The sequence below is a fragment of the Rhodococcus pseudokoreensis genome, assembly GCF_017068395.1.
Lineage (GTDB): Bacteria > Actinomycetota > Actinomycetes > Mycobacteriales > Mycobacteriaceae > Rhodococcus_F > Rhodococcus_F pseudokoreensis.
In genome coordinates this window covers 3268398-3326068 of the sequence record NZ_CP070619.1, presented here as the reverse complement: position 1 = coordinate 3326068, position 57671 = coordinate 3268398, and the positions used below count along the sequence as shown (strand labels likewise).

The window sequence follows — 57671 nt, the reverse complement described above, 5'->3', positions numbered from 1 at the left end:
CGATCGCCCACGTGCTTCGGGGCGGTGACGTCCTGACTAGACCATTCCTTGCTGTTTCGATAGATGTCGGCGATGTCTTCGGGGCGCGTGGCCACCCAGTGGCCGCCATTGTGGGGGGAGTACAGCAGGGGGCCCTTGTCTACTGCTCCGAAGTTTCGCTTCCAAGACAGCTGGGGGTCATTACTACCGCCCTCGAGGTTGTACAGATCGAGGTCGACGACGAGGTCGCGCGGTACATGCGCGGGGATGGTATCGAAGGCGTTCATGTCCTCATCCTGGTGTGGCGTGGGTAACAGGGACGGTTAGCATTGAATCATCTTTCGAACGTTCGATCTAGAAGGTGGAGGAGAAAAGTTATGGAGACTCGGCTGGGATGCCCATGTGGAGAGACGATCGTGGGGGAGGATTCCGACGATCTCGTACGGCGCGCGCTGGACCACCTCGGTCAACAGCACCCGGGCCGCAGCTACGACCATGAAGAAATTCTGCTCATGGCGAAGTGGCAGCGCGAGAATGCGGACTACCTGTGAGAACCGCTGGAGGTCGATCGGCGGGTATCTGCGTGTTCAGCTGGGCGCGGATCCATTGCGCCCGCTTGGTCGACAGAGCGAAGGTTCGATCACTAGCATGTATGTTTTTATCGAACGTTCAGTTACACAGTTCCGGTCCCAGGGTGCTGGCAGGCCGAAAGTTGAGGGAGCCGAGATGACGCAACGAAACCACTCCACGGTCGCAGATACACCGCCTCGGGTCCGGGGTGATGGTGGGGCGGTGATCACCGAGGTAGCGAAGACAGCGTTCGCGGAGCTCGGTTACCACGGGCTGTCGATCCGTGACATCGCCAAGCGTACGGATATGAGCCTCTCGGCGCTGTACTACTACTACGCGAACAAGCACGACTTGTTGAAGTCGATCCTCAGCGAAGGGATCGACGACTATCGGCGGATCCTCGATCGACGCCTCAGCGGAGCCGCGGAGGGGCCCGTCGCACAGTTCGACGCACTCACTTCGGGACTGATCGAGTACCGGGCAACGCACCAGATCGAGAGCAGGCTGATGCTCACCGAGCTGCGGTACCTCGAGCCGTCGGCGCAGGAGGAGCTGACGAAGCCGCAGCGGGACGCCACGATCAAGATGGCATCGGTGATCGAAGCAGGTCGGGAGATGGGTGTGTTCGACACGCCCTATCCGGACGAAGCCAGGCGAGCGGTGTGGGCGATGTGCAACTCCATCGCGCAGTGGTACGACCCCCAGGGGGAGCTGTCGCTGGATGAGGTTGTGAAGCGGTGCTTGCACTGCGCGCACAGCCTCGTGGGGTACCACGGAGGCGGCAACGTGGTCGCATCCGCAGGCTGATTCGAGCCGGGCGTCCGGGCGGCCTGGACGCTAGTTCTCCGTCGTCGCCGGGCTCTGATTGCGATGGATCTTGACCAATCGCCCGGCGATGTTTATGTTTAACGAACGTTCGAGACACAAGCGGTCTTGCGGCGGAGGTCTCGAACACCCACATCGAAGTGGAGGAGAAAGCATGTCATCGGTCGAGAACTACTTCGATCGTCACGAGTTCGTCCAGATGACGCGCGCGGAGAACGGCGTCCTGGAGGTAGTCCTGCACACGGAGGGCGGATCGCTGCGATGGGGCACAGCGGCGCACCGTTGCCTGACGCGCGCGTTCCGGGACATCGCACTCGATCGGGGCAATTCAGTCGTGCTCCTGACCGGGGCCGGCGACGAATTCCTGGGCCCACGAGCCAGCGAGGCCGGCGGGCAGACCGCCACACCCGACCGCAACGCGACCTACTGGGAGCGTGAAGCGTTCAGTGACGGTCGCGAGATGGTGAATGCCATCCTCGACATCCCGGTGCCGGTGATCTGTGCGGTCAACGGACCAGTTCGACGACACTGCGAGACTGCACTCCTGTCCGACGTGATCGTCGCGTCGGAGACGGCGTCCTTCGAGGACTCCGCGCATTTCCACCTGCAGAACCTCGTGCCGGGCGACGGCATCCATGTTGTCGCCACGATGCTCATGGGAGCGAACCGGGCCCGCGCGTTCATGTACACCGGTAATGCCATCGATGCCGCAGAGGCATTGCGGCTGGGCCTGGTGGCCGAAGTTCTCCCGCAGCGAGATGTCTTGCCAAGGGCCAGAGAGATTGCAGATCAGATCGCGGCGAAACCGGATATCGCCCGGCGTTTCACGCGCGCATTGCTGATTCAGCCGATTCGTAAGCAGATGGTCGATCTACTCGGCATGGGCTTCGCCTACGAGGGCCTTGCGGCCATGGGGCGCAACGACTCTCCGGAGTGAGCGGACTCATCGCGCCAGGAAGGTGCCAACCGGTCGCGGACTTCCTGTCGCAACCTCAATGCGTGACCGACCTCGAGAAATTGTGAAAGAAAGGCTTTGGAATGCGCGATGCTGTGATTGTCGACGCTATACGGACTCCGGTGGGCAAGCGGAACGGCGCACTGCGGGAGTGGCACCCGGTCGACCTTTCGGCGCACGTCCTGAAGGCGCTGGTTGACAGGAACTCGCTGGATCCGGTCCTGATCGAGGACGTTATCTGGGGCTGCGTGACGACGGCCGGTGAGCAATCGGGCAATGTTGGTCGGTTCGCGGCTCTGGCCGCCGGATGGCCCGAGAGCATCCCGGGCACGATTGTGGATCGGGCGTGCGGGTCGTCGCAGCAGGCGCTCGACTTCGCTGCTGCGGGCGTCATCGCCGGTACCTACGACCTTGTCGTCGCAGGCGGTGTCGAGTCGATGACCCGAGTTCCGATGGGATCCAACAAGAACAACGGTCCCGGCGAGCCCTATGGCCCGACGATCACCGCGCGGTACGGTCAGTCGCGATTCAACCAGGGCGTCGGTGCGGAAATGATGGCCGAGAAGTGGAAATTGTCTCGCGCAGCGCTCGACGAGTTCGCGCTCGAGTCGCATGTACGGGCCGCCGCCGCGACCGAGAGTGGAGCGTTCGCCGGCCAGATCGCTCCTCTCGAAGGACTCGACGCAGACGGCAAGACGTTCAAGATGTTCCACGACCAGGGCATCCGCGCGGGCTCTTCGCTCGAAGCCCTCGGGCGTCTGAAGCCGGCCTTCGCCGAGGACGGCGTCATCACGGCGGGCAATTCGTCCCAGATCTCCGACGGAGCCGCGGCCCTGCTGATCACCACCTCCGAAAAGGCGGCCCAGCTGGGTCTGCGTCCGATCGCCCGTTACCACGCAGGAGCGCTCGCCGCCGTCAATCCGATCCTGATGCTGTCCGCACCGATTCCCGCCACCGAGAAGGTGCTGCGCAAGACAGGCCTCGGCGTGCACGACATCGACGCGTTCGAGGTGAATGAGGCGTTCGCCAGCGTCCCCGCAGCGTGGCTCAACGAGACGGGTGCAGATCCAGCGCGCGTCAACCCGCTCGGCGGTGCGATCGCTCTGGGGCATCCGCTTGGTGGCTCCGGCGCCCGGCTGATGACCACCCTGGTGCACCACCTCCGGGACAACGGGCTCCGGTACGGGCTGCAGACCATGTGCGAGGCGGGCGGAATGGCGAACGCAACCATCGTCGAGAACCTGGTATTGGCGTAAACTGCTTGCGCGCCGCTCGTTGATGGAGTGACCGGCTGGGCGTCCCGCGCATACTTCGCGCACCTCAACGGTCACCGGCAAGCACACAAATTCTATCGATCGTTCGAGAATCTGGGTTTCTCGTCTTGGCGAGGTGCACCAGTGGATCAGGAAGTTGGATAACCATGACGCCTCAACGAGATTTCTCCCTCGAAGGCAAAGTCGCGCTGGTCACCGGTGGTAGTCGGGGTCTGGGTCGCGAGATCGTGTTGGGATTCGCCCATGCCGGGGCCGACGTCGTAATCGCCAGCAGGAACCTCGACTCCTGCGAGAAGATCGCGGCCGAGGTGCGCGAGCGGACTGGGCGTCGCGCGCTCGCGCTGCAGTGCCACGTCGGGGACTGGGACAGCCTCCCGGGGGCGCTGGCGAAGACCCTCGATGAGTTCGGCCGGCTGGACATCTTGGTGAACAATGCCGGTCTCTCACCCTTGTACGACTCCCTCGAGTCTGTCACTGAAGCACTCTTCGACAAGGTCATCGACGTAAATCTGAAGGGAGCGTTCCGGCTTTCGGCGATCGTTGGCGCTCACATGCGAGACGGCGACGGTGGCTCGATCATCAATGTGAGCTCTGTAGCGGCCGAACGACCGACGCCGGTGGAGCTTCCCTACGCGGCAGCGAAGGCAGGGCTCAACATCATTACGAAGGGCTTCGCACAGGCATATGGGCCGAAAGTGCGCGTCAACGCGATCATGGCCGGGCCGTTTCTCACCGATGTGAGCCGGCACTGGAACATGGAGAAGGCGGCGAAGAACCTTGAGCGTTACCCGCTCAGGCGTGCTGGTTCCCCGGAAGAGATCGTCGGTGCCGCTCTCTTCTTGGCAAGCCCCATGTCGTCGTACACGACGGGGACGATCCTGGCCGTTGACGGCGGCCGCACCTCTATCGGCTGAATTTCCCTTTCGACAACGTCCTGAATGGAAGGCACGAGCGTGAGTTGGCAGTTCGACACAGATCCCGAGTTCCAGAAGACACTCGACTGGATCGACGATTTCGTCACCAGTGAGATCGAACCGGTGGACCGGGTAATCACTCATGCCTGGGACATGTCGGATCCTCTTCGGCAGAAGTTGATTCCGCCCCTGCAGCAGATCGTCAAGGAGCGAGGCCTCTGGGCGACGCACCTGACGCCCGAACTGGGCGGCGCCGGATTCGGGCAGATGCAGTTGAGCCTGATCAATGAGATTCTGGGCCGCACGCACAGTGGACCGATCGTGTTCGGGACGCAGGCACCGGACTCCGGCAACTCGGAGATCCTGGCCCACTTCGGTACGCCGGAGCTGAAAAAGCGCTATCTCGAACCGCTCATCGCAAACGAGATCGTGTCGTGCTTCACGATGACCGAACCCCAGGGCGGTTCTAATCCGACCGAGTTCACCACCACCGCGAAACTGGTCGGCGACGAATGGGTCATCAACGGCGAGAAGTGGTTCGCCTCGAACCAGCGCTTCGCCGACTTCTTCATCATCATGGCTGTGACAGACCCGGACGCGGCACCGCACCGGCGGCTGTCGATGTTCGTTGTCCCGAAGGACGCCCCGGGCATCACGATCGTCCGAAACACCGGTGTGTGGGGCCACGACTACGCCGAAGGCACCCATGCCTATGCGCGGTGGGAGGACGTGCGCGTCCCGAGCGACCACATCCTCGGTGGAGTGGGCGACGGCTTCCATGTCGCCCAGACCAGGCTTGGCGGCGGGCGTGTGCACCATGCGATGCGCACTGTCGGCAAGGCGACCAAAGCCCTGGAGATGTCGCTCGAGCGCGCCGCCTCACGGCAGACGCGCGGCGGCCGGCTCGGAGACCAGCAATTCGTCCAGGGCATGCTCGCCGACTCGTGGATCGAACTCGAGCAGTTCCGACTGCTGGTGCTGCGGACGGCTTGGCGCATCGACAAGGAGAACGACTACAAGAAGGTCATCAAGGACATCGCCGCCGTCAAGATCGCGCTGCCGAAGGTCTTACACGACATCACCTCCCGCGCGATTCAGATCCATGGATCACTCGGGGTGTCGAAGGAGCTCGTACTCGGCAAATGGCTCATGGAGAGCTACCACCACGCGTTGGCCGATGGCGCCACCGAGGTCCACAAGGTTGGTCTGGCGCGACAGTTGATGCGCAACGTCGAGCCCTGGAACGAGCAGTTCCCGTCCTACCACCTTCCGCGTCTGCGGGAGGAAGCCGAGGCCAAGTTTGCTCGCGAGCTCTCGGAAGTTCGGGCGGCAACTTCGCTGGAACAGGAGTGACGGTGCACCCGTCGGGGTCGAAGGTCGACTGGTCGGCCCTCACACCATGGCTGGACGCGCACAGCGTCGGCCACGGGCCCATCGAGGACGTGCGGACACTCGGGGGAGGGACTCAGAACCTTCTCGTGCGGTTCCAGAGGTCGAACACCTCGTACGTCCTTCGATGCCCGGCTCCAGGGGCCGGGCCACGCGCCAGCGCGGCCATGCGACGGGAGGCGGCGCTGTTGTCCGCGCTTCGTGACACACAGGTGCCTCATGCCGAGCTCGTTGCCAGCTGCGACACCGAGGAGGTGCTCGGCCGCGCGTTCTACATCGCTCTCGCGGTGGACGGCTTCAGCCCCCGATTCGAGGTCTCCGACGCGCTGGCTGCCGATCCGGAGGAGCAACGAAAGTTGGGCCTGGCGATGGTCGACGCGCTGATCACGCTACGCGACGTCGACCCAGTCGCCTGCGGGCTCGTCCGGAAAGGCCGAATCCCGACCGGAGTCCCAGGACAGCTCGGGCGCCTGAGGGCCGTGTTCGCCGACTACGGGTTGGTCGAGGGCTGGTCGCCAGCCGAGCTCGACGGGATAGAGGCGATCGCCGACCGTCTGGAGCAGACGATGCCCGAGGACCAGGAATTCCTGCTGACGCATGGAGATTTCCATATGGGCAACCTGATCTTCAACGAACGGGACCACGGTGTCGAGGCCATCATCGACTGGGAACTCGCAAGGGTGGGCGATCCTCTGCTGGACCTCGGCCACATGCTGTGCTCCTGGCCGATCCCCCCCGATCCGAGGTTCGACGGGACGGCCCGCCCCATGCCCGGGCTGCCTACCCGTGCGGAGATCATTACCCACTACCGGGACCGCACGTTCGCCGACGAGGGCAGGATCGAGTGGTACCACGCATACGCCTCCTATCGCCTGGCGGTGCTTCTCGAGGGCTCCCACGTCCGGGCGATGCAGGGGCGGGGCGACATCGAAGTAGGCCGGAGCCTGCACCGCAAGGCGCAGGCGTTGGTGGAACAGGGGCACGCGATCACCGCGGAGTTGAGCAAACGACGCTGATCCGCCAGGACACGATCAAAGGACGCAATCATGACAACGTCTCATCCTCCCGACCTACTGCCATACCTGGTGGAGGGGGCGCTCGGATTCTGGGAGATCGCCGAGAAACTGCCCGACAGGGGTGCAATCGTCTCCGCCGACGGCACGACGTTGTCGTTCGGCGCGTTGCGACGCTGGTCGGACTCCATTGCCAATGAGCTGATCCGCCTGGGATACGGGCCTGGGGACACTGTCGCAAGCATGTTCCCGAATGTCCCGGCTTCGCTCGCCGTGCAGCTGGCTACGTCGCAGCTCGGCATCGTGTTGACTCCGATCAACTGGCACCAGACTGCCGGCGAGGTGGAATACATCCTGCGGGACAGTGGCGCGACCGCGCTGTTCACCGACGCCGAACTCGCCGACCTGGTACTTGACGTCGGCAAGCGGGTCCCGATGGACCCGGAGCGGCTCTTCGCGACCGGCACGGGCTTGACAGGATTCCGAAGCCTGACCGACCTCCCCGACAGCCGACCGGTCGATGCGCACCGTCGGGTGATGGGCCAGTCGATGTACTACACATCCGGCACCACCGGCAGGCCCAAAGGCGTGGTGCGACCGACGTCGTCGAGGACACCCGAAGAGGTCCTCGCAGTGAGGCATCCACTGACGGCGCGCAGGATGGGTTGGCCCGCCGCGCCTGGTGTCCACCTGGTGACGGCGCCGCTCTACCACTCCGGACCGAACAATTACGCGTACAGCGCACTTCAGCGCGGATACCAGGTCGTGCTGGTGGGGAAGTGGGATGCCGAGGAGTGCCTCCGCACCATCGAGGCACATCATGTCACCTCTTCGTTCATGGTGCCCACCATGTTTCACCGACTGCTTGCTTTGCCCGAGGACATTCGCAGCCGGTACGACACCTCCTCGCTGAACTTTGTCGTGCACGCTGCGGCCCCGTGCCCGCCGCACGAGAAGCGGGCGATGCTCGACTGGTGGGGCCCGGTGGTTTACGAGTTCTATTCGTCGACCGAGGGCGGCGGTACCTCCGTTGGGCCACAGGACTGGATCGCCCATCCCGGCACCGTGGGCAGGGCGTGGGAAGGCGTCGACGTGAAGGTCTTCGACGACGCCGGGAACGAGCTGCCGCCCGGTGAGGTCGGCATGGTCTTCTTCAGGAACCCTGAGCGGTTCATGTACCACAACGCGCCGGAGAAGACCGCCGAGGCCCAACAAGGCGAGTTCTTCACCGCGGGGGATATGGGTCGCCTCGACGAGGACGGCTGGCTCTTCCTTGCCGACCGACGGTCCGACTTGATCATCTCGGGTGGGGTCAACATCTATCCAGCCGAGATCGAGGCGGTGCTGCTGGAGCATCCCGCGGTGTCCGACGCGGCTGTCGTTGGACTGCCCGACGAGGTGTGGGGAAGCCGAGTTCACGCCGTGATCTCGCCCGCCGAGGGCGTCGTCCCGGGGCCACAACTCCAGTCCGATCTGGAAGCGCATTGGGTGGACAGACTCGCGTCGTTCAAGCGGCCCAGGTCCATTGAGTTCCGGGCTTTGAGCCGGACTGACACAGGCAAGCTCAACCGGTCCGCGCTGCGCGCATCGGTCCTGGCAGAGCGGGCCGACTAGCGCCGCCGGGCCGAGCCTGAAGCCATTGCCAACAACGCATCAACCGATACCTGATTCCGGAGAGGAACCCACATGGTCAGTCCGCAGGCCAAGGCCATCAACGAAAGACTTTCCGCCTACCGCACCACGCTCGTCGAGCGTGGGTGGGTTCCCACGCTCGAGGACCTGCGGAAGCGGTCCTTGTCCAATGCCCGACTCGCCACCGAGCCCACCGGTATCCGGACAACCGAGGTGACCGCAGGAATCGCCCCTGCGCTCCTGCACGAGCCCGAGGGGGGTGGCAGTGGCTGGGTCTACCTGCATTGCCACGGAGGCGGACTGGTGACAGGCACCTCCGCAGGCTGGTCGCGCTTGCTGGGGCACCTGGCCCTCCGGTCCGGCTGGCCGGTGCTGAACCTCGACTACCGCCTCGCGCCCGAAAACCCTCATCCTGCTGGACTCGAGGATGCTATGGCTGCGTTCCGCTGGCTCGAGGCGCAGGGCTACCCGGCCGATCAGATCGTCGTGGGCGGCGACAGCGCCGGTTCCTCGCTCGCGCTCGGTACGGTTCAGAGGCTCCGCGACAAGGGCATCTGCGGCGGCGGCTGCGTCCTGCTCTCACCGTGCGTCGATTTCACGCTCACCAACCCCTCGATCAAAGCAAGGGCGGAGGCAGATATTTCGTCCACACCCGAAATGCTGGATCTGACGCGCAATCTCTACGTCGGCGACCGCGACGCCTTCGACCCGCAAATTTCGCCGGGATTGGCCGCAATGGACGGCCTCCCGCCGCTCCACATCGAGGTCAGCCAGCAAGACATTCTGTTCGACGATGCCACCAATCTCGCGGAACGTGCTTCCAAGTCGGGCGTTGACGTCGATCTGAAGGTATGGGACGAGGTGCCACACGTGCACCAGCTCTATGCCGGCAACATGCCGGAGGCCGACGAGTCGATCGGACTCGTCGCAGAGTGGTTGGGCAGCAGGAAAGCGGCGAAGGAGGCCTCGAGGATGTCGGCACCATGACCGCGAATGGTCCTGTCGAGCGCACCTCGCGGATCGCGGAGCGTTGCGCTCCGACAGTCTTTGCCACCGTAACGAGCCACCCATTCCAGCCCGGCCCTGCCGCATCATTCAGTGATCACCCATATGCCCGAGAAAGGCCGACCATGACCGTTGACAACCTGAGTGCACTCACAGCACCACAGATTCTGTCCCACCACGCTTCGCGCCGCGCTGATCATGTCTTCTGCGACTTCTCGGGCGACCAGTGGACTTACGGCATGCTGGATGGCGCCGTGACCCGGGCGGCGAACGGCTTCAAGTCTCTCGGCGTCGAGCGCGGGCAGCGTGTTGCCTACATGCTCGCCAACCACGTGGACACCATGGTCGTCTGGCTGGGCCTGATGCGGCTCGGCGCGATCGTTGTACCCATCAACACCGCGTACAAGGGGGAGTTTCTCCGCCATCAAATCGCTGACAGCCAGGCGTCGATCGTGGTCGCCGAGTCCGGGTACATTGATCGGCTCGTCGCTGTTGCGGAGGGGGCACCGCTCGTCCACACCGTGATCGTGCGTGGCGAGCAGGTAGGGGCGGGTCGCTTGAAGGTGTTCGGCCTCGATGAGGTCAAGTCCGGTAGCACCGATCCGGTGGATGACTCGGACATCACCCCGGCGACGTCCGCAATGCTGATGTATACGTCCGGTACGACGGGTCCATCCAAAGGCTGCACCGTAAGCCATGGCTATGTCACGACGTGCGGCACGTCGATGGTTGGCTGCTATGGGCTGCGCGAGGATGACATCCTCTGGATTTCGGCGCCCATGTACCACTTCGGATGTCTCGCATCCGCCGTAATGCCAACACTGATCACCGGATCGACTGTGGCGATCGCACCCAAGTTCTCGTTGAGCGATTTCTGGCCCGCGATCGAGCGGAGCCGGGCGACGATCGCGATGTTGATCAGCACCATGGTGACTCTGGTTGCGCACGCGCCGGACAGCGAGGCCTCGATTCGGTGCAAGGGGCAGCTGCGGTTGATCAATGGTGCCCCGCTGGGGGAGGAGGAGCAGCAACTGTTCAAGGAGCGGTTCGGTGTGCAGCACGCGGGGCCCGCGGGCTATGGAATCACTGAAGCATCCATCGTGACGCAGAACAAGATCTCCGAGCCGTCGCCGGCGGGTTCCTCCGGGAAGCGCTTCGAAGTCTTCGACGTCAAGATCGTCGACGACGACAACAACGAGTGCCCGCCGGGCGTGCCCGGCCTGATCTTCGTGAAGCCGTCTGTACCCCACGCGATGATGGACGGCTACTGGAACAACCCGGAAGCCACCGCCCGCGTGTTCCGGGACGGCTGGTTCAACACCGGCGACATCGGGAAGTTGGACGAGGACGGCTACTTCTACTTCCTCGATCGAGCCAAGGATTACCTGCGGAAGGGCGGCGAGAACATCTCGAGCTTCGAGATGGAGAGTGCGTTCCTCCAGCATCCGGCTGTCCGCGACGTCGCAGTGCACGCGGTGATCTCGGAGCTGTCCGAGGACGAGATCAAGGCAACCATTGTTCTGAATGACGATGCTTCCGTGACGGAGTACGAATTCTGTCGGTGGTCGATGGACCACGTTCCGGCATATGCGGTGCCGCGCTTCATCGAGTTCCGCGGCGAGTTGCCGAAGAACATGGTTGGCCGAGTCCTGAAGTTCGAGCTGCGCGACGAGGGGCGAACGCCGGCGACCTGGGATCGTGAAGAGACCGACCTCGCGGTGCAGCGCCGCTCGGCGCCGGTGAAGAGGGGATAGATCATGGTTGTTCAGGATCAGCTCACCTTTGCCGGTCAAGACGTCACGCTGGCTGCAGAACGTTGGACCCCGTCGACCGACGATCGCCGCCTAGGTACTGTGCTGCTCCTCCACGGGGGCGGGCAAACCCGCAATTCGTGGAAGCGCACGGCCGAGCGGCTCGCCGAGCATGGCTGGACCGCTATTGCGCTGGACGCGCGAGGCCACGGCGACAGCTCGTGGGCATCCGATGCGGACTACACCCCGGACGCAATGATTGCCGACTTACGTGCGGTCGTCGCCGCCCTCGGCGAACGCCCCGTGCTCGTCGGCGCCTCTCTGGGAGGCATTACATCACTCCTGGCGCAAGGGGAAGATCCCGCTCTGGCGTCCGGGCTCGTGCTGGTCGACGTCACACCTCGTATCCAGGCCGAGGGGCGCGACGAAGTCGCCGCATTCATGCGTTCGGGCAGCGAGGGGTTCGGATCCTTGGAAGAGGCGGCGGAAGCCGTGACTGCCTTCAACCCGAGCCGAAAGCGCCCGCCACGGCCTGAGGGCATGCGCAAGAACCTGCGACTGCGCGACGGGCGTTGGTACTGGCATTGGGATCCAAAGTTCCTCGACACCCGGCTCGATGACCTGACGCCGGAGGTGATCGACGCCCGGACCCGTCGGGCAATGGACGCTGGCGCCAACCTCAAGGTCCCGACTATGCTCGTGCGCGCCAGTAACTCGCAGATCGTCAGCCCTGAAAGCGCACAGGAACTGCTCGCCGTGATCCCACACGGTAGGTTGGTCAACATCGACGGGGCGAGTCACATGGTGGCCGGCGACGACAACGACCTGTTCGCACGAGAGCTTCTGGGATTTCTCGGAGAATGCGCCCGAGTCGGCGGGTGATCCCGCCGTCGTCGATTGCAGAGCCGGGATAGGCGCGGCAGCGCGACCAATCATGGTTGTCCCACTATCCCACGCCCACTAACCACGCCTACTGTCAATTAGTCTGGGCAAGAACGGAAGTCGAATTCGTAGTCGACGCAGTCCTGCTTTGAAGGCGACTCGAACTACGAGGACTCTGTGGACTTCAGACCCTTGGCCATGTGGACAGCGGAGTTCTGGTGCCTGTGCATCACTCAGGCCGTCGTACGTGACGAAGTCACGGAAAATTCAGCCCACATAAGGAACCTCAATCGAATGCTGAACGGACCCTTTCCGATCTACGCCGAAGATCTCGAGGTCGGAACCCGGATTCATCTCGGAACGTATGAGGTCTCCGAGGAAGAAGTGCTCGAGTTCGGGCGACGTTGGGACGACCTTCCCATCCACACCTGTCCGTCCAAGGCGGCCTCCAGCCAGTTCGGCGGGCTTATTGCCAGCGGTGTCCACACGATGGCCATGAATCAGAGCCTCATGTCTCGCAAGTTCATCTCCCATCTCGCCATCGTTGCCGGCAAAGGGATTCGTGAGATGAGGCTGGATCACCCGGTCAGGCCGGGCGACACACTCAGTTGCGATGTCACCATCGTGTCCATCGATCTCCGTGACGGACGAGCGGACCTGACCACCCGAGCGTCCATGGTCAATCAGGACGGACAGCAGGTTCTGGATCTGACCGGCGTGACGGTAATTCGACGACGCCCGCCGGGCTGACGGGAAGATGGGAGCGCGTTGCCGAATCGGGAGAATGCGCGGAGCGCCAGTCACTCTCGTCCTGACGTCAAATTCCTGGTGCCACGCCACACGAATTACACCATCGCTGTGGCTGAGGCATTCCTCCACTGCCTAACTGCGACGTGTTTGAGCGAGTCGAAGGACATCGACAATGTCGTCCGCTCCACCGACGGCTCGGGGATTCGTGCGGCTGGGTCGATCTTCGAACGCAGACTCAGCGATTGCCCGGTGCTGCCCAGGTGCCACCCCGACCTCCCCGAGCGATGAGGGGAGTCCGAGCTCGAGGATGAGTTCCCTGAGGGAGTGATCCACCGGATAACCAGGTCGCCCTAATGCTCGGGCGACGTCATTCAGGCCGTCGACACCCATTTCGGCATTCCATTCCTGCACGGCCGCCATTACAGCGCAGGAGGAATAGCCGTGCGGGACATCGAACAGGCCGCCCAGTGAATGACCGATTGCATGACTCAGGCCGAACGGCACTCCGTTCAGCAAGGGGGTGATTACCTGCCAGGCTCCGAGTTGGGACAACTCTCGCCCGGCGGTGTCGCGCGTGTCCGCTGCGACGGCTCGTAGCCCGTCGGTCAAAGCCGCGAGCCCGGCGACACCAGAAGTGCGCCAATAGTTATTGGTCCAAGGCGAGACCAAGCCCTCGACGGCGTGGTCGACCGCTCGCATTCCGGTCGAGTGCCAGGCCCAATCAGGCGTGAAGGCCGCGAGGTACGGATCCTGGATCACCGCCCAGGGCGCGCTCAGCTCGTGGCCGATGCCGCGCTTGCCGACATCAGGCCATGTCACACCGTGACGATGGTTGTACTCGCCGCCGGACAAGGTAGTCGGCACGCAGATGACGGGCAGCTCGGGCGCGGTCTCCGCGGATCGCTGGACAGTGGTTCCGTCCCACTGGTAAGCGGCGCGGAATCCTTCTGCATCGTCATCCGATGTCACACCGTATTTGAGGCACAATGGCAACACTTTCCCGGCTTCGCCGATCGATCCTCCACCCACCGCGACGACGATGTCGGCTTGCGAGAATCGTAGTGCTGCCACGGCTTTCACTAGATCTGAGAAAGGTACGTGGGGTCGAATTCGCGAGTACTCCACGACGAGCCGGCTACCGAGAGAGCGGCGGATCGGCGCCATCGCGTCGTCAATCCCGCTCAACGTAGCGCTTGCGAGAAGAAATACCCGCTTTGCGCCGAGCTCGTCCAATAGGCCGGGGAGGACGTCGGACGTTGCCGCGCCGACATTGACAACCCTTGTCGTCCAGGAGCGGACTTGGAAAGGGGCCTCGGACACTAGTCAGCTTCCTTCCGCCCGCGGCGATAGAAGCCATACCGAGTTCCACCATCCCGAAAGCGATTCCCGTGGTAGTCCATCGCAGGCGGCGCACACCTGAAATCTATTGCATGCACTGATTCTTGCTCCTCTGGAGGAAGTCCGTCGCGAAAGCGATACTTCGAGCATCACTGGCGAAGCTGTAGGGGTCATCACCGAAGAGTGACGCCCTGTTCGAACGTACGATAAACGTACCGGCGGTCCAGGATTGCTGTCAATGCGGTTGCGATCTCCATCCTCTATCCCCGCAAGGGGAATCTGCGAATCACCAAGAGCTGCTTGACAAGTTGAGTGACATAGGCCACCGTGTCGAACGATCGATAAATTCCTTCGACTATTGCATTCCAGACTCGAGATGAGGGAGTAAAGATGCGCACCACGCGTGCGGGTTTCACGGCCCTGGCGTTGGCTACGGCGATGGCGATGACTGGATGTGCCGAGATCTCGGGCGGGTCGAGCGGCGCCGGCGGGGACGGTGTCGAGTTCGGAGCTACCAAGGAGGAGTACCAAGCTGCGTTCGAGGGGGTAGGGCCGATCACGCTCACAGCCCAAACTCTTGCGCCGAAAGGTTCGGTGAGTGGTAAGCCGACCGAGGACTACCTGGCGGCCGTTACCGAGTGGTCCGGGGGCAAGATCATCTTCGATATCTCCTATTCCAACGCAATCGCGCCACCCAACGAGACCGCCGAGGCCTTCGTGGACGGGCGCCTGGACGTCGCAAACGTGATCCCGGTCTACAAGCCTGCCGAGTACCCTGCCTACAACGCGGTGATTAACTCGGCGGGAGCCGTGGCAAGTCCCGGCCTGGCTGTGGGCAATCTGCAGGCGAACTCTGCGCCGATCGAACTCGCATTCTCGACACCCGAGATAGAGGCCGAGTTCCGCAACGCCGGCGTCGTGCCACTGGCCCCATACTTCGTTACCGGGCCACCAGCAATGGTCTGCAAGGACAAGAGGGTGAGCCTGAACGATGTGAAAGGAGCACAGATCTCCGTGAGTTCGGCGGCCCAGCGCGAGCAGGTCGAGCGACTTGGAGCTACCGCGGTGTCCCTCAGTTTCGCGGAAGTCTTCGAGGGGCTCCAACGCGGGGTCATCGACTGCACGGTCACTTCTTTGACAGCCATCCAGACCGGCGGACTGCTTCAGGTGGCGAAGTACATCGTCCTCGACGAGCAGGTCGGATTCTCCCCAGCATCAGCGGCGTTCGGCTTCAGCGTGAGCCGGTGGGACTCGCTCCCGCTCGTCGCCAGGCAGCTGCTGCGGGATCGCGTGGATGTCTTTCTCGAGTCCAGTATCGAGAACATGAACTGGCCGGACGCCAGCAATTTGGTCGGCGAAATCGAGAAGTTCGGGGGCACCGTCGCCTCCTGGTCCGACGACGCTCGAGACAAGCTCGCCGGGATCAAGGCGGATCAGCTGGATGCGCTGAGTGAGAACACAGCATTGGCCGACCCTCGGGCCGCGATTGAGGGTGCACGGAAGATGTCCGAGGCCTGGCTAGCCAGGTCGGCCGAGCTTACCGGCGCCGAGGACGTTGCCTTGACGGATTTCAAGGAGTGGTTCGCCCGCAGAGAGTTCGAAATCCGGCCTTGGGTCGATGCTGTCATGGAAGACATCTATCTTCCACACCGTCCACATTGACCCCGCGGGGGAGCGATCCACCACCATGGACCGCTCCCTCGAACCCTCCCGAAGGATCCTCATGACTCGAATTTCCACGTCGAGGCTCATCCAGCTGCTGATCGAAGTACCGGCAGTAGCCGTGACTTTTACGATGATGCTCCATATTTCGGCGAATGCGTTGCTCCGCACCTTCTTCAACGACTCCCTCCCGAACACTCTCGAGATCGTCCAGTACTGGTACATGCCGATCTTGGTGTTCCTCGGCTTCGTTGCAGCCCAACACCGCGGGCAGCACATTGCGGCCGACCTACTTTTCGAGAAGTTGCCCCATCAAGCTAAGCGTTTTGTCGCAGCGGCCACTTTCGCCCTCTGTGCGGTCGTCGCTTTCGGATTCGCGCGCTACGGATGGCATGAGGCGATGAAGGCGATGGAAATCCGCCGCCCGGCAGGCGTGACGATGGTTCCGTCATGGCCTACGTATTTTCTTCCGACCCTGGCCTTCTCGATCATGACCGTCCAGTTCGCATGGGCGTCGATCTCTGCGCTGGTCAGGCTCGAGTCCATTGCGCCGGCAACGGACAGTCCCGATGCCGTCCTCAGCGAGCTCGATGTCAACCACAACTTCGATAGGACTAATTGACACATGGCGACTGAACAGCTCAGTGACGTGGATGTAGCGGACGTTCGAGAGTCTCCGACGGACAGCAACACCCGCGGGTCCTGGATTCTGTTTGCAATCTGCGGCGCAGTCATCGCCTCCTGCGTTGTGGCGCTGTTCCTACCGCTCGAGCCCGCGGCAGTGGGGGGCTTCGCGAGCCTGCTGATGCTGGCGCTCATTTTCCTTCGAGTGCCGGTTGCGTTTGCGATGATTGCTCCCTCACTACTCGGCATGTACGCGCTGCGAGGAACTCCGCTCGTTGAAGGAACGCTCACGACGCTGCCTTACACCCAAGCGGCGAGCTGGACGCTGAGCGCCATTCCTATGTTCATCCTCATGGGACTGCTCATGTGGAAGGCCGGGTTGACCGAAAGTCTCTACATTGCGGCGCGGCGTTGGCTCGGATGGGTTCCCGGTGGACTCGCAGTGGGGACCAATGTCGCCGGCGCCGGTCTGGCGGCAGTAAGCGGCTCCTCGGCGGGAACTACCTATGCCTTGGCGCGGATCGGAATTCCGGAAATGCTCAAAGCCGGTTACGATAAGCGTCTCGCGATCGGCTCGGTCATCGTGGCCGGCCTTCCAGGTCAACTCATTCCCCCAAGCATCATGCTGGTCATCTTTGCCGGTATCGCGGAAGTGCCCGTCGGTCCTCAACTCCTCGCGGGAGTCATTCCAGGAGTCATGGTCGCCGTTCTTTTCACGATCATGATCGTGGTTTTCGCCCGGAAGTGGGCCCCGAAGGACGAGAACACCGAAGTGATCAGCCTGAGAGAACGTCTGGTGAGCCTCGCGAGGGTCTGGCCTGTCCCGCTCATCATCGCGACCATTGCGCTCGGAATTTTCAGCGGTACGTTCACCGCGACCGAGGCGGGAGCCGTTTCGGCGCTGCTCGCAGTCATCGTCGCTCTATGGTTGAAGCGCCGCGATGCACCCTGGAAGGCCGTCGGATCGGCTTCTTCGATCGCCGTCAGCAGCGTTGGTGCAATCTTCCTCATGCTGGTCGGAGTCGAGGCGCTTGCTCGTATGTACTCGTTGACCGGCATCAGCACTGGATTCGCTGAGTGGGTCGAGTCCATGGATCTCAACAGGGTGACTTTCCTCCTCGCAATGACGGTGGTCTACGTCCTGCTGGGAACTTTCATGGAACCGCTACCGATGATGGTGCTGACGATTCCGGTGCTGATGCCGACGCTGGTGACACTCGACATCGATCTCCTCTGGTATGGGGTTTTCGCTGTCTTCATGGGCGAACTGGCGGTCGTGACACCGCCTGTCGGAATTCTGTCTTTCATTATCTACTCGATCACCAAGGAGCCTGAGGTAAATCAGGGCGTAAACATCCGACTGACGGACGTGTTCAACTCGACCTGGTACTTCATGCCGATGGCCCTCGTGGTGACGCTTCTCCTGATCTTCTTCCCGGAAATCGCCACCTATCTCCCGGCGGCCGCATCGGGAGGTCAGTAGCCGGAGCTCAAGCGGCTGAGTATCGCCCGAAATGAATCTCTCGTCAGCCTCGCCGACAACGAGTGGCACTTGATCGATGGCCGAGCGGGAATGCCAAGTGCCGCAGAATCGGCGGGCGGGCGTCCCAATCGGCGTCGATCTACGGAGACCCCTGCAAGATGCGGAGCAGTAGTTCCCTTATTGGGATCCCCAAACCTCGACGGAATAGGCCGGATCCAGCAGTTTGCACACGAGGTCGCGAATTGCACAGAGACAGACCGAGGGCCCGGGAATTACCTGCCCGAGCCCTCGGTTGCTCCCACGGTCGTGGCTGCCAGATCCGGTTCGAACCGGTAGGGCCGCTTGACGCGGCGACGCTCCGATTCGGTGAGCCCTCCCCATACGCCGTATCGCTCGGCGGCCAACAGGGCGTGCATTCGGCATTGCATCCTTACGACGCAGGGGCCGCAGATTTGTTTCGCGGCACGCTCCCGGCGTAGCCGGGTGCCCATTTCCTCGTTGTCGGGCGGGTAGAAGGTGTCGGCTCCTATGTTCTTGCAGCGTGCGAACTGCTGCCATTCGAGGTCTGTCACCGCGTGACGTCCTGGCCGCCGCGAAGTGTGTGCTCAGTGGCCGCCATCTACTTCTCCTCTCCTGTTCGCTGATACATGTTGGGTGCTCCCCGCACACAGACAGACCGAGGGTCCGGGCACCAGCTGCCCGAACCCTCGGTTGCAATCGCTTCTAGCCGCTTCTGCGGACGTCGCGGAATGCGCGTCCCGTCTCGACGGACGGCTCTTTGGGAAGACCCAGCATCTTCTCGCCCACGATGTTGCGTTGGATCTGGTCGGTTCCGCCTGCGATCGACTGCGCGGGCGTCGACACCAGCACCTCCGCGATCACACCCCCCATGAGGCTTTCGGGACCGGTCAACATCGAGTGGGTGCCCGCGATGAGAGAGTGCACCGAGGCCGCCTGCCTAGCGATCTGGCTGTTGGCCAGCTTGCCCAGCGATCCTTCTGCACTCGGTCGCGCCCCCCGCTTCAGCGCAATCCGCGCCCGCTCGGCGGTCCAGGCGCTTGCCCGGTGCAGGGACAGCAGTTTGGCAATCTCCTGTCGGAGGATCGGGTCCTGGTCCTGGCCCAAGCTGCGTGCGAGTTCCAACACGAGGTCGACACGGCCAGCTCGCTGCGGGTACCACTTGTAGGTCTCGGCGTGCCGCTTGGCTTCGCGCCTCGCCTCATCAATGGCCTTCCCGGAGCGGCCGGCGAAGTCGTGCTGGCGCATGGCGCCGAATCGACGCTCGTACTGCAGCGTCGTGGATGCAACCGACCAGCCCCCGCCCACCTCGCCGACAACATGGTCGACCGGGATTCTCGCCTCGGAGAGGAAGACCTCGTTGAACGAGCTGTGTCCGTTCATCTGACGCAGGGGACGTACCTCGACACCGGGCTGCCGCATCGGGAGTACGAAGTAGGTGAGGCCTTGGTGCTTTGGCACCGAGGTATCAGTGCGCGCCAGCAGTAGCCCGAAGTCCGCGTGATCAGCGCTCGTATTCCACACCTTCTGCCCGGAGACCACCCATTCGTCGCCGTCCAGGTGAGCCCCGGTGACCAGGCCGGCGAGATCGGATCCCGCCCCTGGCTCACTGAACAGCTGACACCACGTCTGCTCGCCAGTGAGGATGGGGCGGAGGAATCGTGTGCGCAGATCGTCCGAGCCGTGGGCGAGGATGGTGGGGGCGGCAAGACCGGCTCCGACCCCGAGAGGGTTGCCCACGGCCCCAGCCGCCTCGATCTCCTCGGCGACGACCGCGTCGGCCCACCGGGGTAGACCGCGACCGAGCCATTCACGCGGATACGACGGAACGCCCCAGCCCTCGTCGATCAGCAGTCGTCGCCAGTCGATCAACGCCATGTCCGGGTCCCAATTCTGCGCAAGCCAGCTGCGGACTTCCGCCCTCAGTGCGCCCGCATCGGAGCCCTGTTGTTCGTCTGCGCCCGTACCAGCTTTGCGTTCTCCGTTCACGGGGCAAGCGTAACCGAAATCGACATGGATGTCGATTACCTTCTTCGTGCGGCAGTGGACGCGGGGCGGGAGTTGTAATTGACGGGGTCGAGGCGGTCGCATGGCACCGTCGGGCCGAGCAGGTACGACGCGTCGTCGTCGCCTGACGATTCTGTTCGTGGCGTCTTTGTCGACACTTGGCGGACGTGTGGACTGCGGTCGGCGCCGAACGTGTGAGAGGTCTCCAGGGCGTCTAGTCTGCAAAGACGGTGCACGTTGAAAACGCAGCTGACATGTATGGAGGGTCACCGATGAAAGCCAGTCCTCGAGACCAGTCGGCTCGCCGGCCGAGCCCCGGGGAACCGGACGGCGGCGAGGCGACGCCGCCCCGTACCCGCGGAGGATGGGTTCCGACCGGCACTGCAGCCAGTCGTCGAAATGCGCACGAGGAGCGCGGCACTCATCGCGGCAAGAACACAAGATCTGCGATCCTCGCGGCTGCTCGGGCTCTCTTCGAGGAGCGTGGCTACGTGGACGTCAGCATCGAGGACATCGTTACCCGCCTCGGTGTGTCCCGCGGGACCTTCTACACGTACTTCTCGACGAAGAGTGATGTGTTCCGCGAGCTCTCCTCGCAGGTGCGTGTCGAAATCGACAGCGCAGTCTCGACTCGTGCGGAGGACGCGAACGTTGGCGCCATAGGAGCGTTGACGAACTCGAACCGCCGGTACGTGGAGGTGTATCGGGCCCATGCTCGGATGTACGGATTGATCGAGCAGGTCGCCACGATGGATCCCGAGGTGCATCGGCAGCGCTTGGAGAGCCGGCGGGCAAATGTCGAGCGCGTGGCTGCCACTATCGCTCGGTGGCAGCGTCGCGGCCTTGCCGACACCTCGATCGATGCGACCACGACGGCCTCGGTGCTCGTGTCGCTGACATCCAACTCGTGTTACTGGTGGTTTGTCGGCGGAGACGTAGCGGGGCGTCCGGATGATCCTGTTGCCGCCATTACCGATATCTGGGTCCGGGCGACGGGGCTTCGGGACGAGTAACGCTGAAGTGTGCGGTGGGCGCGTGGTGATCGTCGCCGACTGAACTCGACATGAATGTCGACTATCGCATACGGTGGGTTCGATTGGCTCGATGTGACTGATCTGACCATCGGGATTGCGGGCGTCCCGACTGCCGAGGAGAGCGGAACCATGCCGAGAAGTGAGTACGACGCGCAAGAGCTGGCCAACAAGGAGATCGTCGAGCGGTTCCTGCAGGCGATGACCCAGGGCGATGTCAACGGGCTCGACGCGTGCATGAGCGAGGACAGCAGCTACTGGATCGGTGCGGTCGACCTGCCGGGCACACTGCCTGGAAGCGACTTTGCTCGGAGGTTGCAAAGATTCTTCGCGCTCTCGGCCGACGGGAAGATCGACATCAAGGCGGTCGCGTTCACGATTGACGGCGATCGCCTCGCCGTCGAGGCCGAGAGCACAGCCGCACTGAAGAACGGCGACGTCTACCGAAACGTCTACCACTTTGTGTTCGTGTGTCGGGACGGCAAGATCGTCGAACTCCGCGAGTACCTGGACATCAAGGCCACCGACATCTTGTTCAACGACCGGGCACGATCCGGGACGCCGTAACACCAGACGTCCGCGGCGGAGATGACGTTGCCTCGCCCATGCACTGAACTACCCGGTGACGTCGGCGGCGGGTCCCCGCCGCCGACGTGTGTCCGGTGATTACGGGCGCGGGGTGGGGGGCCGCACAATCGTACGTCCCCACGTGGAGGTCGTCCGGATGTCGGAAATCGCTTGGGCGGCTTCCTCGAAAGGAATTTCCCGCTGAACCAGCGACACGATGGCGCCCCGCCGATGGAGTTCGAGGAGCTCGGCGTGTGCCGCCCGGACAAGCTCGATTGCGCTGCTGTTGTCGTAGTAGTACGACAGATTCACGCCGGTAACCGAGTAGTTCTTGAGCAGCACATGGTTGGTCCGCATCTCGGCGATGCGGTTGGCCACGAAGCCGGCGACGACGAGCCGCCCCTCCGAAGCGATCACTCGCCGCGACTGGTCGAAGACGTCACCATTCACCGGGTCGATGATGACATCGGCGCCGCGCCCGTCCGTCTCCAGTCGGACGATTTCGCCGAAGTCCTCGACCAGACGGTCGACCACGACATGCGCTCCGAGCTTGCGGCACAGCGCAACCTTGGTCTCACCGCCTGCGACCGCGATTACCCGCGCCCCTGCCGCGACGCCGAGTTGGACACAGGCCGAGCCTATTCCGCCTGCAGCGGCATGCACGACAACCGTCTCTCCGGGTTGGACCATGGCGCGGCGATGCAGGGCGAACCAGGCGGTGTGGAAGGCAATGGGGAATCCCGCGGCATCGGCGTCGGTCAGGGTTTCTCCGGCGGGGAAGACCCCGGCTTCGTCGGCTACGCAGAACTCTGCGAGCCCGCCGCTCCGCAAGGCGATGACCCGCGTGCCGACCGGGGTGGTCGTATTGCGATGAGCCGCCACGACTTCGCCAACCACCTCCTGTCCCGGCGTGAAGGGAAACACGGCGCCGTCCTGGTACTCCCCGCGGCTCAAGAGCAGGTCGCCATAGCTGATTCCGATAGCCGCCACCCTGATCAGTACTTGCCCGGGCCCGGGTTCAGGAATGGGTATCTCGTCGATCCGCATCGCCTCGACCGGTTCGCCCGGTTCCTGCATGACCCAAGCGCGCATGGTGCCTCGGGCTTGGTCGTGGGAAGGTGTCATCCTTTTGCTTCCTCCTGGATTTGACTAGCTCATCAATAGCGCGCATTTCGACATCGCCAATGGGTGCCTTGAACACCCGCTTTCCGTCGGCCCGGATGCGTCCCGATCAGTCGACGCGATACTTCGCAAGGCGGACCGGGACTCCGCTGAGCCGGGGCATGGCGTTGATCGTCTCCGTGACCTCGTGCAATGAAATCAATGCCCCGGGGTTCGCGCCGCTGTGCCGCGGATCGGCGTCGTCCCGCGGCCCACGGAAGCAGTGCGCTAATGACACCGTGCCGGGCTGAACCGTGTCGTCCGCTTCGGCCACAGCGATCACTCGACCGTGCTGTGTCTCGAGCAGGAGTAGGTCACCTGCCGTTGCTTCGATCGCCTCCAGCTGCGTCGGATTGACGTGACAGGGGTTGTAGGGCGTGCGCGTCATGGTGAGGACGTCCCGGCCGAGGCTGTTCATGACTCCCTGCGTCCGCCGGACGGTGAGCAAGGCCTCGTCCGGACGGCGATCCGCGGTCGAAAGTGTGATCCGCTCCCGGCGGAGCGCAGCGCGGAGCTCGCCGGCGACGTCGTCCGGGAGCAAGTCGAAGCGTCCCGCAGAGTCGCCAGCCGGCGCGATTATCGGGCGTGCGGCGTTGTCGAACACGTGCCCGTGCGGCCGCCGCCTCAACTCCTGCAGGTCCGCCTGCCCCTTGCGGGACAGATGGTCCAGAAGCTGCTCGGTAGTGACGGCGCCCTGGCTGTTACTGACCTCGAACGACCCGATGGTCAACGGAAGCCCCATGGCACCCGCGATTCTCGCGAGGTACTGCCAGTCCTCCACCGTCTCCTCTGGGCCCTCGAGCACTGCGGGTGTGTATTGCCCGAACGGCTTGTCGTACCACTGGTCGAACATCTTGGTGACGTCCGGCCGCTCGAGGATCATTCGTGGGGCGAGCACGTAGTCCGCCAGCTCCGCGGTTTCGGTCGGGAATGGCTCCAGCGCGACGAGGAGGTCGAGCTGCTGGAATGCCGTTCGGACCGAGGCCGGTCCTGGAAGGGCCGCGAGGGGGTTGCCGCCCACCACGACCAGCGCTCGGATCCGGTCGGGCCCGGGTTCGGTGATTTCGCGAGGCAGTGATGCGGTGGGGAGGTCGCCCGCGAGCAGGCCGTAGCCCAGTCGGCTGCGGTAGCCCGATTCCCACGGCCGACCGGGAGGCGCGACCTCGGCACGGTGGGACTGACTCGAGGTGAGTACGCCGTATTCGGCATGGAACTCTCCTGCGCGGGGGAAACGGCCGCAGATCACGTTGAGTAGCTGCCAAAGGTGTTCGTTGAGGTTGGACCACACACTCATGTCGGGGCCCGTGCCGGTCGTGGTCATGCCACGGGTGGCCGTCGCGAAGCGGCGGGCTGCCAGCACGATGTCATCGGCGGCGATCCCGGTGTCTGCTGCGACAGAGCCCGGAGTGACGTGCGCGAGTGCTCGCTCGAGGTTCGCCAGGCCGGTGACGTGGTTGCGGCAGAACTCCCCGTCGTGCAGCCTCTCCTCCAGGATGACGTGCAAGATCGCCGCGGCGAGCAGGGAGTCGGTGCCGGGACGTAGCGGCAGGTGCAGGTCTGCCTCGCGAGCGGTCTCGGTCAATCGGGGATCTGCGACGATGATGTACATGCCGCGGTCGCGGGCTTCGCGGAGGGCCCGTCGTCCGCGGTGAATCGGGAAGCTGGCGGGGCCGCCCTGCATCGACACGATCGGGTTGGTGCCGGCGAACAGCCACACGTCCGACTCGTCGAAGCGTTGGTTTCCCGCCGCCCAAGCTCCTAGACGACCCGTCGCAATGACCTTGGCGGATTGGTCTATCGAGACCGTCCGAAAGTACTTTCGCGTGCCGATGGCGCGCAGCCATGCCTTGACCACGGGGATAGTCGGGGTGGCCTGGTATGCCTGAGTACCCAGGAAGAGGCCGATGGAGTCGGGTCCGTGCTTTTCGCGAATCTCGCTCAGGCGCTCACCGATTTCATCGATCGCAGTCGCGGTCTCGATCGGGACGAAGCCTCCTCGACGGTTGCCGCGCTGCGACTGGAGGAAGCGGTCCGGTTTGGTGTGCAGCTTATGGATGTTGCGCCCTTTGCGGCAGCAGTACCCCTCGGTCGCGGCATGGTCCCGGTCGCCCATCGAGCCCACGGCGGCCCCGTCCTCGATCGTGACGAGTAGGCCGCACATGCCAGGGCAGATTCTGCAGAACGTGGGAACCGTGGTCGCCTGTGGCTCCGCCCGGCTTCGAGTGCGTCCTGTTGAAGCCTGGTGCTGTGGCTCTCGAAGGACGTCCGAGCTGGTGTCGTGTTCCGCTCTGTCGCTCACATTCCGCAGCATAACCGCTTATCGACATCATTGTCGACTTGCCGAATCGGCTGAGCGGGGGCTTGCCCGCAGGGAATGTGAACGCGCGGGAATGTGGGTCGCCGGCCGTCACTCGACATGTATGTCGAATTGGGTTACGCTCGCGGCATGAGAGTGGAGGCGGTGCTGTGATCTTCGAATTCAGTAGTGAGCAAGAGGACTTCCGGGCAGCGCTTCGGCGCTTTCTCTCCGCGAAGTCTGGACCCGCCGAGGCTCGGCGCCTGATCGGTGATCCCTCGGGTTACGACTCGGGTGTCTGGGCGCAGATGGCCGGGGAGCTCGGTCTCCATGGGTTGCATATCCCCGAGGAATTCGGGGGCGCCGGATGTGGGTGGGTCGAACTGCTGGTCGCGTCCGAAGAGATGGGTCGGTCGTTGCTGTCCGCCCCCTTCTTCGCGACTGTCGCGCTCGGTGCCACCGCGCTGATGGAATCCGGTGACGAGACTGCGCAGCGCACGCATCTGCCGTCGATTGCCGACGGCAGCACGGTGGTGACGCTCGCGCTGGCCGAGCCCACGGGCTCATGGGTACCGGGTGATGTGCGTGCGTCGGCTGTGGAGAGTGGCGGCGAATGGCGGCTTCATGGTGAAAAGTGCTTCGTGGTCGACGGCATGGCCGCGGACCTGATTCTCGTAGCGGCGCGTACCCGGCGGGGGGTGTCACTCTTCGCCTGTGATGGTGCAGCGCCGGGGCTGGTCCGCAAACCTCAGGAGGCGCTGGACTCAACCCGTCGCCTCGCCGGCGTGATGCTCAGTGACACCCCGGCCGTCCTCGTGGGTGAGGAGGGAGCGGCCGAGCCGGTGCTGCAGCGGGTCCTCGACCTGGCGGCCGTCGCATTGGCAGCGGAGCAGGTCGGTGGCGCGCAGCAGTGTCTGGACATGAGCGTCGAGTACGCCAAGGTGCGGCACCAATTCGGGCGTGCGATCGGGTCGTTCCAGGCGATCAAGCACATGTGTGCGGATGCGCTCCTGGAGGTCGAATCGGCGCGGTCGGCCGCTTATCGTGCGGCGTGGGATGCGGCTACTGGTGCCGACGAGTTCCCCGCACACGCAAGCATGGCCAAAGCGTTGTGCTCGGACGCGTTCGTCGCCACCGCTGCAATGACTATCCAGGTCCACGGCGGTGTTGGCTTCACCTGGGAACACGACGCGCATCTCTACTTCAAGCGGGCAAAGTCGAGTGAGTTCTTCCTGGGATCTCCAGCGCGGCACCGGGAGAGATTCTTGAGCCTCATCGGTCTTCCGAGTGAGCTCGCCGCGCCAGTGGATCAACCACACCAGGCAAGCCGGGTCGCCTGATCGAGCAAGTCTGAGACGAAGGAGTTGAAAGGTGGAGGTTCGGGAGAGCCAGCGGGAGACCGCACGGACGTATTTCCGGTGTCTGGCGAATCGCGATGGTGAGGGTCTTGCATCGCTGTTCACCGACGACGGCGTGATCGACGACGGCAGCGGCCGACACACCGAGGGGCATGCGGGCCTGCGTGCGTTCGGCGACTCGCGGCCTGCGGGCATCGACTTCGGCGAGCCGGAGCGATGGCTGCAGGGCAACGACCGCCGTCTCGCAGCGTATGGGCGGATCTCGGTGCCGGGATACTCGAAGTACGAGAACGCGATGTCTTCGGACGACACGGTTCGGCTGCGGTGGATCTTCCACTTCCGCGGCGACCTGATCGAGCATGCAGGGGTCAGTTCGGTTCGGCTACTGCCGGACGAGATCGAGGAGCGGGACAGGCAAACGGGGAAATAGACCCGTCGAATTCCGCCCGGGAACACCTGGGCTGAGCCCTTTCCGACAACCAACCAATTCGCGGGCGCGCAGAAAACCCTCGAAGGCATCCTAGGGCGCGCCCACTAGCCACGAGACCGGAAGACGGCTCGGGCATCATCATCTTGCTAAGGAGTGTTCATGAAGTTCACCGGTGCTTCAGCGGTGGTCACTGGCGGTGCATCCGGCCTGGGAGAAAGTGTTGTGCGCTCCCTGGCGAGCCGCGGGGTCCAGGTCGTGATTGCCGATGTCCAGAAGGACAAGGGCGACACGGTCGCACAGGAGTCCGGCTCGCATTTCGTGAGCACGGACGTCACAAGCGAGGACCAGGTCATCGCTGCGGTCGAGCGGGCCCGCGAGGTCGGAGAACTGCGGGCGCTCGTCAACTGCGCCGGGTTCGGTGGGTCCGCCCGGATCATCGGCCGCGACGGCACTTACGACAGCGCGTACTCACTCGAGCGCTACACACGCATCATCACCACCAACCTGATCGGCACATTCAACTGCATGCGCATTGCCGCAACTGTCATGTCGACCAACGAGCCGGACGAGAACGACGAGCGCGGCGCAATCGTCAATACCGCGTCGGTCGCGGCGTTCGACGGCCAGATCGGCCAGGTGGCCTACTCTGCCTCCAAAGCCGGGATCGTGGGGATGACCCTTCCTGCTGCGCGTGACCTCGCACCCGCCGGCATCCGGGTCAACGCCATCGCCCCCGGTCTCATCGACACCCCGATCTACAACAAGGTCGCCGACCCGGTGGCCTTCAAGGAGAAGTTGGCGCGAGACGTCGTCTTTCCTGCCCGACTCGGGCGGGCCGACGAGTTTGCGGCGCTGACCCTGCACCTGCTCGAGAACACCTACATGAATGGTGAGGTCGTTCGGCTCGATGCAGCCGCGCGCCTTCGCTACCGCTGAGCGGGGGACCAATGGACATCAGTGACAGCCCTGAAGAAAGCACCTTCCGCGTCACCGTGCGCCAATTCATCGAAGACAACCTGCACTCGCTGGTGTCCTCGCGCGGAGCGTCCGCGGACAACGTGGACACTCTCAAACATGCGCAATCGGTTCTCTACTCCGGCGGACTCGTGGGGGTGACTTGGCCGAAGGAGTATGGCGGCGCCGGCGGGACTGTCGTCCAGCAGCTGATCATCAACGAGGAGCTGGACCGCGCCCAGGCTCCCCGGCTGATCGGGTGGATGGGCGTGGGCCTGTGCGGGCCGGCGATCATCACCCACGGCACCGGTGAGCAGAAGAGTCGATACTTGACGAATATCCTCACGGGGGAGGAGATCTGGTGCCAGCTGTTCAGCGAGCCCGGGGCGGGTAGTGACCTCGCGGCGGTGGCGACCAAGGCCGTCCCCACGGAGGACGGTTGGGTGCTGCGCGGCCAGAAGGTCTGGAACACGGGCGCTCACTGGTCCGACTACGGGGTGGCACTCGCGCGGACAGGTAGTCCCGAGGATCGCCACCGGGGTCTCACCGCATTCGTCGTCGATATGTCGGCCCCGGGCGTGACCGTACGTCCTCTGCGGGAGATGACCGGCCACGCCGCGTTCAACGAGGTCTTCCTGGAGGACGTCGAGCTTCCGGCGAACGCCGTGCTCGGTGAGGTTGGGCAGGGCTGGGCGGTTGCTCTGACGATGCTCATGAACGAGCGGTTCGTCGTGGGAGGTGACGGGTCGACTTACGGCGCAGGGCCCGGCGCCCTGACCTCCGAGGTGCGTAAGGCCCTGCCGCAACTTTCGGAGAGCAGCCGCGAGCTCGTGCTCCAGGAGTACGCGGCCTGCTGGATCGAGGCCCTGGCCTGCCGGATGACCGGCAATCGACTGATCTCCCGAGTGTCCCAGGGCGGGGAGCCTGGTCCCGAGGGAAGCGTCGGGAAGCTCGCGCTCGGAGCGCTACTCAAGCGAGTCGGCAGTCTCGGACTGTCTCTGCAGGGGGAGACCGCTGTGTTCGCCGCAGCTCCCGATGGCACGAATCACTGGCAGAACGTTGCGATGTTCGCGCCTGGACTTTCACTGGCCGGAGGAACGCCGGAGGTCATGAAAAACATTCTCGGCGAACGGATTCTCGGTCTTCCGCCCGAACCGCGAGTGACTGCCTCTCCCGCCTTGACCACTTCACCCACCGCATCTCGGGATGGTGCCTGATGAAATTCAGTCTTTCGGACGACCAGATCGAGTTCGGTAAGGTCGCCGGGCAGGCCTTCGCCAAGCGCTCGGGGCTCGAGTACGCCCGTGGGGCCCTCGACGATAGTGATCTTCCCTTCCCCACCGGTGAGCCGTGGGCGTCGCTCGGAGTCATGGAGTTGCTCGCCGACGAGTCACGCGGCGGCGGGGGAACGGTTCTGGACCTTGTGGTCGTTGCAGAGCAGTCGGGTAAGCATCTGACTCCCGCACGGCTGGTGAGCTTCGCCGGCCGGGCAGTCACTCTCCTGGAAGCGCTCGGCTCGCCCGAAGCGGTGACACTGCTCGAGGCTGGTCTCAACGGTGGCAGGACCGTGGCCGTCGCGGACAGCACCCGGGATTCGGCCGACCGGCTTCGCCTAGATCCCTCGGGCGCGGTCCACGGGCGTACGGCGCCTGTGCTCGACGGCGTCGCGGCGACGGACCTCATTGTTCTGGCCGAGACCGATACCGGCCCGGTTGTGGTCGCCGTCGAGGTGACGAGCTCCAGCCCGGCGGTTCGGCGTGTGGACCCGAAGCCTCTCGATGCCACGCGGGGCCTCGCAGTTTTCGAGTTCAGGGGAGCAGCGGCGCACGTGCTGTCGGCTGGCGCTTCAGTCGTTCCTGCCTGGGACCGGGCCAAGAACGTGGCACTGGTCCTGCTGGCCGCGGAGGACTTGGGGGCAGCGACTCAGGCAAATGAGCTGGCCCGCGCCTACGCGTTGACCAGGCAGAGTTTCAATCGCCAGATCGGCAGTTTCCAGGCGGTCAAGCACGCTTTGGTCGAAGCCTACGTCGGCGAGGAGCAGCTGCGCTCGCTCGTGTGGTTGGCCGCCTGGTCGGCCGATGCCCAGCCGGAGAGCCTCAGGCTCTACGCGGCGTCCGCCGCCGCGTACGCGGCAGACGTACTGAACCGATCCGCCCAGACGCTGATCCATACACACGGGGGCGTCGGGTTCACCTGGGAGCACGACGCGCACCTGTATTGGCGTCGCGCCCAGGTTGATAAGGAGCTTCTAGGCAGCGCCGGCAGCCACCGTCGAACGGTCGCGTCACTGAATCTCGATCTCGAGCTGACTCCGTGACAGGTACGCGCAAAACAGTCGCCGCGGTCGCAGTACGTGGCGGTTCAGCAGGGAGTGCATCGTGCCTCACGTCATAACCCAGTCCTGTTGCAACGACGCTGCCTGCGTGTCGGCGTGCCCGGTGGACTGTATCCATCCGTCACCGGGTGAACCAGGCTACCGCACCGCCGAGATGCTCTACATCGATCCGGCGACATGCGTCGATTGCGGGGCCTGTGTCGACGTCTGCCCAGTCGACGCCATATCGCCCGATGCTGCTCTCGGAGAGGAGAGTCGGGCGTTCATCGAGCTGAATCGCCTCCACTTCAGCGGGCGCTCATACCCCCGGAGGGATCTCCCGCTCCCGCCGGCGCCGATGACAGTGACCGAGCGGGAACCGCTCCGCGTCGCGGTCGTGGGGGCAGGTCCGGCGGCGATGTTCGCCGTCGAGTCAATCCTCTCGCGCCGCGGCCTCGAGGCGACCGTGGACGTGTACGAACGGTTGCCGGTGCCCTACGGACTAGCCCGATTCGGGGTGGCACCCGACCACCTGCGGACGAAGCGGGTCATCGGGCAGTTCGAACGCGCGGCCTCGCGGCGCGGGGTGACGTTTCACTTCAACACCCGCGTTGGCCGGGACATTACCCATGAGCAGTTGGCAACGAGCCATCACGCGGTGCTGTACGCGGTAGGTGCCCCATCCGACCGAAGGCTGGAGGTACCGGGTGAGGACCTGCCGGGGAGCCATCCGGCGACGCACTTCGTCGGTTGGTACAACGGACATCCTGACCACAGCGGTCACGAGTTCAATTTGTCGCACCCGCGCGCGGTGGTCATCGGCAACGGGAACGTCGCCCTCGATGTGGCACGCATTCTCGTTTCCGATGTGGATTCGCTACGGCGGACGGACATCAGCGGCCGTGCGCTCGGACTGCTTGCGCAGAGCGCCGTCGAGGAGGTGCTCGTCGTCGGGCGCCGTGGCGTCGAGCACTCCGCTTACACGACGAAGGAACTCGTCGAGCTCGATCACCTGGCAGGCGTGAACGTACTCGCACATTCGCGTGAGACAACAGTGGACGCGGCGACCTCCGTCGCTCTCAACAAGCACGGCAACGAGCAGCTTCGCTTCAAGATCGACATCGCCCAGCGTTACGCAGGTCGGGTGCGGTCACCTGAGCGGAAGGCGATAACTCTGCGCTATCTCGCGTCCCCGGTGGAGATCCTCGGAAGCGATCGGGTGACGGGGATCCGTTTGGAGCGCAACGAGATCCGCGACGACGCGGGCAACCATCGGGCAGTCGGCACCGGTGAGATCGAGCAGATCGACTGCGGACTAGTATTGCGCTCGATCGGCTACAGTGGGGACCCTGTCCCGGGTGTCCCGTTCGACGTTGCAACCCGGCGCATTCCGAACGAGTCGGGCAGGGTCGTGGATCCTCGGGGTGAAACGATTCCCGGGATATACACGGCCGGTTGGATCAAGCGAGGCCCCTCCGGCGTGATCGGTACGAACAAGACGTGCGCCGCCGAGACCGTGAACGCCATCGTCGACGACTATCTGTCGGGCCTGCTGTCCACACCGTCCTCCCCCCCGCCTGCGGTCGGCGTCGAGGCGTTCGGCTGGGACGGCTGGCTCGCGATCGATGCCTACGAGCGGTCCGCGGGGGGGCGTGAGCGACCACGCGAGAAGGTCGTGGACTGGCCGAAGCTCGTTGAATTGGCGACGGCCGGGGCGGCGATCGACGTACCGGCGCGAGGAACCGACCGGATGGCGCCGTGGTGACGTGTCCGGTCGCGAGGCCCCAACATGTCAGACCGTGATCGAGGAGGTGTAATCGGATGAGCGACGTGCATGGTCGGAACTGCCACCTGTGCGAGGCCGGGTGCGGTCTGCTGGTCGCGCCGGGCCGGCAGGGTCGGCTCGAGGTGACGCCTGATCGACTCGACGTCGTCAGCGCGGGCCACATTTGTCCCAAGGGTGCCCTGCTGGCTGAGGTCGATGCGGACCCGGACCGACTGCGCCGGCCGATGATACGGGTTGAGGGCCGACTCGTACCCGCGAGCTGGGACGATGCCTTCCAAGTCATCCAGGACCGGCTTCCGAGGATCATTTCGGAGCACGGGCCGGACGCAGTGGCAACCTTTGTCGGCAATCCGCACTCGCACAATCTTGCCGCGAGCATGTATGTTCCACAGCTCCTCCGGCTCCTGAAGACCAAGAACCGCTACTCCGCAGGCTCGGTCGACGCTTGGCCGCAACAACTTGCGGCATTGCTCATGTACGGCCACCAAGGTGACCTGCAGATTCCGGACATCGACCGGACTGATCTACTCGTCGTCTTCGGAGCCAATCCGGCAATCTCCAACGGCAGCCTGGCAACCGCGCCCGGATGGGCCAAGCGGATCACCAGAATCCGAGAACGCGGCGGCGACGTCATCCTGCTCGACCCACGCGCCAATGAGACCAGTCGTCTAGTGAGCGAGCATGTCTTCATCCGCCCAGGCACAGACTCATTGGTGATGCTTGCCCTCATCCACACCCTGTTCGACGACGACCTGGTCGACCTGAGGGCAGCCACCGGGATGGTGAACGGCGTCGATCGCGTTCGTGATTTCGCCGCGGACTTCGCACCGGAGGTCGTGAGCGAGAGGTCCGGGGTCAGCGCCACCTGGATCCGGGAGCTGGCGCACCGGCTCGCAGGGACAGAACGCTCGGTGGTGTACGGACGAGTGGGGGTGGCCCTGCAGGAGCTGGCCATGGTATCCGCCTGGGGCCTGAACGTCGTCAACATCCTTACCGGGAGCATCGACCGGCCCGGGGGCGCGATGTTCTGTCGCCCGGCGACCGGCCTCAACGCTTCAAGGGTACCGCTCGGGCGTCCTCCCGCGCTGGGTCGGTGGCACAGCCGAATCAGCGGGCACCGCGAGGTTTTCGGGGAGTTTCCAGCCGTGGCGATGCTCGAGGAGATGGTGACCCCCGGGCCGGGGCAGATACGGGCGTTGATCACGCACAGCGCCAACCCCGTGCTGTCGGTCCCCGGGGCAGGCTCTCGCCTCGAGCGTGCTCTGGACGATCTCGATCTCGTGGTGTGCCTCGACACCTACATCAACGAGACGACCCGCCATGCAGACGTAATCCTTCCTTCCCCGGCGGGTCTGGAGCGCGCGTTCTACCCGTACTACAGCCAACAGTTCGCCGCACGCTCGTACGCTCGTTTCTCGCCGCCGATGCGTCCCCGGGCCCAAGGCCAACCGGGCGACGACGAAATCTTGATGCGCATCGGCGCCATGGTCACCGACCCTCCCGGTGATGTCGCCACGCTGCGACAAAACGTGCTGCTCAAAACGATCCGAGGATTCACGGACAACCCGGACAGTGACGTGTACGGTCGGGATCCCGAAGACTTGCTGTCCATGCTCCACGGCGACACCGATCCAGAGCGACTGCTCGATCTCTACTTCCGCACAGGGCCGTTCGGCGACCAGTTCGGAGACGGGGACGGCATCAATCTCACACGAGTCGCCGCCGCAGAGCACGGAATCGACTTCGGCCCGATGGTCCCGTTGCTGCCGGACATCGTCCGGACCGCGGACCAGCACATCGAGCTTCTCCCCGAGCGCGTAGCGGAACTGGCCCCGCATATTCGACGAGTTCTCAATGAGCGGCTCGAGGGACTGCAGCTGATCGGGCGCCGCCACCAGCGGTCGAATAATTCATGGATGCACAACGTATCTCGACTCGTGGGGACCGGGAACCGGTGCTCTCTACTGATGAACCCCCTCGATGCCCACCCGCGTGGGATCCGGAACGAAGACCAGGTCGACGTGTCCACACCGGACTGTGTCATCACGCTCGACGTCGAGTTGACCGAAGACATCATGCCGGGTGTCGTATGCGCACCCCACGGGTGGGGGCACCAGAGGACGCCGATGGGCGTCGCGTCGAGGCTCGAGGGCGCGAACGTGAACGAGTTGATGTCGCCGCGCCGCGTCGACGTCGGGAGTGGAAACGCCGCACCCAACGGGACCCTGGTCGAAGTCACGCCCCGTTCGCGAGGCGGGAGCGCTGACATTGACCCGCAAATGACCCAGTAACCGATTCCCTAACCGCAAAGACAAGGAGTACCAGAATGATCGATGCACTCTTCAGCTACCGCGTCAGGCCCGGTATGGAGGACCGCTACCAGGCGTACCTGGACAAGGTCTTCCCGATCACCGAGGCCGAGGAGCCCTACGTCCTCGGATACGAGATCTTCCACGGCGACGACGGTACCTACTACCAGCATGAGCAGTACGAGAACGAGGACGCCATCTGGAAGCATATGGAGCGGACCGCCGCCGGCCAGGAGGACTTCGCTTCTTCCGCTGAGCTGTTGACGAACGTCATTCTCGGTGAGGTGAGCGAGAAGTTCCGGGATACCTTCGGTGTCAAGGTCTCCTACACGCCGTTTCGCTCGGTCTCCCGCTGACACCACTCGATGGAAACAGACTTGCATCGGTAGAGGAGAACGATGACAGACAAAAAAGTCGTCACGGTCGACCACCGTGAATACGTCGCGGTGGTGACAATGCACCGTCCCCCGGCAAACTACTTCGACCTCGCCTTGATCCGAGAGCTGGCCGACGCACTCGAGGAACTCGACTCACAGAAATGCAGAGCTGCTGTGCTCGCCTCCGAAGGAAAACATTTCTGCGCGGGAGCGGATTTCGGTGGGGGAGGCGCGATCGACGATCGCGCCGCGGCCTCGAGGCAGCTCTACCACGAGGCGTTGCGCCTGTTTCGGATCGGAATGCCCGTCGTCGCCGCGGTGCAAGGGGCGGCGGTCGGCGGCGGGTTGGGCCTGGCATGCTCAGCGGACTTCAGGGTAACCGCCGCCTCGGCCCGCTTCCACGCCAACTTCGCCGCACTCGGATTCCATCAGGGCTTCGCTCTAAGCGCCACCCTGCCGCGGCTCGTTGGGCGGCAGAAGGCGACCGAACTGCTCTACACCGCGCGGAAGGTCGGTGGCGCCGAAGCTGTCGAGATCGGGTTGGCGGACCGCCTCGCAGACGGGGACGACCCGCTACCGGCCGCGGTCGCCTTCGCCCAGGAGATCGCGGCGTCGGCACCGCTGACCGTGAGGTCGATGAAGGCCACAATGACGGCCGGTCTCTGCGAAGAGGTTGCGGCGGCGACCGAGCGTGAACTGAGCGAGCAAGGCGTGCAATGGTCGACCGAAGACTGCCGCATCGGGATTGCGGCCAGTCGCGACCGGACCACACCACGGTTCGTTGGGCGCTGAGGTTCGGCGCACCGCACGTCTGTGGTCGATCGTCACCGCGGCGACTATCGCACTCGTCGTCGAACAGCAATTACTGACATCCTGCGATCGCCCCGACGAGCGTCAGAATCAGCGAGCCAGTCACTGGATGAGCCCCGGGCCCGCCCTCAGCCCGGTCCGGGGCTCATTCAGTGGCTGGCTGTCCAATTTCGTGGACTTGATTACAGATCACACATCGTCAACGTGGGTTGCCGAAGATCTTTGCCTAAGAAGGACCCGGAATCTTCGAGTACGGGGGCGGCGCGATCAATTGAACGCCGTCGATTAACAGTTACTCGACAGCGTCCCGTGGCCTGTGCAGTGCAGTGCAGTGCAGTTTTGCCGACGGCTCCCTTCATGGCGACGCGCAAGAAACTCAGGCCGGACAGGCCATGGCGTTGTAGATCGCCAAGGCTGCCTTTAATGCGCGGATCTCGACGCTCTGGTCGTGGGGACGTCCGGGACGGCTTTCGGTTACGTCGTCGCTGCCAAGAGCCTGGGCGCAGCGAGGTCGGCTTTGCTCGGTGATTGGTGCGACCACAGATCGTCGACGAGGACTGTGACGCCGGACTTCCTGAGTGGTTCGTCCATTCCCGACCATTCCTGGCCGTACACCGCCCGAGGTGGCTTCGTCGGGGCAGATCCGTCGGTGCGGTAACCAGCGGCCGATCGGATGAGCCCGGCATATGATGGACGGGCATTCCCGCAAGGCGTAAAGCATGTCCGCCCGGCTGTCGGGGTGGGGGCGGCGGAGAGAGTTTGTGCCCGATGACTGACAGCGATCCGTTCCGAACCCAACGTGACGTGACAACCGCGGCCGAGTTGGGTGCGGTGGGGTTCGACGAGGCCGAGGAGATCGGGCGTGGGGGCTTCGGTGTGGTGTATCGCTGCACCCAAAGTGTGCTGGAGCGAATGGTGGCGGTGAAGGTCCTCACCGCCGAATTGGACGAAGAGAATCGGGAGCGGTTCTTTCGGGAGCAGCGGGCGATGGGCAGGCTGACCGGGCATCCGAACATCGCGGGGGCGCTGCAGGTCGGGTCCACCAACAGTGGTCGGCCCTATCTGGTGATGCCGTACTACCGGCAGGGTTCCCTCGACGCGCGGATCCGGCGGCACGGCCCGCTCACGCGGGAGGAGGTGCTGCGACTGGGGGTGAAGATGGCGGCGGCGGTCGAGACCGCGCACCGGGCCGGCATCTTGCACCGGGATGTCAAGCCGGCGAACATTGTGCTCACCGATTTTGGGGAGCCGGTGTTGACCGATTTCGGTATCGCGCACATCGTCGGTGGATTCACGACTGCAACTGGCACGGTCTCCGGGTCGCCGGCCTTCACCGCCCCGGAGGTGCTGGGTGGGGATCCGCCGTCGCCTGCCGCGGACGTGTACGGGCTCGGCGCCACCCTGTTCGCCGCGTTGACCGGGCATGCGGCGTTTGAGCGTCGCAGCGGCGAGCAGGTGGTGGCGCAGTTCCTGAGGATCACCGCACAGCCGGTGCCCGACCTGCGCGAGCACGGCGTCGACGACGAGGTGGCCGCGGTGATCGAGCACGCCATGGCCCGCACACCGGATGCCCGGCCCTCGGCGGTGGTGCTCGGGGAACGGCTCCAACAGTTGCAGGCGCGGAGCGGGTTTCCGGTCGACGAGATGGCGCTGCGCGCCGAACCGACTGCCGAGGAGCAGACGGGGGGCGCGGCGGCGCCGGTGCCGTTGACCACCGGCCGTCCGGCCTCGTCCATCGGGGGCTCGTCGGGCGGTGGGGGGAACCTCCCGGCCGAGCTAACCACCTTCGTCGGCCGCCGCACCGAGCTGACCGAGGCGAAGCAGCTACTGGCGTCGTCCCGGCTGGTGACGTTGATCGGGATCGGTGGCGTGGGCAAGACCCGCCTGGCCCTGCGGATTGCGGCGAACGCGCGACGTGTGTTCACGGACGGGGTGTGGCTGGTCGAGTTGGGCGAGTTGGGGGACGGGGCGCTGCTGGCAGACGTGATCGCCGCCGCGCTGGGGCTACGTCCCCACTCGACACGGCCGGTGCCGGAGGTCCTGATGGACTTCCTGGCATCGCGGGAGGTGCTGCTGGTCCTCGACAACTGCGAACAGGTGGTCGATGCGGCGGCGCAGCTGGCTGAGACTCTCCTGCGCGCCTGCCCGGGTCTGCGGATTCTCGCCACCAGCCGCGAGGCACTGACCGTCGGGGGGGAGGCGGTGCTGCGGGTGCCTCCGCTGAGGGTTCCGGTTCCGGAGGCGTCGTCCATGGATGGCCTGCCCAGTTACGACGGGGTCCGCTTGTTCGTCGAACGCGCCTCATCCGCGCTGCCGGGCTTCGAACTGACCGAGAACAACGCGGCCAGCGTGGCGGGGATCTGCGCCCGCGTGGAGGGGCTGCCGCTGGCGATCGAGCTCGCAGCCGCGCGGTTGCGGGCGCTCTCGCCCGAGCAGATCCTGGCGCGGCTGACCGACCGCTTCAAACTGCTCGCGCGCAGCAGCCGGGGCGCGCCGACCCGTCAGCAGACCCTGCTCCTGTGCATCGACTGGAGCTACGAGTTGTGCACCCGGCCCGAACAGCAGCTCTGGGCGCAGTTGTCGGTGTTCGCCGGTCCCTTCGAACTCGATGCCGCCGAACAGGTATGCCGGTGCGATATCGAGGCGGATGGCCTGCTCGACGTGCTGGCCTCCCTGGTCGACAAGTCCATCCTGATCCGGGAGGAGTCGGGTACCGCGGTGCGGTTCCGGATGCTCGAGACGCTGCGCGATTTCGGCCGCGAGAGGGTGCGCGAGTCCGACGAGTTGCCGGAGCTGCGGCGACGGCACCTGCGCTGGTACCGGCAGCTCGCTCTCGACGTGGAGACCGGATGGATCAGTGCCCGGCAGCTCGACTGGATCGACCGTCTCGACCGCGAACAGCCCAATCTCCGTGAGGCCCTTGAGTTCGCCCTCACCGACGACGGGGGATCCGACTCCGCGGTGGCCTTCGCAGCAGCGCTGCAACCGTTCTGGGTCTCGCGCGGCCAACTCGGTGAAGGACGGCACTGGATCGACCGGACCCTCGCCGCCGCACCCGGCGCCGCGCCCGCGGTCCGGGCCAAGGCCTTGTACCGCGACGTCGCGCTGGCCGATTCCCAGGGAGACCGCGCAGCCGCGGAGGCCCTGGTCGTCGAGGCCCGCGCCCTCGCCGAACGGACCGCGGACCCGCTCGCGCACGCATTCGTGGAGTTCACCGAGGGCCTCCACGATATCTACGTCGGCGACCTCGCCCCCGCGAGCGCGCGCCTGGAACGTACTCGTGACATATTCGCCGCCCGGGGCGACCTCCTCGCGCAGGTCCTGGTGCTCCTCACCCTCGGATGGGCGCGGGAACTGAAGCAGGACACCGCGGGGGCCCTCGAGTGCTACGAGAAGATCCTCGCGATCACCGAATCCCACGGCGAATCGGTGTGGCGGTCATACGCACTGTGGTCCGCCGCGGTCGCCGTGTGGCACCAGGGGGAGCGCGACCAAGCACTGGACCTGCTGCAGCAGGCGCTTGTCCTCGTCCGTCGCCGCAGGGACCCGTTCGTGACCGCGACGTGTCTCGAGGTGATGGCGTGGTTTACGGCCGCCGAGGGCGACGCCCGGCGCGCCGCGGTGCTCATGGGCGCGGCGCAGGCCCTGCACCAGGTGACGGGCGCCACCACCGTGGTGTTCCCGAACCTGCTCGTTCACCATGACGAGTGTGAGCGGACCACGCGCCGGGCGCTCGGTCCGCGGGTGTTCGAGGCCGCCCACAACGAAGGCCGGTCGCTCGACCTCGATGCCGCCATCGCCTACGCCCTCGGCGAGGAACCCACCACCACGCCGCCTACCGCGGGCCCGTCGACCGAGCTGACCAGGCGGGAACGGGAGGTGGCCGACCTCGTCGCCGAGGGACTGACAAACAGGGCGATCGCCGCCCGCCTGGTCATCTCCCCACGCACCGCCGCGGGCCACGTGGAGCACGTCCTGACGAAGCTGGGCTTCACCTCCCGCGCCCAGATTGCGGCCTGGGTCGTCGAACACCGATCACCCTGACCGCGCACGACCGGCGTCGCTCTGCCGGGACCCGTGCGACGCCGGGCGAGGTCGTCGCCCTCACCACCCCCGATCGACACCGTCATCGGCCGGATTGCTGCCAAGCCGCGGATCAGAGAGGCGAAAGTCTCTGCCTCGCAGTCGGACCGCATAGCCGCTGGCGCCGCATTGTCAGTTCGCTCACCGCGATGCAGGGATCACAGTGAGGGCTGGAACGCTGCTGACACGCTTCCTGGGTTGGCGTCGTGGGTGCGACCGCGGCGCCACTGCAGCGGCGGGATGTCGTGCCAACGCCGAAATGCGCGGCTGAACGCGCTTTGGTGCCGGTAGCCGAGCAGCCGGCTCACCTCGACGAGCGGCAGGTCCGTCTGGGACAGGAACTGTTCCGCGAGGTCGCGGCGGGTCTCGTCGACCACCGACTCGAACGTCGTTCCGGCGCGAGCGAGGTGCCGATACTCGGAGATGCGGTGGACGAGAACAGCTGCGCCACCTGGTCGACGCTGCAGTCTCCAGCGTGCAGTGATTCCTCGACGGCCCGGCGAACCTGGCCCACAACGTCCTTTCCCGCCCCGGTCTGCAGCTGCTGCAGATGCCCGTGGAAGAAGCGCTGCAGGGTGGGGTCGGTTCCCGAGACCGGCTGCTGCAGCACTTTTCCGGGAACAGGCCGTCGAGGGTGAGCGACCGGAGAACACCGCCCGGCATGCCAGCGAGCCGGCCGGTAGCGTTCTGCGCCGGCTCCTGACGGACCGGTGGGTGTACATCGCGGGGTTCGTGTTCCTCGCCATATACGCGGGGTTCAGCGTGTTCTCGTACTGGACTCCGACCATCCTCGAGGGGCTCGGTGTCACCGACCTCACGACGATCGGCACCCTGCCCGCCGCCGGCGCCGTGATCGGAATGATCGTCAAGCGCTAGATACATCGCTTTGACGGCCCCGGGAGTTGACGGGCGCCGGTGGCGGAGTGCTGCCCGTTGTGGTCCTGGCGTGGCGCGTTTTCCGGGGCTCATTGCCTCTAACGGAACTCTGCTCTTGACGTGGGGAAGCACCGGAACCTATTCTAACGAACGTTCGACTTGATTACGCGAATCGACGCGGGCAGAGTTCGGTCCCGAGGGGGAATTTGGTGCGGATGACCGAAGTGGGTGACATGTCCTGCCGCTCCGCCTCATCGGAGAGCATTACCCTGTCGAGGACGGTGGGCGATGCCATGGTCACATGCCCGAAGGCGCTGCAGCGGACGGCCACCGTAGGTGAAGCGCGCAGGCATTTCGATGACGACCATGTGCATATGCTTCTCGTCATCGAGGGTGACGTACTCCTCGGCGCGATCGTCCGTGACGACATGACAGATCCTCGCCTGCGCGACGACGAACCAGTACTCACCGTCTCGGGTCTGGTGGGTCGGACCGTACGACCCGAGGAGCCCGCGGGCAAGGTGCACGCTCGCATGGTTGCCTCAGGCACACGCCGGTTGGCCGTCGTGGACGACGATGGCGTGTTTCGAGGTCTGCTGTGTCTGAAGCGCAGTCATCGCGGCTTCTGCAGCGATGCCGACGTGACTATGGGCGCCGCCGACCGCCGGTAGCCGGGGTTGACCGCAGCCCGCGCATCGAGGCCACCCCCGCCGGAGGTGATGCTCTGCACCCTGCTCCCCGACCCGGAGAGCCACGCTCGACGGTGTTGCGTTCGCGTAGCGGTCCTTGTCGACCGCCAGCGGCAGACCCCGGCCAATTCTTTCGCCTTGCGACGAAAGGATCTGGTCGCGGCGTTCGGGGATGGTGTGCGAGATTGTGCTTCCCCGCAGTTCCTTTCGGGTACTCGGGTGTGAATACGCGTTGTCGGCCAGCAGGCGAAACGCATCGGTGTCGTGCACGGTGCGCGTCGAACAGCGGCACCAGGGAGGGGTTGTCGCCTGCATTTCCCGGCGAGAGCAGCAGCGTCAGCGGGCAACAGAACGTCTCGGTGAGGGCGTGGATTTCGATGCTCCGCTCGCCGCGGGAGCGGCCGAGCGTGTGGTCGGCGGGTTCGTTGACCAACTACTCAGGCCCGGGCCGGTTTTGTCGACCGGATCCGGGCCTGAGTCGCTAGTACGGCGTGAGGGTCAGCCCGGTTTCACCCGGCCGCGACGGCGATGTGGGGTGCGACGCGCAGGGCGTTGGCTGCGATGGTCAGCGCGGGGTTGAGCGCTGCCGACGACGGGAAGAACGACCCGTCCACCACCCACAGGTTGTCGACGTCGTGACTGCGGCAGTGCGGGTCGAGGACACTCGCCGCCGGATCGGTGCCCGCGACCGCGGTTCCGCACATGTGCGAGTTCGTCGCGATCCCCATTCGTTCGGTGAGGATGATCGGATACCCCGCCCTGCGGACCGCTGCCGAGACCCGGCGAACCAGTTCACGGTGCGGCGCAGTGTTGTTGGGAGTCCAGTCGACGACGATCCGGTCGCCGTCGACCCGGACCCGGTTGCTGCGCGCCGGCAGATCCTCGGTGGTGAGGTAGATGTCGAGACTGCGATCCACCACCGCCTTCAGCGCCCACATCGGAGCCCAGGGCCGTGCCCCCTTCACGTGCGCGGCCTGCAGTTTGCCGAGCATCTGCAGATTGCCGAGCGGGAACTCGTTGTCCGGGCCCGCGGCATACCAGTCGTTGATTCCCAGCGTCTTCTGCCACGCGGTCGTGTTGGTCCGGAAGGGGTTCACGCCCATGAAGAACGTGCTGTTGTGCACCATGTAGTTCCGGCCCAGTAGTCCCGACGAGTTGCCGAGACCGTCCGGGTTCCGTTCGTCCCCGGACCGGAGCAGCAGCGCCGCGGTGTTGACCGCGCCCGCCGAGACCACGAACTGGTTGGCCGTGATCCGGATGGTGCGGCCACGGAACTCGGCCTCCGCGGCGACGATTCGAGTGCCCTTCGCGTCGGTGAGCAGACGCGTCACCTTGGCTTCGGTGAGCAGGCGCACCCGCTCCGACTCGAGGGCGGGGCGCAGCGCGCGGTTCTCCGCTTCACTCTTGTGATCGGTCTGCGACGGGGTGCCGTCCGACGCCGTCGACTGCCGGCGATGCTCCTGCGTGGTCAGGTTCATGCCGTTCGGCGTGTGGAACGGGTGCAGACCCTGCTTGCGAAGCGAGGAGGCGAAACGCTCGATCGTCGGCTCGTGCGGCAGCGGGGGCAACGGGTACGGAGACGACCGCGGGGGTTCGGTCGGATCCTCGCCGTCGACGCCGTGCACCTGGTAGAGACGCTCCGCCTCGGCGTAGAACGGTTCGAGGTCGGCGTAGCTGAACGGCCACTTCGGTGAGACGCCGTCGTAGTGCTGCGTCTCCTCGAAATCCGTCGCGCGGAAGCGGGGAAGGCTGCCGCCGTAGAACTTCGTGTTGCCGCCCACCCAGTAGTACACACCGGGCTGGAACGGCTCACCGTTGCTGCCGTCGAACCACGGTTCCGCGGTCTTGTACCGGCCCTCGAGGAACATCTCCGCGGCCTGCGAATTCTCCACCTCGCGGGGGAGGAACCGGCCGCGCTCGACGACCAGGACGTCGACGTCCCGATCCCGGAGCGCCCACGCCAGGGTCGAACCACCCATCCCGGACCCGACGACCACGACATCGGCCGTGACCGTGTCGGAGTCGCCCACCTCCACCACCGCGCCCTCGCGCAGCGGTGAATACGCGTCGACCTGATCGTGGCCCGAGGTTCTCACAGGTGCTGTTCCTTGGCTCGGGTCGCCCAGTACTCGTCCTGACGTTCGTCGTCGATGTACGCGGGGACGGGGAAGTCCCACCACCCGGGGACCCACGGTCCGGCGGCGTCGCGATCCGTCGGGATCTCGATCAGGGCAGGTGCTTTCGAGTCGAAGGCCTTCTGATACGTGCTCTCGAGGTCGGCTGGGTCGTCCACCCGGAACGACTCGAGGCCGAACGACTGCCCGAGCGCCTTGAAGTCGGGGCTGTACGGGGTGCCGTCGGGGCGGTTGAATTCGGTGCCGATGTGCCGGCTGGTCTGCTTGCGCTGCCCGCCGCGGATGGACATGAAGCCGGCGTTGTCCTGGACCACGAACACGACTGGAATGTCGTGCTGCACACAGACACCGATCTCCTGCGACGTCATGAGGAAGTCGCCGTCACCGACCACACACGCGACCTGGCGGTCGGGGGCGGCGAGCTTGGCGCCGATCGCGGCGGGCACGGCCCAGCCCATCGACGAGAATCCGCCGGAGGTCAGGTGCGTGCGCGGGTGATACACCGGGAACGTCTGCTTCACGGCGCCCTGGGTGTTGCCGGAACCGGCGACGATGATGCCGTCCCGCTCCATCACCGACCGCAGGCCGCCGAGGGGGCGTTGCGAGGTGAACGGGAAGCGGTCGGAGTCGCGACGGCCGGCGAGCTTGGCCTCCCATTCCGCCTTCAGCTGCTCGAGTTCGGCGAGGTATTCGGAGCGGTCGGCGCCGCTGCGGGGGAGGGAGGAGACGATCGCGGCGACGGTCGGCTTGGCGTCGGCGACGATGCCGACCTCGGCCGGGTAGTTCTTGCCGATCTCGTGCGGGTCGATGTCGATGTGGATGAGCTTGGCGGGCGGAATCGAGAACGTCACTCCCTGTGCGTAACTCGACGACGACCAGTCGGTGAACCGGCATCCGATGGAGATCACCACGTCGGCGCGGGAGGCGACGGCGTTGCCCACGATCGTGCCGGTCTGCCCGACGCTGCCGGCGAACAGTGCGTGATCCTCGGGGAACGCGCCCTTGCCGTTCCACGTGGTGACCACGGGGATCTGCCACGCCTCGGCGAGGGTGAGCACTTCGTCGGCCGAGTCGGACGTGATGGCGCCGCCGCCGACGACGATCACCGGCCGACGCGAGTCGCGGAGCACGTCGACTGCCTTGTCGATGGCCAGCGGGTCGGGCTGCTGCAGGCCGACCGGCAGCCGTCGCGCGAGGTCGTGCAGCGACACGTCGGCGGCCTCGGCCTGCACGTCCATCGGCACCTCGATGTGTGCCGGTCCCGGGCGGCCGGTCAGCATGGTGCTGAACGCGCGGTGCATGATGAACGGCAGTTCCTCCACGCGGGTGGCGACCCAGCTGCGCTTCGACACCGCGTCGGTGACCTGCGGAAATCCGTTGTCGGTGTGCCGCTCGAGTTCCTGGAGCAGACCGCGTCCGCGCATGTGGGTGGGCGGCCCGCCGGTGATACACAGCAGGCTCGTCGAGTCGCTGTACGCGGTCGCGAGACCGAGCACGGTGTTCGCGGCGCCCGCCCCGATCGATGCCACCGCCGCCATCGGCTTGCCGGACACCCGGTAGTAGCCGTCCGCGAGGTGTGTGGCGCTCTGCTCGTGGTAGACCTGGATGAACGGGATCTCGGATCCCTTCTCCAGGAACGCATCCGTGAGTGACCAGATGCCGTGGCCGGGAATGCCGGTGACGTACTCGACGCCGTACTGTTTCAGGACCTGGGCGACTACCTGCCCGCCGGTCAATTTCGCCATGATCGTTTCTCCTCGTGTCGTGATGGGTCGTGTCAGTGCGCCACGCGGGCGGCGTAGCGCAGTCCCTGCTTGGTCAGCCGGCGGACGTTCGGGTCGGACAGGTCGGCCGGGGTGTGGCCGATCGAGTGGTAGAAGACGCGGCCGGCGCCCCACTGCCGCACCCACGCCACCGGGCTGCGCAGTCCCTCCAGCCAGGGCAGGTGCTCGCCGCTGAACTCGGTTTCCGCGAGGACGCGGTTGTTCGGGTCGACGTGCATGTAGTACTGCTCGGACGCGACGGCGAAGTCCTCGACACCCGCCGTCACCTCGTGCTCGCGATCGGTGATGCTCACCTTGTACGGCTGCGGGAAGGCCTCTCCCGCAGGGTGTTCGACGAAGTCGCCGCCGAGGAGGAAGTGGTACTTCAGGCTCGCCCGGAACGCGGCGGCGGCCCCGTGCCACGCCGCGACCCCGGTTCCGGCGGCGACGGCGTCGAGCAGGTTCTTCTCCTGCGAATCGCTGAGGTCCTCGGTGGTGAGCGCGTTGTTCCAGCCGAGCACGATCAGGTCGTAGCCGGTGAGGTCGCGGTCGAGGGTGAAGATGTCCTGCGACTCCTCGACCTGGTAGTTCAGCTCGGAGAACAGTTCGCGTGCCCACGCGGCGATGTCGTACGGATGGTGGCCGGGCCAGCCGCCGTAGAGGTAGAGGACCTTGGTCATGAGTGCTCCCGGGGTGGTGAAACTGGAATGGTGAAACGATTAACTTATGGTGGTGAATCGTATCACCGGATGGAGTGCTGTCAATGGGTGCTTTCGAGGGGAGCGCGGGAAGCACCCGGACGCGGACTAGGATCGGTCTTCGCCATCGGTGCGCAACGGCCGGTTGTGGCCGATGAACGCCGACGAGGGAGTGCCACGTGGTCACGATGAAAGACGTCGCCCGAACTGCCGGGGTGTCGGTCGCCACCGTCTCCTACGCGTTCAGTAGATCGTCGAAGGTCTCTGCGGCACAACGGGAACGGATCTACTCCGTCGCGGCGGAACTCGGCTACGCCGGGCCGAACATCGCCGGGAGCAGCCTGCGGTCGGGGCGGATCGGCGCGGTCGGCGTGATCGTGCCCGACTCTCCCGTACAAGCGCTGGAGGATCCGTCCGTGACCCTGCTGATGAAGGGCATCGCGGAGATCGGGAATTCGGCCGACATCGCCCTCACCCTGTTTCCGGCCTCCCGCGGTGGCGCCGCGGATTCACCACCGAACTCGCTGGTCCTGCGTGGGCTCGTGGACGGTGTGGTCATCCACAACGTCCCGGACGGTCACCCCCTGGTCGAGGCGATCATCGCGCGAGGGATCCCGGCCGTCGTCGTCGATTCGCCGAGAAGCGCGGGACTGCCGTTCGTGGCCATCGACGACCGGAACGGCGCCTATCTCCAGATGGACCACATCCTGAAACTGGGCCACCGGCGCATCGGGATCATCGTCGACAAACTCGGCCACGACTCCGACTGCAGGATGGTCACGGCGGACGACGTCGGCGCGGCAACCGAGCGCAACGCACGCGAACGCCTCGCCGGCTATTTCGACGCGGCCCGCGATCATCACCTTCCGGTGGAGGAACTGTCCATCGTGGTGGCGGGCGACATCGACCGTGCCGCCGGCGCCGAGGCCACGCGGATCCTGCTCGCGTCCGCGCAACCCACCGCGCTCGTGGCGACGTCCGACGTGCACGCGGTGGCGGCGTGGCAGGTGCTGCGCGAGCGCGGGCTGTCGGTGCCGGACGACATGTCCGTCATCGGTTTCGACGACGCGCCCGTCGCGGAACTTCTCGGTCTCAGCACGATTCATCAGCCGATCGTCGAGAAGGGGCGTGCGGCCGCGACGATCCTGCTCGATCGGCTGGGTGGCGGCACCCGCACCCGATCGTTGATGAAGACGTCACTGGTCGTGCGCGGCAGCACCGCCCGCCCGCGCGAATCGTGACCCCCACGTGAGTGGGGAAGAGCGCCCGAGCACACTTTCTCACTCACCTGGGGGTCACGCGTGGAAACAATCAACAACGTGCCGGGCGGTCGTTTCCGTGGGACGGTGGACGGGTAGCCGACCGGTGCGGCGGAGTCGACGAGATGACGACGGAGGACCATGAACCCCGAGATCCATCACGAGCCCAGCGAGATCAGCTACGACGAGCAGTTCTACCCGGCGCGCCCGCGGCCGTTGAAACCGTCGGTCCGCCGCGCGGCCAGGGTGGACGCGCAGTCGGGTGAGCCGGTGCCGGACAACCCGAAGTATGTGGAGTGGCTGATCAACCAGTCGATCCTGCACGATGCGAAGTTGATCGCTGAGCAGTTGTCCGGCAAGGGCAGCATGTGGCAGAACCCGTACGCCGACCCCAATCCGCGGGCCGCGGTGGAGCGGGGTTCGGTGTGGTTCACGGCGTACCCGATCTCGATCATCACGGCTCCCGGCGCGAGTTTCCTGAGTTCGCTCGGTGACGAGTCGCTGTGGCAGGCGTTTTCCGAGATCGGGGTGACGGCGGTGCACACGGGGCCGGTGAAGCAGGCTGGTGGGATCAAGGGGTGGCGGGCCACGCCCTCGGTCGACGGCCACTTCGACCGCATCAGCATGCAGATCGACTCGGCGTTCGGGACGGAGGAGGAGTTCCGCAAGCTCTGCGTCGTCGCCGCAGCGTACGACGGCATCGTGATCGACGACATCGTCCCCGGTCACACGGGTAAGGGCGCCGATTTCCGGCTCGCCGAGATGGCGCACGCCGACTATCCCGGCATCTATCACATGGTGGAGATCGAACAGCAGGACTGGCACCTGCTTCCCCGTGTGCCGGACGGCCGGGACGCGGTGAACATCGACGCCGACACCGAGGCGCAACTCGCCCGCGCCGGGTACATCATCGGGCAACTCCAGCGCGTCATCTTCTACGAACTCGGGGTGAAGGAGACCAACTGGAGTGTCACGCCCGCGGTGATGGGGGTGGACGGCGTCGAGCGCAGGTGGGTGTATCTGCACTATTTCAAGGCGGGGCAGCCGTCGATCAACTGGCTCGATCCGTCGTTCGCGGGCATGCGTCTCGTCATCGGCGACGCCTGCCATTCCATCGCCGACCTCGGCGCGGGCGCGCTCCGCCTGGACGCCAACGGTTTCCTCGGGGTGGAACGCCGCACCGAGGGACTTCCCGGCTGGTCGGAGGGGCATCCGCTGTCGGAGGCGGCGAATCATCTCATCGCCAGCATCGTGCGGAAGATGGGCGGATTCACGTTCCAGGAGTTGAACCTCACCATCGACGACATCAAGGCGATGGGCACGACCGGCGCCGACCTGTCGTACGACTTCATCAATCGGCCCGCCTACCAGCATGCGCTGGTCATGGGGAACACCGAATTCCTGCGGTTGACGATGAACCTCGCCCGCGATCACGGCGTCGACGCGGCGTCGCTCGTCCATGCTCTGCAGAACCACGACGAGCTGACGTTCGAGTTGGTCCACTTCGCGACGCTGCACAAGGACGACGAGTTCGACTACGGCGGCGAGTCCGTCACCGGGGCGGACCTCGGCGACCGCATCCGCAAAGACCTGTGCGAGCGGCTCACGGGGCGGTGGGCGCCGTACAACCGCACGTTCACCACCAACGGGATCGCTTGCACGACAGCCAGTGTCATCACCGCCGCGCTGGGAATCCGCGACCTCGACCGGATGGACGACGCCGACATCGACACCGTCAAGCAGGCCCACCTGCTGCTGGCGATGTTCAACGCACTCCAGCCGGGGGTGTTCGCCCTGTCGGGCTGGGACCTGTGTGGTCTGCTTCCGGTGCCGTCCGAGGACGTCGCCGATCTCCTCGCCGAGGGGGACACCCGCTGGATCAACCGGGGTGCGCACGACCTGATGGGCGTCAACCCGGACGCCGAACGCTCGGAGTCGGGCATTCCCCGCGGACACAGTCTGTACGGGAGTCTTCCTGTGCAACTGCAGGATCCGACGTCCTTCGCGCGCCGGCTGGCCCGCATCATCGACGTCCGGAACCGATTCGGCATCGCCACCGCCGTCCAGCTCGACGTGCCGACCGTGTCGCACAAGGGGCTGCTCGTGATGGTCCACGAACTGGCGGACGCGAGTCTGGAGGTCACGGTCCTCAACTTCACGTCCGAGGAGATCGCCGCGACCGTCCAGTCGCAGTTCCTGCCTGCGGGCTCGCCTGCGGTCAACCTGTTCACCGACGAGCAGATCGGCACCGTGGACGAGCTGCACAGTTTCCCGATCACCCTCGCGCCGTACGAGGGCGTGCCCGTAGTGGTGCGGCCGGAATCGGCGTGACGGTGGTCTTGACTCGGACAGCACTTGTCGGAGTAAACTCGGATACGAATTATCCGAGTAAAGGAGAGAAGACGTGAAGATCGTCATTTTCGGAAGCGGACTCATCGGACGGCAGGTCGCGGCGAAGCTCGGCGAGGCCGGACACGACGTCGTGGCCCTCGGCCGCGGCGACGGAATCGACACGACCACCGGCAAAGGTGTCGCGGAGGCCGTCGCGGGAGCCGACGCGGTGGTGGACCTGACCAATTCGCCGTCGTGGGCGGATGACGACGTCCTGGCGTTCTTCCGGGACTCGACGAAGCACATGCTCGCCGCCGAGGAAGCCGCCGGCGTCGGGCACCACGTGGTCCTGTCCATCGTCGGCGCCGACCGCCTTCCCGACTCCGGATACATGCGGGCCAAGGTTGCGCAGGAAGACGTGGTCAAGGCCGGCCCGGTGCCCTACTCGATCGTGCGATCGACCCAGTTCTTCGAATTCATCGCGGGCATCGCCGACGCCGGGACCGTCGGCGACACGGTGCACGCGACGCCGGCGCACCTGCAGCCCATCGCCTCGCGCGACGTCGTGTCCCGGGTGGCGGAGGTCGCCGCAGGTTCCCCGCTGAACGGCACCGTCGAGATCGCAGGCCCCGAGCCGCTGGGCATCGACGAACTGGTGCGCCGGCTGTTCGCGTCGACCGGCGACAAGCGGTCCGTGACCACCGACCCCGCCGCTGGCTACTTCGGTGCGCAACTCGACGACGCGGCCATCACGCCGACACCCGGCGCCGGCGCCTGGATCGCCCCGACCACCCTGGACGAATGGCTGCGCAAATAGGGTCGTCAGCATGAAGATTTCCGGTGGTGTGGAGTGGTCGCTCCATTGCTGCATCGTGCTCAGTCAGGCCGAGAGTCCGGTGCCGACCGCGCGGCTGGCCGACCTGCACGGGGTATCGAAGTCCTATCTCGCCAAGCACCTGCAGTCGCTGGCACGTGCCGGTCTCGTCCACCCGACCGAGGGCCGCGACGGCGGATACGTCCTCACCCGTGCGCCCGGCGACATCACGGTGCTCGACGTGGTGCAGGCGGTCGACGGCGATGCGCCGGCGTTTCGGTGCACCGAGATCCGGCAGCAGGGGCTGCTTGCCGCGCCACCGGAACAGTGCACGGCCCCCTGCGGCATCGCGAAGGTCATGGCCGACGCGGAGCGTGCATGGCGGAGCACGCTGTCGGGTGTGACGATCGCCGATCTGGCGGCCACGCTGGACGTCACCGTTCTCAAAGCGACGCTGGAGGCGTCCGGGTAGCGGCTCGATCCGCGGTCCCTGTTGCCCCGGACCGCGACCTCGGCGAAGACTGAATCTCATGGCCGGCACACGGGGCGATGCCGAGTACCACCGGCTGCGGACCCCACGGGCCGCAGCCGTCGCCGGTGTCGTCTTCGGCGTCCTGTTCGCCTCCAGCATCGTCCTGCTGCGCAGCGCACTGCCGGGCGCCGCGGGCACCCCGTGGGTGAGCCACCAGACGCAGATCACGACGGCCCTGATCCTCGCGCCGTTCGCGAGCATCGCGTTCCTGTGGTTCATCGGCGTCATTCGCGACCGGCTCGGAGACCTCGAAGACCGATTCTTCTCGACCGTCTTCCTCGGCAGTGGGCTGCTGTTCCTTTCGACGACGTTCGTGTCGATGGCACTCGCCGGCGGAATGCTCGCCATATCCCGGCTGCCCAACGCTCCGCAGAACGACCTCGTCTACTTCGGTCGCGAGGTGATGTTGCATGTGAACAACGTCTACGGAGTTCGCATGGCCGGGGTGTTCATGATCTCGCTGGGGACCATCTGGCTGCGCACCGGACTGATGCCGCGATGGCTGGCCGTCGCGACCTACCTGCTGTCGCTCACGCTCCTGGTGGTCGTCAGCTTCAGTCTCTGGGTGACGCTCGTGTTTCCGGCGTGGGTGATGGTGATCAGCGTGTACATCCTGACCGTGGACCGGCCGGCGTCTTTGCCACCGGACTGACGGCCGGTCGGCGGACCGAGGTTCTCACCCGGTGCGGGTGATGTGGCCAGGACGTCCCGCGAGCATCGTCAGGACTGCGAGTCCGGGCTGTCGTGCGGGCGACGGCCGCAGGGAAATCGCAGCCGACCGATGACGCGAGGAGAGCACGATGACGGAAGCGAAACCCAACATCCTGGTCATCTGGGGCGATGACATCGGAATCACCAATCTCAGTTGCTACAGCGACGGACTGATGGGCTACCGCACACCGAACATCGACCGTCTCGCGGACGAGGGCATGAGGTTCACCGATTCCTACGGGGAGCAGAGCTGTACCGCGGGCCGGGCGGCGTTCATCACCGGGCAGAGCGTGTACCGGACGGGCATGAGCAAGGTGGGAATCCCGGGCGTCGACGTCGGGTTGTCGCCCGAGGACCCCACCATCGCCGAACTGCTCAAGCCCCTCGGGTACGCGACCGGGCAGTTCGGGAAGAACCATCTCGGCGACCTGAACAAGTACCTGCCGACCGTGCATGGGTTCGACGAGTTCTTCGGCAACCTCTATCACCTCAACGCGGAGGAAGAACCCGAGCTCCCCGACTATCCCAGCGCGCACGACTATCCGAAGCTGCACGAGGTGATGATGCCGCGCGGCGTCCTCCATTGCTGGGCCACCGAGGAAGACGCCGGCGAGGTCGATCCGCGGTACGGGCCGTTCGGGAAGCAGCGCATCGAGGACACCGGGCCGCTGACCAAGAAGCGCATGGAGACCATCGACGACGAGACGGTCTCCGCGGCAATCGACTTCATCACGCGGCAGAAGGAAGCGGACACCCCGTTCTTCGTGTGGATGAACACGACGCACATGCACCTGCGGACCCACACCAAACCGGAGAGTGTCGGGCAGGCCGGGCACTGGCAGTCGCCGTACCACGACACCATGGTCGATCACGACAAGCATGTGGGCCAGTTGCTCGACGCGGTCGACGAACTCGGTCTCACCGAGAACACCATCGTCATCTACAGCACCGACAACGGTCCCCACGCGAACACGTGGCCGGACGGCGCGACCACCCCGTTCCGCAGCGAGAAGGACACCAACTGGGAGGGCGCGTTCCGTGTCCCCGAGGTGATCCGCTGGCCGGGGAGGATTCCCGCGGGCGTCGTATCCAACGAGATCGTTCAGCACCACGACTGGCTTCCCACGTTCCTCGCCGCCGCGGGTGCGCCCGAGGTCGTCGAGCAACTGAAGAGCGGGCACGACGCCGGCGACAAGAGGTTCAAGGCGCACATCGACGGCTACAACCTGCTGCCGTACCTCACCGGTGAGGTCGAGACGTCGCCGCGCCGGGGAATGGTCTATTTCTCCGACGACTGCGACGTGCTGGGCATCCGTTTCGACAACTGGAAGATCGTGTTCATGGAGCAGCGGGCGCAGGGCACTCTCGGACTGTGGGCGGAGCCGTTCACACCCCTGCGGCTGCCGAAACTGTTCAACCTGCGCACCGACCCGTTCGAGCGTGCCGACATCACGTCGAACACCTACTGGGACTGGTTCCTCGACCACGACTACATCGCCATCTACGGAACGGTCATCACGACTCAATTCCTCGAGACGTTCAAGGAATTTCCCCCGAGGCACGAGCCGGCGAGCTTCACGATCGACCACGCGGTGGCGAAGCTGCACGCCTTCCTGGCGAAGGACTGACCGGGATGGGCGCAGGACTGGGTGATTCCTGGTCGGACGGATCGTCGCGGTCCGCGATCGAGGACTTCGTCGGACGGGTCACGGCACGGGGACCGGATTTCGTCGAGCCGGCGGACCGGGTGGCCGTCTTCGACAACGACGGCACACTGTGGTGTGAGAAGCCGATGCCCATCCAGCTCGACTTCACGATTCGGCGGCTGGCGGAGATGGCCGCCGACGATCCCGAACTGCAGCAGACGCAACCCTGGCAGGCCGCGCACGAACACGACCTGAAATGGCTCGGCGCCGCGATGGTCAAGCACTATCACGGAGACGACGCGGATCTGAAGCTGTTGATGGGTGCGATCACCCGGGCGTTCGACGAGGTCAGCGTCGAGGACTACGACGCCCGCGTCACCGCATTCTTCGACGGGGCGGACCATCCGACGCTCGATCGCCCGTACCGGGGCTGCGGATACGCACCGATGGTCGAGCTCCTGCGCTATCTGGAGGCGAACGGATTCACGCTCTACATCGCGTCCGGCGGTGACCGGGACTTCATGCGCCCGATCGCCGGGCAGCTCTACGGAATACCGCCGGAACGGATCATCGGCAGCGCACTCGGCCTCACCTACCGCGCCGAGGAAGGCCGAACGGAGCTGCTCTACAAGGCGGCAATGGATTTCTTCGACGACGGACCGGAGAAACCGGTCCGGATCTGGAGCAGGATCGGGCGTCGGCCGATCCTGTCGGTCGGCAACTCCAACGGCGACCTGCCGATGCTCGCGTTCTCCGGACTACTCGACCGCCCGTCCCTGCGGGTGCTGATCCTGCACGACGACGCCGATCGCGAATTCGACTACGTCGCCGGCGCCGAGCAGGCCCTCGAAGAGGCGCGAGCGAACAACTGGACCGTGGTAAGCATGAAGAACGATTGGACGAGCGTCTTCTCGCCGGCCGTCACCTGAGCAGTCGGAAGGGGAGACTTCGTGGACACCGTGACCGTTTCCGACGTCCGTCTCATCCCCGCCCAGACGTTCACCATGGGCTCGGATCGGCACTATCCGGAAGAGGGTCCGGCGCATCGGGTGGCGGTCGACGCGTTCGCGATCGAGGCGTACCAGGTCACCAACGAACAGTTCGCGAGGTTCGTCCGGGACACCGGTTACGTCACGGTCGCCGAGCGTCCGCTGGACCCCGCCGATTTTCCGGGGGCGCCGGCGGAGAATCTGCAACCCGGATCGATGGTGTTCGTCCCCACCCGGGGACCGGTCGACCTCCGGCACCTGAGCCAGTGGTGGACCTGGACGGTCGGCGCGTCCTGGCAGCGACCCACCGGGCCGGCGTCGACGATCACCGGCCGTGAACGACATCCCGTCGTCCACGTCGCCCACGAGGACGCGGCCGCGTACGCACAGTGGGCCGGACGGTCCCTCCCCACCGAGGCGCAGTGGGAGGCGGCGGCGCGCGGCGGTCTCGACCAGGCCGAATTCACCTGGGGCGACACCCCGGACGCCGGATCCCCGCCGCCGGCGAACTACTGGCACGGCGACTTCCCGTGGCGCGCCGACCCCGGGTACGGCACAACGACCGCCGTCGGAAGCTATCGGCCCAACGACTACGGACTGTTCGACATGGCGGGAAACGTGTGGGAGTGGACCGCCGACTGGTACGCCGAGCGGCACAGTGATTCCGCGGAGTCGTGCTGTGCGCCACGCAATCCGCGTGGGCCCGGCATGGCGGACAGCTTCGACCCGCGCCAACCCCAGTTCCGGGTTCCACGGAGGGTGATCAAGGGTGGATCGTTCCTCTGCGCCGACAGTTACTGCCGCCGGTACCGGCCCGCGGCGCGGCGGCCGCAGATGGTCGACACCGGGATGAGTCACATCGGATTCCGCTGCGTCGAGTCCGTGCCCGTATCAGAGTAGGCCCGGGTCAGAGTAGGACCAGCACGGCGAGGAGCGCGAGCAGCGTGACGACGCTGGAGGTGACGACGGCGGCGAACGTCGCCGGCGCGAATACCCCGGATTCGAGCTGCCTGCTGATGACCCGGTAGCGGTAGGTGCCGTAGGCGGACACCAGCAGGCCCGCGCCGATCAGGATGAATCCGGCGGCAATGGCGTGGTCGCCGCGGTGCGGGGCGAACTTCGCCACCGCCACCCCGAGTGCGGCGACACTGATGCCGGTGCGATGCCACGCGAGATAGGTGCGTTCGTTCGCGAGGTGGTCGCGCGCGGTGCTGCCCGTGTTCGGCTGGGTGGGGCCGAAGATGTCGCGACTCATCCGCCGCCGCCCAGGAACCCGATCTCCGACAGGCTCGACTGGAAACCGGATTCGACCGGGGACAGACCCGAGATCCAGACGAGGACGCGGGTGGTGGGTGCGGGGGTCCGGGCGGCGATCCGGGTGACTCCGGGCGCGAGCGTGGCGGCGCCGAGCAACTGGGTGTGGCCGATGTTGGCCCATGCGGCGGGCGCGGTCCGGATCTCGACCCGGGTGCCCGGGGTGGGGGATTCGATCCAGACGGTCCGCAGATCGACGGGCTGGGGGAACGACACGATCAGACCCACGCCGCCCTTCGTCGGCGGCAGTTGCTGCGGGTAGCGGTCGGTGGCCCAGAACGTTGCCGGGTTCGCGTCGACCGCGAGCGACGCCCTGGTCCCGTTGTCGGGAAAGTGCTGGGGTGAGTAGACGACCGCGGACGACGGGATCAGCGGCGTCGGGTCGGGTTCCGGCGCGGGTGCGATCTCGCTGAGCGTGCTGTCCGCGACGGCGGCGGGCGGCGCGTCCGACGCGGTGAACGCGGTGCTGATCGCCCACCCGGCGGCGCCGAGGGCGACGACCACGGCGAGCGCGGCACTCATCGCGGGAAGCGGCGCCCGCGGTCGGGCCGTCCGGTCGTCGGGCCTCGGGCGGACCTTCTTCTTCGGGGCGAACGCGGGTGCCGACCGTGCCCGCGCGTCGGCCAGCATCCGGTCGAGGGCATCGACCACTGCCTGCGCGGTGCCCATTCCGGGTTGGCGGGTGAGGGCGTTGACGGCCACGTCGGACAGCCGGTGGGGAATCGTGGGCCGCACCCGATGCGGCGGGACGACGGAACCGTCACCCCGACGTCCGGCGGGGGGAAGTCCGGCAGCGAGCGTGTCGCCGGACGACGGTAGCGGCCACGTGCCGAGCAACAGCGCATACAGCAGCGCGCCGAGGCCGGCGACGTCGTCGGCCGTGCTGTCGTCGGCGAGGGTGGCGGGGAAGGCGAGGACCGCGAGTCCGTCCCGGGAGATCCGCACCCGGTTGGGATGATCGAGCGAGATACGGGCGCCGAAATGGTGCGCGTCCGCGGTGGCGGCGGCGAGGTCGCGCACGATGCGCGCGGCGTCCAGCGGCCGCGGCACCGTGCGCGCGATATCCGCGACACGCCATCCGGGCGTCCATTCCGCGACCACGGCGATCCGGTCGCCGACCGCCTCGATGTCGTAGACCTGCGCGATCCGCCCCTCGTGGCTGAAGCTGGTCCCGGTGGTGTTCCGGCAGAACCGCGCCACCGGATCCGGACGGGTATCGGTGTCGCGGAGGTGCGCTGAGTCGACGAGACTGAGCGAGACGTCCCTGCACAGTTCGGTGTCGTGCGCGTGCCACCACTGCACCCAGTCGGGTCCGGCGAATCGTCCGAGGAGTGTGTATCGAGTGGCGACGACCATGCCCGGGGCGAATTGATCCCGGTCCTGCGGCGAATGCGACGGGACCCCGGACACCGGCATTGCTGTCATCTACTCTCCCGGGCTCTCCCCGACCCCGAAAACTTCTGTCGGGCAACTGTCACCCGGCAGCAGAGCAGATGTTCGCAGCACCGGGCCCAGGTCTGATCATCCTCGGATACGGCGCGAATCGGGTGCTTTTCGGCCGACCTAGCCGAGGACGTGTTCCGCGTACCGCGCGACCGCGAGTACGAGGTCGTCCGAATGCCGGGGGCCGATGATCTGCAGACCCACCGGAAGACCCGCCGCGGTGCGGCCGACCGGGATGCTGATCGCCGGTTGCTGAGTCAGGTTGAATGGGTAGGTGAACGGCGTCCACTGCGGCCAGCCGGTGAGGTCGCTGTCCGGCGGCACGTCGTAGCCCGCCTCGAAAGCCGGAATGGGAACGGTGGGGGTGAGCAGGACGTTGTGCGTCAGATGGAATTTGCCCATCGTGATGCCGATGTCCGCGGCGACCGCGCGAGCGTCGAGATAGTCGACCGCGCTGAACTTCTCGCCCCGTTCCCAGACCTTGCCGAGACCCGGGTCGACCTTGTCGCGTGCCCCGTCCGGGAAGTTCTTCAGCATGGCCGCGGCCCCGGCCGCCCACAGCAGTTCGAACGCGTCGATCGGATCGCCGAACCCGGGGTCGGCGGCGGTGACCGGCAGTCCCGCGGCGTCGATCGCCTGCACGGCCCGGTCGACGATCGCCCGGACCTCCGGATCGACGGTCACGTAGCCGAGCGTGGGGGAGTACGCGACGCCGAGTCCGACCACGTCGCGGCCGATCTCGCCGCGGAACGTGGTCGGGAACGGGGCGAGCGACGTCGGGTCGCGCGGGTCGGGCAGCGCCAGGATGTCCATCAGTAGTGCTGCGTCCTCGACGGTGCGGGTGATCGGGCCTGCGTGCGCCAGCGGCCCGAACGGGCTCGCCGGGAACAGCGGGATCCGACCGTGGGTGGGCTTGAAACCGAC

General features: G+C 65.5%; 50 protein-coding genes (2 of these 50 cut by a window edge). 37 read left to right on the top strand and 13 right to left on the bottom strand.

What is annotated here, in order from left to right:
- A protein-coding gene (locus tag JWS13_RS20285) for a cytochrome P450 (protein WP_206007222.1) crosses the window boundary here: on the bottom strand, positions 1 to 95 show its 5' portion. Its footprint begins 943 nt before the window's first position; the window shows 95 of its 1038 coding nt (coding positions 1–95); the start codon lies at positions 93 to 95; its stop codon lies beyond the left edge, outside the window.
- Between the two features lie 300 nt (positions 96 to 395).
- On the opposite strand from JWS13_RS20285, the gene JWS13_RS20280 reads away from it, so the two are divergent.
- From JWS13_RS20280 to JWS13_RS20225, 12 genes are all read left to right on the top strand, one after another.
- Complete coding sequence (locus tag JWS13_RS20280) at positions 396 to 530, top strand: DUF1059 domain-containing protein (protein WP_420855015.1); 135 nt, start codon at positions 396 to 398, stop codon at positions 528 to 530.
- A 241-nt stretch (positions 531 to 771) separates the two neighbouring features.
- Complete coding sequence (locus JWS13_RS20275) at positions 772 to 1356, top strand: TetR/AcrR family transcriptional regulator (RefSeq protein ID WP_206007220.1); 585 nt, start codon at positions 772 to 774, stop codon at positions 1354 to 1356.
- A 172-nt stretch (positions 1357 to 1528) separates the two neighbouring features.
- Positions 1529 to 2311 (top strand): enoyl-CoA hydratase/isomerase family protein, encoded by a 783-nt coding sequence (locus tag JWS13_RS20270; protein ID WP_206007219.1) that lies wholly within the window; start codon positions 1529 to 1531, stop codon positions 2309 to 2311.
- A 101-nt stretch (positions 2312 to 2412) separates the two neighbouring features.
- Positions 2413 to 3585 (top strand): thiolase family protein, encoded by a 1173-nt coding sequence (locus JWS13_RS20265; protein ID WP_206007218.1) that lies wholly within the window; start codon positions 2413 to 2415, stop codon positions 3583 to 3585.
- 164 nt (positions 3586 to 3749) lie between these two features.
- Positions 3750 to 4517 (top strand): SDR family NAD(P)-dependent oxidoreductase, encoded by a 768-nt coding sequence (locus JWS13_RS20260; protein ID WP_206007217.1) that lies wholly within the window; start codon positions 3750 to 3752, stop codon positions 4515 to 4517.
- 39 nt (positions 4518 to 4556) lie between these two features.
- Complete coding sequence (locus tag JWS13_RS20255; protein ID WP_206007216.1) at positions 4557 to 5870, top strand: acyl-CoA dehydrogenase family protein; 1314 nt, start codon at positions 4557 to 4559, stop codon at positions 5868 to 5870.
- A 2-nt stretch (positions 5871 to 5872) separates the two neighbouring features.
- Positions 5873 to 6922, top strand: coding sequence for a phosphotransferase family protein (locus JWS13_RS20250; RefSeq protein WP_206007215.1), 1050 nt, complete (start codon positions 5873 to 5875; stop codon positions 6920 to 6922).
- 30 nt (positions 6923 to 6952) lie between these two features.
- Positions 6953 to 8533: an AMP-binding protein gene (locus JWS13_RS20245; RefSeq protein WP_206007214.1), complete on the top strand. Its 1581-nt coding sequence runs from the start codon at positions 6953 to 6955 to the stop codon at positions 8531 to 8533.
- Positions 8534 to 8605: 72 nt separating this feature from the next.
- The gene (locus JWS13_RS20240; RefSeq protein WP_206007213.1) at positions 8606 to 9538 is read left to right on the top strand and encodes an alpha/beta hydrolase; all 933 of its coding nucleotides are present in this window, start codon (positions 8606 to 8608) and stop codon (positions 9536 to 9538) included.
- A gap of 143 nt (positions 9539 to 9681) precedes the next feature.
- Complete coding sequence (locus JWS13_RS20235; RefSeq protein WP_206007212.1) at positions 9682 to 11310, top strand: AMP-binding protein; 1629 nt, start codon at positions 9682 to 9684, stop codon at positions 11308 to 11310.
- Between the two features lie 3 nt (positions 11311 to 11313).
- Positions 11314 to 12189 carry an alpha/beta fold hydrolase gene (locus JWS13_RS20230; RefSeq protein WP_206007211.1) on the top strand — a complete coding sequence of 292 codons (876 nt, stop codon included), beginning with the start codon at positions 11314 to 11316 and terminating at the stop codon, positions 12187 to 12189.
- A 294-nt stretch (positions 12190 to 12483) separates the two neighbouring features.
- A complete protein-coding gene (locus JWS13_RS20225; protein WP_206007210.1) occupies positions 12484 to 12939 on the top strand; it encodes a MaoC/PaaZ C-terminal domain-containing protein in 456 nt (151 codons plus the stop codon).
- 132 nt (positions 12940 to 13071) lie between these two features.
- Here JWS13_RS20225 and JWS13_RS20220 read toward each other — a convergent pair whose 3' ends face one another.
- Positions 13072 to 14259 (bottom strand): iron-containing alcohol dehydrogenase, encoded by a 1188-nt coding sequence (locus tag JWS13_RS20220; RefSeq protein WP_206007209.1) that lies wholly within the window; start codon positions 14257 to 14259, stop codon positions 13072 to 13074.
- A gap of 408 nt (positions 14260 to 14667) precedes the next feature.
- Between JWS13_RS20220 and dctP the strand changes: the two genes are divergently transcribed.
- From dctP to JWS13_RS20205, 3 genes are all read left to right on the top strand, one after another.
- Positions 14668 to 15939: a TRAP transporter substrate-binding protein DctP gene (gene dctP / locus JWS13_RS20215; protein ID WP_206007208.1), complete on the top strand. Its 1272-nt coding sequence runs from the start codon at positions 14668 to 14670 to the stop codon at positions 15937 to 15939.
- Positions 15940 to 16000: 61 nt separating this feature from the next.
- Positions 16001 to 16561 (top strand): TRAP transporter small permease, encoded by a 561-nt coding sequence (locus JWS13_RS20210; protein WP_206007207.1) that lies wholly within the window; start codon positions 16001 to 16003, stop codon positions 16559 to 16561.
- Positions 16562 to 16564: 3 nt separating this feature from the next.
- Complete coding sequence (locus JWS13_RS20205; protein ID WP_206007206.1) at positions 16565 to 18046, top strand: TRAP transporter large permease; 1482 nt, start codon at positions 16565 to 16567, stop codon at positions 18044 to 18046.
- Positions 18047 to 18318: 272 nt separating this feature from the next.
- On the opposite strand, the gene JWS13_RS20200 is transcribed toward JWS13_RS20205, so the two are convergent.
- Together JWS13_RS20200 and JWS13_RS20195 are read right to left on the bottom strand one after the other, a co-directional pair.
- On the bottom strand, positions 18319 to 18618 hold the full coding sequence (locus tag JWS13_RS20200; protein WP_206007205.1) for a WhiB family transcriptional regulator: 300 nt from the start codon (positions 18616 to 18618) through the stop codon (positions 18319 to 18321).
- A 151-nt stretch (positions 18619 to 18769) separates the two neighbouring features.
- The gene (locus tag JWS13_RS20195; protein ID WP_206007204.1) at positions 18770 to 20053 is read right to left on the bottom strand and encodes an acyl-CoA dehydrogenase family protein; all 1284 of its coding nucleotides are present in this window, start codon (positions 20051 to 20053) and stop codon (positions 18770 to 18772) included.
- A 272-nt stretch (positions 20054 to 20325) separates the two neighbouring features.
- Between JWS13_RS20195 and JWS13_RS20190 the strand changes: the two genes are divergently transcribed.
- Complete coding sequence (locus JWS13_RS20190; RefSeq protein WP_338050755.1) at positions 20326 to 21084, top strand: TetR/AcrR family transcriptional regulator; 759 nt, start codon at positions 20326 to 20328, stop codon at positions 21082 to 21084.
- A gap of 150 nt (positions 21085 to 21234) precedes the next feature.
- Positions 21235 to 21669, top strand: coding sequence for a nuclear transport factor 2 family protein (locus JWS13_RS20185; protein ID WP_206007202.1), 435 nt, complete (start codon positions 21235 to 21237; stop codon positions 21667 to 21669).
- A gap of 99 nt (positions 21670 to 21768) precedes the next feature.
- Here JWS13_RS20185 and JWS13_RS20180 read toward each other — a convergent pair whose 3' ends face one another.
- On the bottom strand, positions 21769 to 22794 hold the full coding sequence (locus JWS13_RS20180; protein ID WP_206007201.1) for an NADPH:quinone oxidoreductase family protein: 1026 nt from the start codon (positions 22792 to 22794) through the stop codon (positions 21769 to 21771).
- A 106-nt stretch (positions 22795 to 22900) separates the two neighbouring features.
- Entirely contained in the window at positions 22901 to 25141 is a 2241-nt protein-coding gene (locus JWS13_RS20175; protein WP_259375237.1) for a molybdopterin-containing oxidoreductase family protein, read from the bottom strand.
- A 155-nt stretch (positions 25142 to 25296) separates the two neighbouring features.
- On the opposite strand from JWS13_RS20175, the gene JWS13_RS20170 reads away from it, so the two are divergent.
- The 10 genes from JWS13_RS20170 (at position 25297) to JWS13_RS20125 (ending at position 39508) form a co-directional block, all read left to right on the top strand.
- A complete protein-coding gene (locus JWS13_RS20170; protein ID WP_241032252.1) occupies positions 25297 to 26466 on the top strand; it encodes an acyl-CoA dehydrogenase family protein in 1170 nt (389 codons plus the stop codon).
- A 31-nt stretch (positions 26467 to 26497) separates the two neighbouring features.
- Positions 26498 to 26914 carry a nuclear transport factor 2 family protein gene (locus JWS13_RS20165; RefSeq protein WP_206007199.1) on the top strand — a complete coding sequence of 139 codons (417 nt, stop codon included), beginning with the start codon at positions 26498 to 26500 and terminating at the stop codon, positions 26912 to 26914.
- Between the two features lie 159 nt (positions 26915 to 27073).
- Positions 27074 to 27850: an SDR family NAD(P)-dependent oxidoreductase gene (locus JWS13_RS20160; protein ID WP_206007198.1), complete on the top strand. Its 777-nt coding sequence runs from the start codon at positions 27074 to 27076 to the stop codon at positions 27848 to 27850.
- 11 nt (positions 27851 to 27861) lie between these two features.
- Complete coding sequence (locus tag JWS13_RS20155; RefSeq protein ID WP_206007197.1) at positions 27862 to 29085, top strand: acyl-CoA dehydrogenase family protein; 1224 nt, start codon at positions 27862 to 27864, stop codon at positions 29083 to 29085.
- Positions 29085 to 30185 carry an acyl-CoA dehydrogenase family protein gene (locus JWS13_RS20150; RefSeq protein WP_206007196.1) on the top strand — a complete coding sequence of 367 codons (1101 nt, stop codon included), beginning with the start codon at positions 29085 to 29087 and terminating at the stop codon, positions 30183 to 30185. Before JWS13_RS20155 ends, JWS13_RS20150 begins: the two co-directional genes overlap by 1 nt.
- Before the next feature lie 61 nt (positions 30186 to 30246).
- Entirely contained in the window at positions 30247 to 31947 is a 1701-nt protein-coding gene (locus JWS13_RS20145; RefSeq protein ID WP_206007195.1) for an FAD-dependent oxidoreductase, read from the top strand.
- A gap of 56 nt (positions 31948 to 32003) precedes the next feature.
- Complete coding sequence (locus tag JWS13_RS20140; protein WP_206007194.1) at positions 32004 to 34259, top strand: molybdopterin-dependent oxidoreductase; 2256 nt, start codon at positions 32004 to 32006, stop codon at positions 34257 to 34259.
- Positions 34260 to 34294: 35 nt separating this feature from the next.
- Positions 34295 to 34633, top strand: a complete 339-nt coding sequence (locus tag JWS13_RS20135; protein WP_206007193.1) for a putative quinol monooxygenase — start codon at positions 34295 to 34297, stop codon at positions 34631 to 34633.
- 42 nt (positions 34634 to 34675) lie between these two features.
- Positions 34676 to 35446 carry an enoyl-CoA hydratase/isomerase family protein gene (locus tag JWS13_RS20130; protein ID WP_206007192.1) on the top strand — a complete coding sequence of 257 codons (771 nt, stop codon included), beginning with the start codon at positions 34676 to 34678 and terminating at the stop codon, positions 35444 to 35446.
- Between the two features lie 786 nt (positions 35447 to 36232).
- On the top strand, positions 36233 to 39508 hold the full coding sequence (locus tag JWS13_RS20125) for a protein kinase domain-containing protein (RefSeq protein ID WP_206007191.1): 3276 nt from the start codon (positions 36233 to 36235) through the stop codon (positions 39506 to 39508).
- Between the two features lie 197 nt (positions 39509 to 39705).
- Here JWS13_RS20125 and JWS13_RS46000 read toward each other — a convergent pair whose 3' ends face one another.
- On the bottom strand, positions 39706 to 40269 hold the full coding sequence (locus JWS13_RS46000) for a helix-turn-helix domain-containing protein (protein WP_259375236.1): 564 nt from the start codon (positions 40267 to 40269) through the stop codon (positions 39706 to 39708).
- On the opposite strand from JWS13_RS46000, the gene JWS13_RS20115 reads away from it, so the two are divergent.
- Positions 40262 to 40423 (top strand): hypothetical protein, encoded by a 162-nt coding sequence (locus tag JWS13_RS20115; protein ID WP_206007189.1) that lies wholly within the window; start codon positions 40262 to 40264, stop codon positions 40421 to 40423. The two genes, JWS13_RS46000 and JWS13_RS20115, sit on opposite strands and share 8 nt — an antisense overlap.
- 215 nt (positions 40424 to 40638) lie before the next feature.
- Positions 40639 to 41094, top strand: coding sequence for a CBS domain-containing protein (locus JWS13_RS20110; RefSeq protein WP_206007188.1), 456 nt, complete (start codon positions 40639 to 40641; stop codon positions 41092 to 41094).
- Between the two features lie 527 nt (positions 41095 to 41621).
- On the opposite strand, the gene JWS13_RS20105 is transcribed toward JWS13_RS20110, so the two are convergent.
- From JWS13_RS20105 to JWS13_RS20095, 3 genes are read right to left on the bottom strand one after another with little or no spacing between them, the layout of a single operon-like run.
- Positions 41622 to 43208, bottom strand: a complete 1587-nt coding sequence (locus JWS13_RS20105) for a GMC oxidoreductase (protein ID WP_206007187.1) — start codon at positions 43206 to 43208, stop codon at positions 41622 to 41624.
- Complete coding sequence (locus tag JWS13_RS20100) at positions 43205 to 44992, bottom strand: thiamine pyrophosphate-binding protein (protein WP_206007186.1); 1788 nt, start codon at positions 44990 to 44992, stop codon at positions 43205 to 43207. Before JWS13_RS20100 ends, JWS13_RS20105 begins: the two co-directional genes overlap by 4 nt.
- 32 nt (positions 44993 to 45024) lie before the next feature.
- Positions 45025 to 45690, bottom strand: a complete 666-nt coding sequence (locus JWS13_RS20095; protein ID WP_206007185.1) for a ThuA domain-containing protein — start codon at positions 45688 to 45690, stop codon at positions 45025 to 45027.
- Positions 45691 to 45887: 197 nt separating this feature from the next.
- Between JWS13_RS20095 and JWS13_RS20090 the strand changes: the two genes are divergently transcribed.
- The 8 genes from JWS13_RS20090 to JWS13_RS20055 all read left to right on the top strand — a co-directional run bounded on the left by JWS13_RS20090 (position 45888) and on the right by JWS13_RS20055 (position 54890).
- The gene (locus JWS13_RS20090; RefSeq protein WP_206007184.1) at positions 45888 to 46949 is read left to right on the top strand and encodes a LacI family DNA-binding transcriptional regulator; all 1062 of its coding nucleotides are present in this window, start codon (positions 45888 to 45890) and stop codon (positions 46947 to 46949) included.
- Between the two features lie 159 nt (positions 46950 to 47108).
- Positions 47109 to 49298 (top strand): maltose alpha-D-glucosyltransferase, encoded by a 2190-nt coding sequence (gene treS / locus JWS13_RS20085; protein ID WP_206007183.1) that lies wholly within the window; start codon positions 47109 to 47111, stop codon positions 49296 to 49298.
- Positions 49299 to 49371: 73 nt separating this feature from the next.
- Positions 49372 to 50115 (top strand): SDR family oxidoreductase, encoded by a 744-nt coding sequence (locus tag JWS13_RS20080; protein WP_206007182.1) that lies wholly within the window; start codon positions 49372 to 49374, stop codon positions 50113 to 50115.
- A gap of 10 nt (positions 50116 to 50125) precedes the next feature.
- Entirely contained in the window at positions 50126 to 50584 is a 459-nt protein-coding gene (locus JWS13_RS20075) for an RrF2 family transcriptional regulator (protein WP_206007181.1), read from the top strand.
- A 58-nt stretch (positions 50585 to 50642) separates the two neighbouring features.
- Positions 50643 to 51296 (top strand): hypothetical protein, encoded by a 654-nt coding sequence (locus JWS13_RS20070; protein ID WP_206007180.1) that lies wholly within the window; start codon positions 50643 to 50645, stop codon positions 51294 to 51296.
- Positions 51297 to 51444: 148 nt separating this feature from the next.
- On the top strand, positions 51445 to 52983 hold the full coding sequence (locus tag JWS13_RS20065) for an arylsulfatase (protein ID WP_206007179.1): 1539 nt from the start codon (positions 51445 to 51447) through the stop codon (positions 52981 to 52983).
- Between the two features lie 5 nt (positions 52984 to 52988).
- Positions 52989 to 53930 (top strand): HAD family hydrolase, encoded by a 942-nt coding sequence (locus tag JWS13_RS20060; RefSeq protein WP_206007178.1) that lies wholly within the window; start codon positions 52989 to 52991, stop codon positions 53928 to 53930.
- Between the two features lie 21 nt (positions 53931 to 53951).
- Positions 53952 to 54890 (top strand): formylglycine-generating enzyme family protein, encoded by a 939-nt coding sequence (locus tag JWS13_RS20055; RefSeq protein ID WP_206007177.1) that lies wholly within the window; start codon positions 53952 to 53954, stop codon positions 54888 to 54890.
- A 7-nt stretch (positions 54891 to 54897) separates the two neighbouring features.
- Here JWS13_RS20055 and JWS13_RS20050 read toward each other — a convergent pair whose 3' ends face one another.
- The 3 genes from JWS13_RS20050 to JWS13_RS20040 all read right to left on the bottom strand — a co-directional run.
- A complete protein-coding gene (locus tag JWS13_RS20050; RefSeq protein ID WP_206007176.1) occupies positions 54898 to 55245 on the bottom strand; it encodes a YidH family protein in 348 nt (115 codons plus the stop codon).
- On the bottom strand, positions 55242 to 56729 hold the full coding sequence (locus JWS13_RS20045) for a protein kinase family protein (protein WP_206007175.1): 1488 nt from the start codon (positions 56727 to 56729) through the stop codon (positions 55242 to 55244). The genes JWS13_RS20050 and JWS13_RS20045 overlap by 4 nt, the downstream gene beginning before the upstream one ends.
- 138 nt (positions 56730 to 56867) lie before the next feature.
- Positions 56868 to 57671, bottom strand: the 3' portion of a protein-coding gene (locus JWS13_RS20040) for an amidase (protein WP_206007174.1). The gene runs 567 nt beyond the window's last position; only the last 804 of its 1371 coding nucleotides appear in the window; its start codon lies beyond the right edge, outside the window; its stop codon occupies positions 56868 to 56870.

Excerpts from the sequence above, each read along its gene's own strand:
- JWS13_RS20045 (WP_206007175.1), bottom strand. The coding sequence starts at position 56,729 with ATGACAGCAATGCCGGTGTCCGGGGTCCCGTCGCATTCGCCGCAGGAC.
- JWS13_RS20175 (WP_259375237.1), bottom strand. The coding sequence starts at position 25,141 with ATGCTGCGGAATGTGAGCGACAGAGCGGAACACGACACCAGCTCGGAC.
- dctP (WP_206007208.1), top strand. The coding sequence starts at position 14,668 with ATGCGCACCACGCGTGCGGGTTTCACGGCCCTGGCGTTGGCTACGGCG.
- JWS13_RS46000 (WP_259375236.1), bottom strand. The coding sequence starts at position 40,269 with ATGTACACCCACCGGTCCGTCAGGAGCCGGCGCAGAACGCTACCGGCC.
- JWS13_RS20260 (WP_206007217.1), top strand. The coding sequence starts at position 3,750 with ATGACGCCTCAACGAGATTTCTCCCTCGAAGGCAAAGTCGCGCTGGTC.
- JWS13_RS20245 (WP_206007214.1), top strand. The coding sequence starts at position 6,953 with ATGACAACGTCTCATCCTCCCGACCTACTGCCATACCTGGTGGAGGGG.
- JWS13_RS20095 (WP_206007185.1), bottom strand. The coding sequence starts at position 45,690 with ATGACCAAGGTCCTCTACCTCTACGGCGGCTGGCCCGGCCACCATCCG.
- JWS13_RS20190 (WP_338050755.1), top strand. The coding sequence starts at position 20,326 with ATGTATGGAGGGTCACCGATGAAAGCCAGTCCTCGAGACCAGTCGGCT.
- JWS13_RS20140 (WP_206007194.1), top strand. The coding sequence starts at position 32,004 with ATGAGCGACGTGCATGGTCGGAACTGCCACCTGTGCGAGGCCGGGTGC.
- JWS13_RS20205 (WP_206007206.1), top strand. The coding sequence starts at position 16,565 with ATGGCGACTGAACAGCTCAGTGACGTGGATGTAGCGGACGTTCGAGAG.
- JWS13_RS20135 (WP_206007193.1), top strand. The coding sequence starts at position 34,295 with ATGATCGATGCACTCTTCAGCTACCGCGTCAGGCCCGGTATGGAGGAC.
- JWS13_RS20100 (WP_206007186.1), bottom strand. The coding sequence starts at position 44,992 with ATGGCGAAATTGACCGGCGGGCAGGTAGTCGCCCAGGTCCTGAAACAG.
- JWS13_RS20070 (WP_206007180.1), top strand. The coding sequence starts at position 50,643 with ATGGCCGGCACACGGGGCGATGCCGAGTACCACCGGCTGCGGACCCCA.
- JWS13_RS20240 (WP_206007213.1), top strand. The coding sequence starts at position 8,606 with ATGGTCAGTCCGCAGGCCAAGGCCATCAACGAAAGACTTTCCGCCTAC.
- JWS13_RS20060 (WP_206007178.1), top strand. The coding sequence starts at position 52,989 with ATGGGCGCAGGACTGGGTGATTCCTGGTCGGACGGATCGTCGCGGTCC.
- JWS13_RS20150 (WP_206007196.1), top strand. The coding sequence starts at position 29,085 with ATGAAATTCAGTCTTTCGGACGACCAGATCGAGTTCGGTAAGGTCGCC.
- JWS13_RS20185 (WP_206007202.1), top strand. The coding sequence starts at position 21,235 with ATGCCGAGAAGTGAGTACGACGCGCAAGAGCTGGCCAACAAGGAGATC.
- JWS13_RS20225 (WP_206007210.1), top strand. The coding sequence starts at position 12,484 with ATGCTGAACGGACCCTTTCCGATCTACGCCGAAGATCTCGAGGTCGGA.
- JWS13_RS20075 (WP_206007181.1), top strand. The coding sequence starts at position 50,126 with ATGAAGATTTCCGGTGGTGTGGAGTGGTCGCTCCATTGCTGCATCGTG.
- JWS13_RS20270 (WP_206007219.1), top strand. The coding sequence starts at position 1,529 with ATGTCATCGGTCGAGAACTACTTCGATCGTCACGAGTTCGTCCAGATG.
- JWS13_RS20065 (WP_206007179.1), top strand. The coding sequence starts at position 51,445 with ATGACGGAAGCGAAACCCAACATCCTGGTCATCTGGGGCGATGACATC.
- treS (WP_206007183.1), top strand. The coding sequence starts at position 47,109 with ATGAACCCCGAGATCCATCACGAGCCCAGCGAGATCAGCTACGACGAG.
- JWS13_RS20155 (WP_206007197.1), top strand. The coding sequence starts at position 27,862 with ATGGACATCAGTGACAGCCCTGAAGAAAGCACCTTCCGCGTCACCGTG.
- JWS13_RS20265 (WP_206007218.1), top strand. The coding sequence starts at position 2,413 with ATGCGCGATGCTGTGATTGTCGACGCTATACGGACTCCGGTGGGCAAG.
- JWS13_RS20210 (WP_206007207.1), top strand. The coding sequence starts at position 16,001 with ATGACTCGAATTTCCACGTCGAGGCTCATCCAGCTGCTGATCGAAGTA.
- JWS13_RS20050 (WP_206007176.1), bottom strand. The coding sequence starts at position 55,245 with ATGAGTCGCGACATCTTCGGCCCCACCCAGCCGAACACGGGCAGCACC.
- JWS13_RS20110 (WP_206007188.1), top strand. The coding sequence starts at position 40,639 with ATGACCGAAGTGGGTGACATGTCCTGCCGCTCCGCCTCATCGGAGAGC.
- JWS13_RS20235 (WP_206007212.1), top strand. The coding sequence starts at position 9,682 with ATGACCGTTGACAACCTGAGTGCACTCACAGCACCACAGATTCTGTCC.
- JWS13_RS20125 (WP_206007191.1), top strand. The coding sequence starts at position 36,233 with ATGACTGACAGCGATCCGTTCCGAACCCAACGTGACGTGACAACCGCG.
- JWS13_RS20230 (WP_206007211.1), top strand. The coding sequence starts at position 11,314 with ATGGTTGTTCAGGATCAGCTCACCTTTGCCGGTCAAGACGTCACGCTG.
- JWS13_RS20160 (WP_206007198.1), top strand. The coding sequence starts at position 27,074 with ATGAAGTTCACCGGTGCTTCAGCGGTGGTCACTGGCGGTGCATCCGGC.
- JWS13_RS20130 (WP_206007192.1), top strand. The coding sequence starts at position 34,676 with ATGACAGACAAAAAAGTCGTCACGGTCGACCACCGTGAATACGTCGCG.
- JWS13_RS20180 (WP_206007201.1), bottom strand. The coding sequence starts at position 22,794 with ATGACACCTTCCCACGACCAAGCCCGAGGCACCATGCGCGCTTGGGTC.